Origin of the sequence: Microbacterium psychrotolerans, assembly GCF_031085295.1 — a bacterium.
GTDB lineage: Bacteria > Actinomycetota > Actinomycetes > Actinomycetales > Microbacteriaceae > Microbacterium > Microbacterium psychrotolerans.
Map to the genome: position 1 here is coordinate 57,197 of NZ_JAVFWO010000005.1, position 56,371 is coordinate 113,567.

Here is a 56,371-nt window from a genome sequence, read left to right on the forward strand (position 1 = left end):
GCCTGACCGACCGCATCTTCGCGGGCGCGCGATCGCGCAGCCTGCTCAAGACCGTCGAGGCGGGGCTCAAGCGCGTCGACAGCGCCCTCGAGCGCGAGCTGCGTGTCGCCGACACTCTCGCCGATGCCACCAGCCGCTACCTGTACGACGCCGGCGGCAAGCGGGTGCGCCCGATGCTCGCGCTGCTGACCGCCCAGCTGGGCGAGGGTGCGACCGACGAGGTCATCCAGGCCGCCACGGCGCTCGAGATGACCCACCTCGGCTCGCTCTACCACGACGACGTGATGGATGCCGCCGACAAGCGCCGCGGTGTGCCCAGCGCCCACGCGGTGTGGGGCAACAACGTCGCGATCCTCACCGGTGACCTGCTGTTCTCGCGTGCGAGCCAGATCATGGCCCGCCACGGCGAACGCGCGATCCGGATGCAGGCAGACACGTTCGAGCGGCTGGTGCTGGGCCAGATGCACGAGACCGTGGGCCCGTCCGAAACCGACGACCGCGTCGAGTTCTACCTGAAGGTGCTCTCCGACAAGACCGGGTCGCTGATCGCCGCCGCCGCGCAGTCGGGCGTGATCTTCTCCAACGGTCCTGCGGAGTTCGAAGAGCCGATGGTGACGTTCGGCGAGAAGGCCGGCGTGGCGTTCCAGCTGCTCGACGACGTGATCGATCTGTCCGCCGACCCCGTCGAGACCGGCAAGGTTCCCGGCACCGACCTGCGCGCCGGCGTGCCGACGATGCCGTACCTCGTGCTGGGCGAGCGGAAGGATGCCGCATCCGTCGAGCTGCGCGCGCGCATCGACGACGGCGTTGCGCGCATCGCCGACGGCGCAGACCCCTCGATCCTCGACGAGCCGCTCGCGCAGCTCCGCGATCACGAGGCGACCGAGGCCACCCTCGACCTCGCGCACGCGTGGTCGACCCAGGCGATCGAGGCGCTCGCACCTCTCCCGGACGGCGCCGTGCGCGAAGCCCTCACCCGTTTCGCGCAGGCTGTCGCCGACCGCTCCAGTTAGACGTTCCCGGTCCCTGAGCCTGTCGAAGGGCTCGGGCTTCGAGCCCTTCGACAAGCTCAGGGACCAGCCCCCGTGCGGGGCGCGCTTCCCGAAAGGACCCCCATGACCAAGCTCCGGCTGGCGATCGTCGGTGCAGGACCGGCAGGCATCTACGCCGCCGACATCCTGCTGAAGGCCGAGCGCAAGTTCGACGTGTCGATCGACCTGTTCGAGCAGCTGCCCGCTCCGTACGGGCTGGTCCGCTACGGCGTCGCGCCCGACCACCCGCGCATCAAGGGGATCATCACGGCGCTGCGCGAGGTGCTCGACCGGGGGGACATCCGCATCTTCGGCAATGTGCGCTTCGGCGAGGACATCACCCTCGACGACCTCAAGCACCACTACCACGCCGTCATCTTCGCCACCGGCGCCATCCGCGACACCGACCTCGACATCCCGGGCATCGAAGCCGCAGGATCGTACGGCGCTGCAGACTTCGTGAGCTGGTTCGACGGGCACCCCGACGTGCCGCGCGAATGGCCGCTGGACGCGGCATCCGTCGCCGTCCTCGGCAACGGCAACGTCGCGCTGGACGTGTCGCGCATGCTGGCCAAGCACGCCGAGGATCTGCTGCCCACCGAGATCCCCGACAACGTCTACGAGGGCCTCGCCGCGTCGAAGGTGACCGACGTGCACGTGTTCGGCCGCCGCGGACCCGCGAACGTCAAGTTCACGCCGCTCGAGCTGCGCGAGCTCGGCGAGCTGCGCGACGTCGACATGGTCGTCTACGACGAGGACTTCGACTACGACGACGCGGCGCGCGCCGCCATCGCGAGCAACAAGCAGGTCATGGTCATCGACCGCGTGCTGCAGTCGTGGCGCAAGCGGGACTCGGTCAACAACGCCGGGGGCACGGCTTCCCGCCGTCTGCACCTGCACTTCTACGCGAAGCCGGTGGAGGTCAAGACGGACGCCGAGGGCCGGGTGTCCGCACTCGTCTACGAGCGGACGCGCCCCGACGGCGAGGGTGGCGTGGTCGGCACCGGAGAGATGCGCGAGCTGCCGATCCAGGCGCTGTACCGCGCCGTCGGCTACTTCGGATCGCCGCTGCCCGGCGTCCCCTTCGACAAGCGGCATGGCGTGATCCCGAACCGCGAGGGGCAGGTGCTGAGCAAGGACTCGAACCAGCGGGTCAACGGCGTGTACGCCACCGGCTGGATCAAGCGCGGACCGGTGGGCCTCATCGGTCACACCAAGTCCGACGCGATGGAGACCATCCGTCACCTCATCAACGATCAGGGAACGTGGTGGCAGCCGGCAGACCCGTCGGAGGCGTCGATTCCCGCCCTCCTGGCCGAGCGCGGCGTGAAGTGGACCGATCTCGACGGCTGGCACCGCCTCGATGAGCACGAGATGGCGCTCGGCGTCCCGCACGAGCGGGCGCGCGTCAAGGTCGTGCCGCGCGACGAGATGGTGACGATCTCGCGCGGCGAGTAGCCGGCTCCGTCATCGCGCCTGTCCGCACGCCGGGCCCACACTCCGACCGCTGAACAGGGCGGCGCGCGCCGCCCCCGTAGGCTGAGCGCATGGCCGGGCCATCCCAGACGTGGGTCCCCGATGTCCTCGGGGAGCCGTTCGAGCAGCTGACGCTGTCCCTCGGCGTGGCCGGGGAGCACGGGGACCTCGTCGCCACTCTCGTCCGCAGCATCCCGAACCCGGTGATGACCGCCTTCGCGCCGCTGCGCGACGTCGACGTGCTGTACGTGCACGGCTGGTCCGACTACTTCTTCCAGCGTGAGCTGGCGCGTTTCTGGACCCACCGCGGCGCGCGGTTCTATGCCCTCGACCTGCGCCGCTACGGCCGCAGCCTGCGCGACGGACAGTCTCCGGGCTACATCGATTCGCTCGACGACTACGACGTCGACATCGAGGCCGCGCTGCGGGCCATGGGCCACCACCCCGCCCCGGGCGGCAACGGACGCGGGCCGCACGCCGCGGCCAAACCGGACAGGGCCTCCACGCGCAACGGACGGCGGCTCGTGCTCATGGGCCATTCGACCGGCGGTCTCACGCTCACCCTCTGGGCCGCGCGTCATCCGGGCCGCGCCGACGCGCTCGTGCTGAACAGCCCGTGGCTGGAACTGCAGCTCGGCCCGCTGGGGCGTCAGGCACTCGCACCCCTGGTCGACATGCGTGCCCGCCTCGATCCGCGCGGCACGCAGCCGGCCGTCGACTTCGGGTTCTACACGCGCGCCCAGGATGAGATCGGCAGCCTCCCGAACGGCGAGCATCGGGCGCTGTGGCGCCCCGACCGGGGATTTCCGACGGCGCCGGGCTGGCTGTCCGCGGTCATGGCGGGCCATCGCCGGGTCGCGTCGGGAATCGACGTCGGATGTCCCGCGATGGTGCTGCTGTCGACGGCCTCCACGCCGCCGCTCGCGTGGCGGGAGTCGATGACGTCGACGGACTCGGTGCTCGTCGTCGACGACATCGCCCGCGCCGCGACGAAGGTCGGTGAGCTCGTGACGATCGCACGCATCGAGGGTGCGATCCACGACGTATTCCTCTCGCGTGACGTCCCGCGCGGGCAGGCGTACGATGCTCTGGACCGTTGGGTGAAGGGGTACGTCGTACCGGACTGATAGACCTGGAAATGTCCCCCGAAGAGGGGACAGCGGACACCTAGGTGCCGGGGTTAAGCTGTAGGGGAGATGTCCCCAGCATCTCAGGGAAGGCCCTCCCCAAGAATCCTTCCCAAACCGTCGTCCAGCGCCGCTAACCGGGGGGTTGGTGAGCGAGAGCAGACGACGACAGGCCCCGGGTGTCCCCAGCACCCGGGGCCTTTATCGTTGCCCGGGCGCCCCACCGGCAGCGTGGCGAGTCGCCGGACGCGGCGGAGTGCTCAGTCGGCGCGGCGGGCGAGCACGCGGATGAGCAGCACGTAGGTCGTGAGCGACAGGACGTATCCGAGCAGGTAGACGACGAGCTCCTGCGCGAGGAAGCGGCTGTAGTCGAGCACTCCGTCGGTGAGCGCGGGTGAACTCTGAGCGAGGAAGTACGCCGCGGTCTGGCCGGCGGCGAAGATTCCCAGGAGCGCGAGGACCGCCAGGAGCGCGAGCCAGATGCGGGTGCGCCACACTCGTGCGGTCGCTGCCATCGCCGTGGTCGCGGTCCACGCCGGCACCTCGGGGTCCAGCCAGCCGTTCACCTTGGGGATCAGGATGATCGCGGCGATGAACGCGGCGTTGAGAAGGGTGCCGCCGACGCCGCTGAATGCGGCGATGCCGGTGTCACCGCGCACGAGCGTCGGGATCAGCAGGATGACGAGCACCGGCAGCGTCGCGACCACGGCCGACATCGCGGCCCGGAGAAAGCGCACGGGGCGTCAGCGTTCGTCCGCGAGCCGCGCCGCGATGGCGGTGCTGCGTCGTCTGGTCGTGTCGGCGAAGACGCGATTCCGAGGGCGGCGGGGGGTCACGGTCGCGGATCGCCGGTCCGGCTGAGGAGTGGCCATGGGGCATGGTATCGCCCGGCGAACCGGCCCGGACCGAGCCGCCTCGAGGAGTCGCTCTGAACGCCGCACGGCCACCGGCGACCTCGGTCAGGGCGCGGCACCCAGAATTCATCTGATGGTGCATGGACCGTCGCTGCGAGGTGTGTGACACTTGCGCGCATGGGCATGGAGCAGATCTGGGCGCGCCTGTCCGCGGAGACGCGCGACTGGCTGATTGCGAACAACGGCGATGCGGTCCCGGTCGACATCGCTGCCGAGATCGACGAGCTCGTCGAGGCGGCTGACGCGGAAGACGTGTGGGCGATCGAGCCGGGAGCCGCGCCCGCTGTATCGGAGCCGGAGGACGAGATTCAGGATGCCGACGAGGATCCCGGAGCCCGCTACCTCGCCGAGGACGCCATCGACTGGATCGAAGAGACCGCGAACGACGAATAGCGGATCTGCTCGGGGGTCTCTCTGGCGTCCCTCGTGGAACGCACCCGCGGTGCGGATCGCGGTGATCTACCTGGCCTCGCGGCTCGTCACGACCTCGTTCTTCCTCCTCGCCGCACGACTGTCGCCCCCGGGGTCCCGGTTCGGTCCCGGTGCGGACCTGGCCACCTATGTCGTCGCGTGGGACGCGCAGTACTACCACCGCATCGCATCGGAGGGGTATCCGGTCGAGCTCCCGCTCACGGCGGCAGGCGACGTCGCGCAGAATGCCTGGGCATTCATGCCGTTCTTTCCGTGGGCGGCCGGCGCGGCCGGATGGCTCCTCGGCTCCTGGACGGCGGGCGCGGTGGCGCTGGCACTCATCGCCGGCTACCTGTGCTGCCTGGTTCTCCGCAGCATCCTGAAGCCCGGGATCGGTGAGACCGCGGCGCTATGGGCGGTCGGGTTCTTCGCCTCGGCTCCGCTGGCCGCGATGTTCCAGGTCGGCTACGCCGAGGCGCCGTTCCTGCTGCTGGTCCTGCTCGGTATCCGCGGCCTGCAGCGACGGCAGTACGGCATGCTGTACGCGATCATCCCCGCGATGGCGTTCACACGACCGGGCGTGCTCGCGTTCGCATTGTTCCTCGGCCTCTTCGGCGTCCGTCGATGGCTGACGCGATCGCGCGAGCCGTTCGCGCCGCGCGAGGTGGTGCACGTCGTCGCGCTCGCTGGCATCGCGACCGTGCTCGGATTCTCCTGGCAGGTGATCGCCGGACTGGTGACCGGTCGCGACGACGCCTATCTCGCGACCGAACTCTCGTGGCGGCGGCTGTGGGTCGGTGACGCGGGCGGATTCGTGCCCTTCGAAGGCTGGCTGCAGGCGGCGGACTACTGGTTCCGGTCGTGGGGTCTCGCTCCGGTCTGGGGTCTCCTCGGCCTGGGACTGCTCGTCGTCGCCACCGGCGCCGTGCTGGCGTTCAGCCCACATGTCGCCCGTCTGGGACCCGAGATCCGGCTGTGGGCGGCCAGCTATGTCATCTACCTGCTGGCGGTCTTCCTCCCGCAGTCGAGTGTGTTCCGGATCCTCTTCCCGCTCTCACCGCTCTGGGGTGCTGTGGCCGCCCCGCGGAGCCTGCCCTGGCGGCTCGCCGTTCTGGCCGCCTGCCTCGTCGGTCAATGGTGGTGGATCTGGAACATGTACGGGCTCGGAACCGAGTTCTGGCACATTCCCTGACCGCTCGGGGCACGGTTCCGATCTCGAGTCCGGCCGGCGGCGCTGACACCGCCGTGCGCGTCGATCCGGCAGCCATCGCCAGCTGTTCACCGGGCGTTCCATTCGCGGTCCGGCGGTCTCGTAATTCGTGGTCACCTCGCGGAGTTTGCATACCGGTGTTCTCGAAATCTCCCGAATCCCCGGAAGGAACATCCTCATGCGCCGCGTCGCACCCCCCGCCCTCGGTCTCCTCGGCATCGCCGCTCTCACTCTCACCGGATGCGCGGGCACCGCGTCCGCATCGGACGCGGACGGCGCCGCCGATGCTCCCATCACCATCGCGACGATCCCGCTCGGTGACGACCCGTCGGCCGAGAACCCGATCGAGGCTTTCGCAGAGCTGCTCGAGGCCGAGACGGGTCGCACCGTCGAGGTCACCGACGTTCCCGACTACCTCAGCGTCGTCGAGGCGATCCGCGCCGACCACGTGGACATCGGCATCATGAGCGGTTTCCCCTCTGCCCTCGCCGTCAACACCGGAGAGGTCGACGCCCTGCTCGGCTGGAAGGGCGACGACACCCCGGTCTCCACCTGCGTCGTGCTGCAGGACTCACCCATTCAGGAGGTCGAAGACCTTGAGGGTGCGACCGTCGCGTTCGCCGACCAGGCCTCGAGCTCGGGCTACTTCATGCCGGTCTACATGCTGCACGAGGCAGGCCTCGAACAGGACGCGGACTACGAGGCGATCTTCGCGGGCGGCCACGAGGGCAGCTTCGCCGCGCTGGAACAGGGGCAGGTGGATGCCGCCTGCACCGCGATCATGCTGACACAGCTGGGTGAGCCGTACTTCCCGTTCGCGGACGGCGAGTGGCGCGGGGTCGGAGAGAGCCCGTCGATGCCTGTCGCGGGAACGGTGCTCGCCCGCCAGTCGCTCGACGACGAGACCCGCGCGCTGCTCGAGGAGGCGCTGCCGGCCGTGTTCTCGGAGGAGAACGCCGAAGCGCTCGGCGCGCTCGGCGAGGGGTTCATCGGCAGAGAGACGATCATCGCCCCCGGGCCCGACCTCTTCGAGGGCTTCGTCGACATCGCGGCGGTCGCGGGCGTGAAGCTCGAGGATCTGCGCTGATGACGCTCGCCATGGCGTCGGATGTCGAGGCGGCGGCATCCATCAATCCTGTCGTCGCCGTCCGCGGCCTGGCTGTGGCGTACGACCGCACCCCGGTCCTGCGCGGTGTCGACCTCGATCTGTATGCCGGTGAGACCGTGGCACTGCTCGGGGCTTCCGGGTCGGGCAAGTCCACACTGATGCGCAGCCTCACCGGGTTCGCCCCGATCACCGCCGGGAGCGTCCGCGTCGCCGGAGGCGAGGTGGCGGCCATGCGTCCCCGCGAGCTGAGGGCACTGCGGGCGGAGGTCGGCCAGGTGTTCCAGCAGTTCAACCTCATCCCGCGGCTCAGTGTGCTCACCAACGTGCTCACCGGCTGTCTGCACCGAGCGGGCGCCTTCAACCTCGTCGGCGGCTTCACACGTGAGCAGCGCACGCGCGCGCTCGACCTGCTCGATCGGGTCGGCATCGCCCACAAGGCGACCGAGCCCGCGCGCTCGCTGAGCGGCGGCCAGCAGCAGCGCGTCGCCATCGCCCGGGCGCTCATGCAGCGCCCACGCGTGATCCTCGCCGACGAGCCGGTGGCCTCACTCGATCCGAAGCTCGCCGACTCGGTGCTCGGTCTCCTGCGCGACATCGCGCGTCAGGACCGCATTCCGGTGCTGGTGAGCCTGCACGTGCTGCCGCTCGCTCTGGCGCACAGCGACCGGATCGTCGGCCTCCGCCACGGCGAGGTCGTCGTGGCGGCGCCGACTTCGCAGCTCGACGCCGCGGCGCTCGCCGTGGTCTACGACGACGAGGAGGGGACCGATGAGCATCACGACTGAGCGCCCGCGCGGCGAGAAGTCGCCGGCCCAGCCGGAACTCGACCCAGCCGAGCGCGACCGTCTCGAACACGCCTTCCGGATCCCGCGGGCGCGATTCGGACTCGGACTGGTCGCCGCGTTCGCAGTGCTGGTGTGGTCGTTCCAGGGGGCGGAATTCAACTTCGCCAAGCTCGCGGACGGTGCGGTCAACATGACCGAGTTCCTCGGGAGACTCTTTCCGCCGGACTTCTCCGACTTCGGCACGATCATCGCCCTGCTCATCGAGACGCTGCAGATGGCGATCGTCGGCACCGTCCTCGGAGCGGTGTTCTCCCTGATCGTCGCGTTCGGAGCGGCATCCAACATCGCCCCGAAGTGGGTGTACTACCCGTGCCGGTGGCTGATGAACATCATCCGCTCGGTGCCGGATCTCGTGTTCGCGCTCATGTTCGTCTCGGCCGTCGGCCTCGGCCCGTTCGCAGGCATCCTGGCGATGACCCTCGGCTCGATCGGATCCATCGGCAAGGTGTTCGCCGAGGCGATGGAGTCCGTCGACCGCGGTCCCTTGGTCGCCATGGAGGCCGTCGGCGCCTCGAAGCGGCAGGTCGTGCAGTACGGGGTGCTGCCCCAGGCGGCGCCGCTGCTGGTCTCGTACACGCTGCTGCTGTTCGAGGGCAACGTGCGCGGGGCCACAATCCTGGGCCTCGTCGGCGCCGGCGGCATCGGCCTCGAACTCACCACCGCGATGCGCATGTACGACTACGGACACCTCTGCGCCATCGTCCTCTGCATCATCGTCCTGGTCACGGCCATCGATCAGGGCAGCGCATTCATTAGAAGGAGAATCACATGACCACCGCCCTCATCGACCTCGAGCTGAGCGCCCCCGTCAACCTTCGCGACCTCGGCGGGATCCCCGTGGCGGGCGGAGTGCTGAGAGACGGATTCGCTCTCCGGGCCGACGACCTCGCCGTCGTCACCGAGCGGGACGCGCACGAACTCGTCGATCGCGGCCTCGTCGCGGTCATCGACCTGCGCACGAACGACGAAGCGGTCCTCACCGGGCGGGGGCCGCTCGCCGAGCAGCCCGTCGCGTACCACCACCTTCCGCTCATGGCGAGCATCGGCTCGGGGATGCCGCAGCGCGGGCGGGTGCCGTTCGATCACGTGAGCATGGGTGAGATGTACGCGCACATGGTGGAGACCTCCGCGCCGCAGCTCGCGGCGGCGCTTTCGCTGATCGCGCTGGCCCCCGGCGCGACGGCGTTCCACTGCGCCGCGGGACGTGACCGCACCGGCGTCCTCGCCGCGATGCTCCTGCTCGCACTGGGGGCCTCCGACGACGCCATCGTCACCGACTATGCGCGCACCGACGCCAACATGATCGCCATCCAGGCGCGCATGAAACCGGTGATGGGAGTCCTGCTCGCCCGCCTCGGCTTCGACCTCGACGACATGGCCGGGCTGACGACGGACACACAGCCCATGGATGTCTCGATGCGCACCATGCTCGCCCGGCTCAGAGAACGCCACGGCGACGCCCTCGGCCCGGTGCGGGCGGCCGGCCTCACGGACGACATCGTGGCCCGGCTGCGCGCCCGAGCGGTGGCCGAGTGAGCCTATCGGCGACGGCGCAGCCGACCGGGGACGTGGTTCGCCGCGGCCCCGGTCGGCCGCGTGACGAGGAACTCGATCGTCAGATCCTGGACGGTGCGCTCGCGCTCATCGACGACGGAGAATCCGTCACCGTGCGACGTCTGGTGCAACGCAGCGGAGTCACCCGGGCGGCGATCTACCGGCGATGGCCCTCACTCACAGCCCTGGTCGCGGCGGCGCTGGATGTCGGCCGCACCGTTCCTCCCGACATCCCCCTCGATGGCGACCTGCGCGAGTGCATAAGGGCTGCGATGTTCGGCGGGCAGAGCGTGAGCCTGGTCGGCTACTCGGAGGAACGGTTCCGCCAGCGCATACGCCTCGCGATGGCGGATCGCGAGCTGCAGAAGGCGTATTGGACGTCGCACGTCGCGCGACGCCGGTCCTCGATGGAACGCGCGCTCGCGGCGGGCATCGAGAGGGGCGTCCTTCGAGATGGCCTGGATCCGGCGACGTGCTTCGACCTTCTCGCAGGGGTCGTGTACTACCAGCTCGTCGTGCGTGGGACCGAGCTGAGCGATCCCGTCGTCTGGCAGCGGTGTCAAGACGCCTTCGACATCGCGTGGCGAGGCATGCTCGCCACGGCAGATTCCGCCGACGGGGGAGACGGTCCTGTCCAGCACCGCGATGAGCAGACCTGAGCCGTCGCGGACCCGATGGAACCCATACGCCCATTCCGGCGATTTCGCCAGGGGGTCCTATGCAAGGGTCAGCCTGCTTAACGTGTCTCCCCGAAGCGGCCAATCGGCCGACTTCCGAATCGCACACACAACGAAGGAGTTGTCATGTCCTCATCATGGGATGCGTGGAACTACCGACAATCGGTGGGTCGCGGAGCGGGGTCCAGGAACCTCGTGGGCTACCACGTGCATGCGACCGACGGTGACATCGGCAAGATCGACGAAGCCAGCGACGACGCAGGTTCCAGCCGGATCGTTGTCGACACCGGTCCATGGATCTTCGGCCGGAAGGTGATTCTTCCCGCCGGAACCATTCAGCGCGTCGATGACGACGAGGAGAAGGTCTACGTAGACCTGACGAAAGACCAGATCAAGAACTCTCCCGAGTGGGACCCGGACACCACGGGAGACGACGACGAGTACCGGGGCCGCCTGGACACGTACTACGGCGACCTCTACCGGTGACACAGCGCGCGATGCCCGGCTCACCGCCGGGCATCGCCGTGTGCTGTCGCGTCGTCGCGCCGCGCGGACCGACCGGGTCCAGCGCGATCGCTACCGGCAGCCGGCCTCGGGGTGGCGGCGGGGCATCGAGCACCGAATCGGCTCTGTCGGGGCTTCGAGTCAAGGGGGCGGCGTCTCGAAGGTGGCGCGGTTCTTACCGGCGCCTTTGGATTCGTACATCGCGCGATCGGCGCGGACGAGCAGCTGCTCGGGGGTGGGGCGGGAGTGGAGGCGCGGATGGAACATCGAGATCCCCACGCTGACGGATGCCGAGATCAGCCCCTCCCCGATCGCGATGGGCTCCTGGGTGAGACGCAGGATCCGCTCGGCGATGGTCGTTGCGGCGTGCTCGTCGGCGTTTGCGCAGATGGCGACGAACTCGTCGCCGCCGATTCGACCCACCACATCTTCGGAGCGCACACCGGCGCCCAGCCTGACAGCCAGCTCCACGAGCACCATGTCTCCCGCGGCGTGGCCGAATCTGTCGTTGATCGACTTGAATTCGTCGACATCGAGGAACATTACGGCCAGTGGCGTGTTGTGCGCGGATGCCGCTTCGAGTGCGTCCTCGAGGCTCTGCTCGAGAAGCTGCCTGTTGGCGACCCCGGTGAGCTGGTCGTGCAGCGCCAGGAAGGCCAGTCGGCGCTGCAATCTGACGCGGACCAACGTCTGCGAGGCTTGGCGTCCCAGCGCCTTCTGCAGATCGAAGAACTGGTCGTCGAACTGTCGGGCACGCCCGAAGAAGCAGACCAGGATTCCCAACCGTCGATCGGCGTCCAGCAACGGCATCACGCTGAGTGCAGCCAGCCGCGTCTCGTGCAGCGCGGCTGCGAGTTGGGGGAACCGCGCGGTCGCGGTCTCGTCGTCGACGACGACCACGTCAGGGCTGTTGCGCAGGCTGACGATCGGCGGGACCAGCCCGGCGAGAGGATTGGTGCCGCCGACGAGAGTGAGTTCGCCGACGTCGTCGAGGAGCAGCACGCCGGCCTCTCGTGCCGCGAACGCGGTTCTGGCAACCTCGGCGAAGGACTGCGCGACGTCTTCGTCGGTCGCGCTGACTCCGAAGGCACGCGACACCTCCTGCAGTACTCGCACCTGGGCCTCGGACGACTCCGCCACCCGCCGTGCGTGCAGGAGGTCCCGCTCGTACTGGATGCGCCCGGACGCGTTGAACACCGCGATGCGATTCACACCGGCCGCCGCGTCGCGTATGGCGTTGATCAGCACCGGCAGCCGGCTGCCGTCCGCGCACAGCATCGTGAGGGCGACCTCGTTGAGCTGCCCTTGCAACGGCAGCGCCTGCGCATGCCGGGTCTCGTAGAACAACTGGCTTCCCGGATCCAGCAGCGACGTGAACGACCTGCCCTCGATCTGCGGTCGGCTGAAGCCCGTCCATTCGAGCAGGGTGTCGTTGGCCTCGAGGATCAGACCGTCGAGCGAGGTGCCGATCAGACCACAGGGGGCACCCTGAAACCATGCGTGCTTGCTAGGTTCGGTCACCGAGATACCCGCGAATCTGTGCGACGACCTCATCGGGTGCGGACAGGATCGGCACATGCCCGGTCGCCTCAAGCACCGAGAGGGTGCTGCCGTCAATCGCAGCGTGCACATAATGGCCGACCTCGGACGGAGCGATGGCGTCCGCGGTGCACTGCATCACCAGTGTCGGAACGGTCACCAGAGGAAGGTCGGCGCGGTTGTCGGAAAGGAACGTGACATGGGCGAAGTGCCGCGCGATGTCCGGGTCAATGCTGCAGAAGCTCGTCGTGAGCTGTTCACCCAGTTCCGGCCGTTGCGGGTTGCCGATGATGACGGGCGCCATCGTCTGCGACCAGCCCAGGTAGTTGCTGTCGAGGGAATCCAGCAGGGACGCGATGTCGTCGGACTCGAAGCCTCCCTGATAGGAGCCGTCGTTGACATACCGCGGTGAGGGACCGACGAGCACCAGTGCGCCGAACCGTGAAGGGTCCCGGTTCGCCGCCAGGATGCCGATCATCGCGCTGACGGAGTGACCGACGAACACGACATCCGTCACATCCAACGCGTCCAGGATCTCGAGCACGTCATCCGCATAGCCATGCAGCGAGTCGTACTTGCCCGCATCGTATGCCGACACGTCTGATCCGCCCGCGCCGACGTGGTCGAACAGGATCACCCTGTGGTCGGTCTCGAAGTGCGGAGCCACGAGATCCCAGGTCGCCTTACTGCACCCGAACCCGTGCGCGAACATCATGACGCGGCCTGCGGCGGCGCCGGAGACGGTGACGTTGTTGCGCTGCAGAGCATCGCGCGTACCGAGGACCGACATATCTACACTCCAGGTGCGTCTCCTCGTCGCGCCGGAAAGACGCGCCCAGGAGAATCGTAAGCGAGAGAGAAGACCTGGGCGGCGCTGGGTGCTACTTCGTGCACTCCGGCATGAGTACGCCGAAGGGACTCCGAAGGGGGAGCGATGAGGGACGTAGGGGACCGGCGTTCGGCCGCGACGGACGTGCTGATCGGAGCGCTGCTCGGCCTCACGTGGGCGGCCGGATTCCGGGGCTTCATGGTTGAGATCGCGGGCGACGATTCGGTGTTCGGGTGGTATGCGACCTTCGTCGGCGTCCTGGGCGGCGGCGCGATCGTCGGGGGTTTGCTGGGCTGGGCGGAGTACATCCGCCGAACCGGCGGAAGGCCGCACTGGCGGTGGCTCGCGCTGTCGCCGCTCATTCTCGGCCTGCTCCCGCTCACCGTGCCAGGGACGATCGCCTTGCTGGCCCAGGGAATCGGCACTGCCGGGATGGGCGTCGCCCTGATCGCGATAGGGCTGGGTTATGCGGTCGGCAGTCGTCGGCGCCCGTTACTGCGTGTGATCATCGGTGTGCTATCAGCCGCAGCCGCAGTCGCTCTTGTCGCGATGACGCCGGTGATCAGCGACGGCCGGGTCTCGTTCGCAGAGCCGCGCGGCGCATGGGCGGGACTGCTGGGGCTCAGTTCCATCCTGGTGCTCGGGCTTGCGACCTCGATCCCGTTCCAGCCGGTCGTTCCGAAGCGTGCGGATGCGACGGGGGCGCAACCGTAGTCGTCGATGGATCACCCGTGGAGCTGACAAGCCCGAGTGCTTCCTCCGCTCACCGGGAAGCAACGGGTGACGAACGGGTGCCCCGTTCGTCACCGAACCACATCCCAGGGGCGACACTCGACACGCCGAAGCGAGTTGGTCCAGCGCGCCGTTTCAGCCCGTGGCGGCCGGCGCCGCGGCCAGCACATCGAGGACGAAGACCAGCGTCTCACCGGTCAGGTCCTCCTTGTTGATCTCGCCCTCGCCATAGGCCTCCTGCGGTGGGATGACCGCGAGCACCTGCGATCCGATCGTCTGCCCCTCGAGCGCTTTGCGATACCCCTCGACGGCTTCGGTGGTCACCACGGATGAGGGAGCACCCTGGCTCCAACTGGAGGCGAACATCGAGCCGTTCGACCAGCGGACGCCCACGTACTGCAGCATGACCGCGTCTCCCGGCCGGACCTCCGCTCCATCCCCCTTCTTCAGAACGGCGATCTCCGTCGCTGTCGGCGGTGCTTCCCCGGGCACGCTCCGTCGGGCATCGCCCGCGTCGATGCCCAATTGACGAGCGAGGCCCAGCCGGCAGGCATCCGCCAGTCGCGGTACGCGACGCTTCCCGCCGAGCAGCGCGAGTTGAGCGGCGATCCGACGATGGCCTGGGCGCTGGTGTTCTCGCTGCAGTTCCTGATCGTGGTCGAGATCGCCGCGGTATGGGCGTACCGACACGTCGGCCCGCGACGGACGTGGATCGTCTTCCTCCCGCTGACGCTGTTCGCCGGCCTCTGGGTCACCGGCGAGATCGTCCGCCTGCTCCCGAATCTCCTCTGACTGCACACCCGAACGGCTCGCACACAAGAACGGAAACACTCATGGCCAAGTCCGCGACCCGGTTGTTCGGCACGCTCGCGCGAACCGGCAGGACAGCCGCACCGCTTCCCGGCGCTCCGGCTGACGCCGAAGACGCCCCCCTCGCGGAGGACGTCACAGCCTTCGTGCCAATCTCCGAGGTCTCAGAGCCGCGCTCCGCGACGCCGGGGCCGGCAGCTGCCCACAACAACCAGGCGGCACCGCCCGGCTCGGATGTCACCGTTTTCATTGCCGCCGGCGAGTCGGAATCGCCGACGACGCGGCTCGAGGGCGCGAGCAGTCCAGCCTCCGGCTCATGGGCGCGCGACCATGGCGGTCCCCACGCCGGGGCGGCAGTTTCGGCTGGTCGGCCGGTAGCGAGCCAGCCGCTCGCGACGCTCCAAGGCCGCAACATCTCGGCGTGGTTCGGCGACCACCAGGTGCTCGATCGCGTGTCCCTGACGATGGAGGCTGGGATCATCACGTCGCTGATCGGTCCCTCCGGCTGCGGCAAGTCCACGTTCCTCCGCATCCTCAACCGCATGCACGAGCTGGTGCCGTCCGCGTCGCTCGCGGGCGAGGTGCTGCTGGACGGCGAGGACATCTACGACCCGACCCGCAAGCTCGTGGAGGCGCGCAAGCACATCGGGATGGTCTTCCAGAAGCCCAACCCGTTTCCGGCGCAGTCGATCTACGACAACGTCGTCGCGGGACTGAAGCTCACCGGGACGCGTGTCTCCCGCGAGGAGAAGGACGCACTCGTCGAATCGTGCCTCACCAAAGCCGGACTTTGGAAGGAGGTCAAGGATCGTCTTCGTGCTCCCGGAGCCGGGCTTTCCGGCGGCCAGCAGCAGCGCCTGTGCATCGCACGATCGCTGGCGGTGCGACCGCGGGTCCTGCTGATGGACGAGCCGTGCTCGGCTCTCGACCCCACGTCGACGCGTGTCATCGAGGAGACAATGCTCGAACTCGCGCACGAGGTGACGATCGTGATCGTCACGCACAACATGCAGCAGGCTCAGCGTGTCTCGCAACAGTGCGCGTTCTTCCTCGCCGCCCACGGCACGCCGGGCGCCATCGTCGAGCACGGCGACACCGACGCCATGTTCGCCGATCCCATCGACCCTCGCACGTTCGACTACGTCAACGGCCGGTTCGGTTGACCACGTGACGACGTGTCCTTCACCCCGACACCGAAAGGTGCCGCGTAATTCACCGAATGCACACGTGCGATTCATCGACATCGCCACCGTCAGGTCGGAGCATTGGTGCATTCGGCGTCGGCGCCGCGCATCGACAACACCGCTGGGAGTGCGTGGCATGGGCGTGACGAACGACCTCTGCGACGTGTAGCCCGACTTCACGACACAGAGGAGCTTCGCCATGGTTCGACCTACTCGTGTGCTCTCGCTGTACGAGGGCTTCTTCGCCGGTGGTGCCCGGATCCTGCACTCCGATGTCGTCGCCGGACTCCACGCCGGAGGCGATCAGCATCACAGCGTGCTCGCGATCGCTTCGCGGACGCATCGCGAGTCGACCGTGCAGCGGATGGAAGACGACCCGCGCTACCACCGCCTCGTCCGCGCGGGCGTCCGTGTGACAACGCTCGGGAAACTGGTCGACGGTGACCCGGCCGCGCCCGACAGTTTCACGGATCAGCAGTTGCAGATCGCCGCCGAGGCCGTGAATTCGGCGGATCTGATCCTCTCGCTGAAGGAGCAGCCCCTGGGTATCCTGTTGGCGCTGCGGTCGCGCGGCATGATGCCCGCCGTCCCCGTCGCTGCGTGCTTGCATCGGTCGGATCCGCTGCACTCCGGTGCGGCGCTGGGATGGCTTACGGATGCCGCCGCAACCGGCCTGCTCACCGCGACGATCTCGTGCGCGGAGGCGACCGACCGCGCTTATGCGCGCGCCGGCGTTGCCGCCGAGAACCGCTACGTCATCGCCAACGGCGTGGATACGGACCGGTTCCGTCCCGCAAGTCGAACCGACCGTCAGACGACGCGGCGGGGACTCGGCATTACGCCGAACGCCGCCGTGATCGCCTACGCCGCACGATTCGATGCGATGAAGGACCCCGGCCTCTTCCTGCGTGCCCTCGCGTTGCACGCGCGTCAGCATCGCGGCGCTCACTATGTCCTCTGCGGCGCCGGCATGTCGTGGGAGAACCCGGCGTTCCGTGCGCTCGCCGCGGAGTGCGGTGTGGAAGCGATCGCGCAGATCCACGCGCTCGGCATTCGCCAGGACATGCCCTCGATCTACCAGGTCGCCGACATCGTCGCCCTTACGAGCGCATTCGGCGAAGCGTCGCCGCTGTGCCTCATCGAAGGTGCCGCCTGCGGCGCAACGCCGGTGACGACCGATGTCGGCGACGCCGCCGCACAGGTGGACGGCATCGGCGTGGTCACACCGCGGTGCCCCGAGACGATCGCGCAGACATGGCAGTTCGTCCTGCAGAACCGGGCCGCCTTCCGGCGCCGCGCTCTGGCCGCACGACCGCGGCTCGGACGACAGCGCATGCTGAACGACTATCGCGCCGCAACCCACGACATGCTGCGGCGCGAGGAGGTCGCCGCGTGAGTCGCCCGGAGTGCTCTCTCAACCCGCGCACCATTGCGTGCTACATGGCGATCACGTCACGTGAGCCGGAGCGCGTCTCGAGGGGAAGGATGTAGGAAGTGAGATCCGTCGACGGCGGCGAAGCGTCTCAGCGCTCACGCCTCGGCAACGGAGCGGGGTCACGTTGCCGCAGCATTCATGCGTCCTCGTGAGAGGGCGCCACGGCCTCTGTTAACCCGCCCACGCTAAGGTGCGGCCATGGCCAAGACGACGAAGGCACAGCGCCAGGCGCTGGACGCGATGGAAGACGCCGCCACCGCGGCGAAGCAGGCGAAGAAGGCGGCCAAGGCTTTGCCGGGCAAGACGGCCAAGAAGCTGCGCGAGCTCTCCGAGGACGCCAAGGACGCCGCTGATGTGTCGAAGAAGGCGCTTCGGAAGTCGCCCGGCAAGGTTGCGAAGCGTGCCACGCGCGCGGCGGACAAGCTCGTCAAGGCGACGGCTCAGGCCGTTGCCAAGGCCGAGAAAAAGGCCCGTCTGCGGGCGGAAGCCGACCGCGCCGCGGCCGAGGCCGAGCGGGTGACCGCCGAGGCCGAGGAGCGCGCGGCGCAAGCGAAGGCAGCCAAGAAGGATGCGGCGAAGGCGGCGAAGTCGGCCGAGCGCGCGGACCGTGAAGCAGCGGCGGCGCAACTGGCCCTCGAGAATGAGCTGGCTGGTCCCGCCCAGACGGACGCAGCGGAGTCGAGCCCGGCATCCGGCGCGACAGCGCCCCCGGCGACCGAATCGGCACCGCCCGCCGCCTCGTCCTCCAAGGCGCCCGCGCGCAAGACGCCCGCCCGACCCGCGTCCCGCGCGAAGGCCCCCACAGCATCATCAACCGCCGCGAGCGCCGTCGCCGCACCGCGTGCGAAGTCGTCGCGCGCCGCTTCGGCCGCGGGTGGAGACAGCGCATCCGACCTCTCATCTCTCACGGTCGCCGCGCTGCGGGATCGCGCCCGGGCGGCCGGCAAGACGGGGTACTCGCGCTTGAGCAAGGCGCAGCTCGTCGCGCTCCTGTCCTGAGGTGCTTCCGGTGGGGGAGCTGCCAGAGCAGCTCGAACTCGACAGGTCAGGGGTGGCGACCCCGAGCCGAACCCTTCTCGACATCCTGCGCGAGACGACGGCCCGGCATCCCGAAGCATCCGCCCTCGACGACGGGTCGGGGGCGCTCAGCTACCGAGATCTGATGGCCCGTGTCGGGCGCACCGCCGCTCAGCTTCACGACGCCGGCGTACGCCGGGGTGACCGGGTGGGCGTCCGCGTCCCGTCCGGCTCGAAGGAGCTCTACATCGCCATCCTCGCCGTGCTCGCCGCGGGTGCTGCGTACGTTCCGGTGGACGTAGACGATCCGGACGAGCGCGCGCGCCTCGTCTTCGGCGAGGCCGGGGTGCGCGGAGTCATCACCGACGACGGCTACACCTCCGCCGAGGCGCAGGCCGAGGGCGAAGCCGAGGTGGCGGCCTCCGCTCCGCTTTTCACGGGTGATGCACCGCATCCCAGCACCCATGGGGTCGTCACGGTTCCACCGCCGGATGTGACGGATGACGCGTGGATCATCTTCACGTCCGGCTCCACTGGTGTGCCCAAGGGGGTGGCGGTCACCCACCGCTCTGCGGCAGCCTTCGTCGATGCCGAGGCACGCCTGTTCCTGCAGCGCGCGCCGCTCGGGCCGCGCGACCGGGTTCTTGCCGGACTATCGGTCGCGTTCGACGCGTCGTGCGAAGAGATGTGGCTGGCGTGGCGTCACGGCGCGTGCCTCGTGCCGGCACCTCGCGCACTCGTCCGCTCTGGGGAGGATCTCGCCCCGTGGCTCATCCGGCAGGGCATTACGGTGGTCTCGACGGTTCCGACCCTGGCCGCGATGTGGCCGGAGGACTCCATCGAGAACGTGAGGCTGCTGATCTTCGGCGGTGAGGCCTGCCCCCCGGAGCTCGCCGCCCGTCTGGCCGCCGACGGCCGCGAGGTGTGGAACACGTACGGTCCCACCGAGGCGACCGTCGTCGCCTGCGCGGCGCCGCTCGACGCCGGCCCCGTACGCATCGGGCTTCCACTCGACGGCTGGGCGCTCGCCGTCGTCGACGCCGATGGCGCGCGTGTCGCCGAGGGCGACATCGGCGAGCTGATCATCGGCGGTGTCGGGTTGGCCCGCTACCTCGATCCCTCGAAGGATGCCGAGAAGTACGCGCCCATGCCGACCCTCGGCTGGGAACGCGCCTACCGTTCCGGCGACCTCGTGCGCTATGAGACCGCGGGGCTCGTCTTCATGGGCCGAGCCGACGATCAGGTGAAGGTCGGCGGGCGCCGGATCGAACTGGGCGAGGTCGAGTCCGCGCTGCAGGACCTGCCGGGGATCACCGCGGCCGCCGCTGCGGTGCGATCGACCGATGCCGGCGTTCCCGTGCTCGTCGGCTATCTCGTCGCGACCGAGGGAGAGGACTTCGACCGGGCGCACGCGCGTGCCCTGCTGGCCGAGCGCCTGCCGGCGGCCATCGTGCCGCTGCTGGCGGTCGTCGACGAACTTCCGGTTCGGACATCCGGCAAAGTCGATCGGGCGGCGCTTCCATGGCCCCTGCCCGGTGTCGAGGCACCGCTGGCAGGACTCTCTCCGGCCGAGGCATGGCTTGCTGAGCAATGGCAGACCGTGCTCGGCATGCCGGTGCCCAGTCGGTCGGCCGACTTCTTCGACCTCGGCGGCGGCTCACTGGCAGCCGCCCAGCTGGTCTCGCGGATCCGCGCGCGCGTGCCCGAATTCTCCGTCGCCGACATCTACGACGTGCCGCGCCTGAGCTCGATGGCCAAGGCGCTCGGACCGCTGGACGACGACGGACCGGCGACGTTCCACCGACCGGTGCCGACCCCGCGCACTACGCAGTGGGTGCAGACGCTCCTCGGCGTGCCGCTGTTCATCATCACCGGCATCCGCTGGCTGCTGTACTTGCTCACAGCCAGCGCGCTGCTCCAGCTCGCACCCGGCTTCGAAGCGCTGCCCAGCACTCCCTTGTGGGTGCTGCTGATCGGACTGGCCGTGTTCGCGACACCCTTCGGGCGCATGGCCATCGCCGTCGTCGCCGCTCGGCTGCTCTTGGCCGGCCTCCGGCCCGGCGACTACCCCCGTGGCGGCAGCGTGCACATGCGCCTCTGGCTCGCCGAGCAGATCGCCGACCAGATCGATGCCGTCGGCCTCGCCGGCGCACCGTGGGTCACCTATTACGCGCGAGCGCTGGGCGCGAAGATCGGGCGCGGCGTCGACATGCACACGCTGCCTCCCATCACGGGGATGCTCGAACTGGGCGACGGCGCCGCCGTCGAACCCGAGGTGGATCTCTCCGGCACCTGGATCGACGGCGACGTCCTTCGCGTCGGCGAAGTGCGCATCGGCGCCGACGCGACGATCGGAGCCCGCAGCACACTCGCTCCGGGCACCAGGGTCGGGCAGCGCGCCGACATCGCGCCAGGTTCGGCCGTGTTCGGCCGTGTGCGGGCAGACCAGTCATGGGCCGGATCTCCAGCCGAGCGCGTCGGCGGCGTCGAGTCCGGCTGGCCCGCGGAGCGGGCTCCCGCGCCGACACGCTGGCTCTGGGCGTATGCGATCTCGTCGGTCGGGCTGGCCCTGCTGCCGATCGCTTCGTTCGCCGTCGGCGGGCTGGTCATCGCGCAGGGAATCCGGGATGCTCAGACTCTCGGTGCCGCATTCCTCGGGGCACTGGCGTGGCTTGTGCCCGCCGTCCTCGGGGTGGGCATCGTTTTCGCGGCATCCGTCGTGCTCGCGGTGCGTGTGCTGTCGATCGGGCTGCACGAGGGCACTCACCCCGTGCGCAGCCGGATCGGATGGCAGGCGTGGAGCATCGAGCGACTGCTCGACTCGTCCCGCACGGTGCTCTTCCCGCTGTACTCGAGCCTCTTCACCCCGGTGTGGCTGCGCCTTCTCGGTGCGCGCGTCGGTCGCGAGGTCGAGGCATCCACCGTCCTGCTCATCCCGTCGATGACGCGCATCGATGACGGCGCGTTCCTCGCCGATGACACCATGGTCGGCTCGTACGAGCTGCGCGGCGGCTGGATGCGGCTTGGACCGGTCCGGATCGGCAAGCGCGCCTTCCTCGGAAACTCTGGGATGGCGGCGCCTGGCCACCGCGTGCCCCGCGACGGGCTCGTCGCCGTCCTGTCGTCCGCGCCGCTGAAGGCGAAGCCCGGTTCGTCCTGGCTCGGGTCGCCGGCCGTGCGTCTGCGTCGGCTGTCGGCCGAGGGCGACGAGAGTCGCACGTACCGACCGACCGTCGGTCTCCGGATCGCGCGCACGCTCTGGGAACTCGGCCGCTTCGTGCCTGTGGTCGTCACGTGCGCGATCGGCCTCGGTGTCCTGTTCGGCCTCGCCGCTCTCTGGGAGACTGTGGGGCCGGTGTGGACACTCCTCGTCTCCGGCATCGTCATGCTCGCCGCCGGTGCGGTGGCGGCAGGGCTGTCGACTGCGGCGAAGTGGCTCATCGTCGGCACGATCCGCGCGGGCGAGCAGCCCCTCTGGTCGAGCTTCGTCTGGCGCACCGAGGTATCGGACACATTCACCGAGATGGTCGCCGCGCCCTGGTTCGCGCGTGCGGCCTCGGGAACGCCGGCTCTGGCCGTATGGCTGCGGTCGCTCGGATCGCGGATCGGCCGTGGCGTGTGGTGCGAGAGTTATTGGCTTCCCGAGCCCGACCTCGTCACTCTCGGCGACGGCGCGGCCGTCAATCGCGGATGCGTTGTGCAGACGCACCTTTTCCATGATCGAATCATGAGCATGGACACGGTGGAACTCGAGGCTGGTGCCACTCTCGGGCCGCACAGCGTCATCCTCCCGGGGGCGACACTCGGTGCCCACGCGACGGTCGGCCCCGCGTCGCTGGTGATGCGCGGAGAAACCGTGCCCGTGGGCTCCCGGTGGAGCGGCAATCCGATCGGCCCGTGGCGCGCGGTCAAGGTCCGCGCGTACCAGTCGACATCGTGAGCGCTCACGACCCGTACGCACCGCAGAGCGGCGATCCCACCTTCGACGTCGAGTCCTACGAACTCGACCTCTCCTACCGTGTGCGCACCAACCGCCTCGAGGGGCGCGCTGTCGTCAACGCGGTCGCGGCCGCTCCGACGTCGTCGGTCGCCCTGGACCTCATCGGGCTCCGCGCGTCGCGGGTGCGCGTGGATGGCGACCGGCGCACGGCCTACACCCAGGGGCCGCGGAGGGTGCGGGTCGCACTTCCCCGGCGGGTGGAGCCGGGCGAGCGATTCTCCATCGAGGTGACGTACGCCGGCGCCCCCGCTCCGCGGCGGACACGCTGGGGCACCATCGGCTTCGAAGAACTCGAGGACGGCGCCCTCGTGGCCGCTCAACCCATCGGCGCACCGACGTGGTTCCCCTGCAACGACCGTCCTGACGATCGCGCTCGCTACTCGATCACGGTCGCGACGGATGCCGGCTACACGGCCGTCGCCACCGGCGCCCTCATCGGCTCGGCGCGACGAGGGCAGTTCGAAGCCCGCACCTTCCGATCCGACGTGCCGACCGCCACGTACCTCACGGCGCTGCACATCGGACGTTACGTTTCCACCACGCTGTCGGGCTCCGCCGGTTCGGACGGGTTCCCGGTCACGGTCGTCCACCCGCCCGCGCTGCGCAACGAGGTGGCGACGGCGTTCGCGCCGGTCACCCACATGCTGCAGCTGTTCGAGTCCGCCTTCGGTCCGTACCCCCAGGACGCCTGCACTCTTGTGGTGACTCCCGACGAACTCGAGATACCGCTCGAGGCCCAGGGGATGGCGGTCTTCGGCGCCAACCATCTCGATCCGGCATCGGAGCGCCTCGTGGCGCACGAACTGGCGCACCAGTGGTTCGGCAACAGTGTCGGCGTCGCGCGGTGGCAGGACATCTGGCTCAACGAGGGTTTCGCCTGCTACGCCGAGTGGATGTGGTCCGAGGCATCGGGCCGCCAGACCGTCCATGAGAAGGCGGCAAGGCACCACGCCCGGCTTGCCGGGCTCGATCAGGACCTGGTGCTTGCCGATCCCGGCCCCGCGTTGATGTTCGACGACCGCGTCTACAAGCGTGGCGCGCTGACGCTCTATGCGCTGCGACATCGCATGGGGGAGAGCGCCTTCGCCACACTCCTGCGCGAATGGGCGAGCGCGGGCGCCGGCGATTCGGTGACGACCGCGGACTTCCGTGCCCTGGCCGTCCGGCTCGCGGGGGCAGACATCGAGGTGCTGCTCACGGCGTGGCTGGATCGACCCGAGCTGCCTCCGTTGCCTCGCTGAATGCGGCACTGATGACGAGGCCCGGTGGGCCATGGACGTCCCATCCCGCGATCGTCGGCCCGCCCGGGACTACTGCCTGCCAGCCGTGGTCGCGCACCGAGGCGACGGCTACGGTACCCGGGTCAACGCGAAGGCCCCGCCCGTCGGCTTTGAGGGCCGCCTCCACCCGCACCCAGTCCCGCAATCGCACGCCTGGTCGAGCGCCGAGGATTCCGATCAGACCTGCGGCGTCCCGCACCGGGTCGCTCACGACTTCGACGTCGATCGCGAACGTGCCAGGACCCCGAGAGGCGACCGCCGCGACGGCAACGCCGCCCGCGTAGGCGACGGCAGGCCTGGCCGAGGCATCCGTCGTCCGAACCGGACCATGTGGTCCGCCGCAGCGCGCGCATGGATTCGACAGCTCGGCGCCGGGTGCCAGCATTTCGCGCAGAAGGTCCCACGCCACGTCGCGTCGTGCAGCCCCACTCGGGACGACCTTCCACGCGAGCTGCAGCCGCGTGGGAGGTGTGGTCGCGAGTTCCCGCTCGATCTGCCCCGAGTCCGGCACGGCCCGAAGATCGTTGCCGCTCACGACGTGCCCTCCGTCCGCTGCCTCGTTTCTCGTGATCCCATTCTGACGGCCGATCTTCGTTCAGCCGACGGCCGATTTGCCACTCGACCCGTCTCGAACAGGACACCTACGCTCGGTACGATGCTCCGACCCGCAACCGAGGAGGACCCGTGGCCGAAAAGGGAATCGACGAGAACAGTGCATTCCGCGAAATCGTGGAGCGGATGACGCGGAAGTATCCAGACTTCCCGGCGGAGCGGACAAGCGAGATCGTCGATGCCGTGCGTGCGGAGTTGACCGATGCCAAGGTGCGCGACTTCGTCCCCGTGCTCGCCGAGCGCGAGGTCAAGAAGCGCATCAAGCAGGAGCGGCGGTCGGAGGTCTGAACTCACCCCAGTTCAGGGGCTGGTGCTATCGGTAGTTGACGAACTGGAGGTCGACGTCGAGGTCGGACGCCTTCAGCAGGCGCTGCACCTCCTGCAGGTCGTCGCGGGACTTCGACTGCACGCGCAGCTCATCGCCCTGGATCTGCGACTTGACGCCCTTGGGGCCTTCGTCGCGGATGATCTTCGAGATCTTCTTCGCGTTCTCCGACGAGATGCCGTCCTTGATCGTCGAGACGATCCGGTACTCCTTGCCGCTGGCGAAGGGCTCCCCGGACTCCAGGCTCTTCAGTGAGATGCCGCGCTTGATGAGCTTCGACTGGAAGACGTCGAGGACGGCCTTCGCGCGCTCCTCGGTGCTGGCCTTGATGAGCACCGACTCGCCGCTCCACTCGACGGAGGCGCCGGTGCCCTTGAAGTCGTAGCGCTGCTCGATCTCTTTGCGCGCCTGGTTGAGGGCGTTCTCCGCCTCCTGGTGGTCGACCTTGCTGACGATGTCGAACGAGGAATCTGCCATGGCGGGAGTCTATCGGCGGGTGCGGGCCAACGCCGAGGGGACGGATGCCGCCGCCGTCGTCGCGGGCGGCGCGTGTTCGCGAGGCCATCTGTGCAAGCGGTTCCATGAGGCTGGAATGTCACGGCGAGATATCGATTAGGGCTGGTCGTGTTGCCTGTTCCCGTGGCGTCATGCAGAATGTAAGCGCTTGCAGTTTTGCGAGCACACACACGGTCTTCTGCCACGGCGAAGGTCGGCACTACACCAGCACTCAAGAGAGGCACCCACCAATGAAGGTGAACAAGAGGAGCATCGCGGCTTTCGGCGCGATCGCCGCTGTTTCCGCGCTGACCCTCGTCGGCTGCGCAAGCGGAGGCGACTCGAACTCGGGCGACGACAGCGAGTCGGCAGGCGAGATCACGGTCTGGGTCGACGCCGACCGTGCCGCAGTGCTCGAGGATGCGGCGAAGGACTTCACCGCTGACACCGGCGTGAAGGTCAAGCTGGTCCAGAAGGAGTTCGGCGAGATCCGCGACCAGTTCGTGCAGCAGGTTCCGACGGGCAAGGGCCCGGACATCGCGGTGGGCGCCCACGACTGGCTGGGCACGCTCGTCACCAACGGCGTGGTTGCCCCGGTCGAGCTCGGCGACGCGGCATCCGACTACGAGAAGGTCGCGATCGACGCCTGGAGCTACGACGGCAAGGTTTACGGCGTTCCGTACGCGATCGAGAACATCGCGCTGCTGCGCAACACCGACCTCGCTCCCGAGGCGCCCACGTCGTACGACGACATGATCGCCAAGGGCACGGCGGCCGGCACCGAGTACAAGTTCCTCGTCGGTCTCGACCCTGAGGCTGCCGACCCGTATCACCTGTACCCGTTCCAGACCTCGTTCGGCGCCCCCGTCTTCGGCACGAACGCCGACGGCAGCTACAACGCCGACGACCTGCAGATCGGCAACGAAGGTGGCCAGGCGTTCGCCACGTGGCTCGGCTCGCAGGGCGCGACGGGCACCGGTGTCTTCAACTCGAACATCTCGGGCGACCTCGCTCGCGAGAACTTCGTCGCCGGCAAGGCGCCGTTCTACCTCACCGGCCCGTGGAACGTGCCGGCCGCGGAAGAGGCAGGCCTCAACCTCGCCGTCGACCCGATCCCCTCGGCCGGCGGCCAGGCCGCTCAGCCGTTCGCCGGCGTGCAGGGCTTCTTCCTGAGCTCCGAGAGCGAGAACTCGCTCGCAGCCACCGAGTTCCTCGTGAACTACATCGGCAGCGAAGAGGTCCAGACCGCGCTCTACGAGGTCGGCGGTCGCACTCCCGCGCTGACCGCGGCGTACGACGCGGCTGTGGCCGGCGACCCGATCACCGCTGGCTTCGGCGCCGTGGGCGCTGACGCGGTCCCGATGCCGAGCATCCCGGAGATGGGCTCTGTGTGGGAGTACTGGGGCGTCACCGAGACGGCCATCATCAACGGCACCGGCGGCTCGCCGGTCGACCTGTGGAACAAGATGTCGTCCGACATCCAGGCCGCCATCCAGTAAGCAGCAGGCACGTTCGGGGCGGCGTCCGCGTGGACGCCGCCCCGGCACCGCATTCCCGCAGTTCCGGAAAGAAGAGCCGATGACGACGCCGACCATTGACCGCGACGCAGCGGTCGAGACACCCCCGAGCAAGAAGTCGAAGCGCGCCGCCCGTATCGCGGAGGCGGCAGGCGCCGGCTGGAAGCTGATGATCTTCAAGGTCGTCGCCCTCGGTCTCATCGATGCCATCGCCGTGTACGCCGCGCTGGTCCTGTTCCAGAGTGACCAGTGGGTCGCCGCGATCGCGGTGGTGGTCGTCACCGGCGTCGCCAACTGGGTGTACTTCGGCCGCGGCAACCTGCCCGCCAAATACCTCATCCCCGGGCTCATCTTCCTGCTGATCTTCCAGATCTTCGTCGCCGGTTACACGGCGTACATCGCCTTCACGAACTACGGCACCGGCCACAACGGTTCGAAGGAGAGCGCGGTCAACGCGCTCATGCTGTCGGCGCAGGAGCGCGTCCCCGACTCGCCCGAGTACGAGCTCACGATCGTCGAGCAGCTCGGCGAGTTCTCGTTCCTCGTCACCGACCCTGACGGCGACGTCGAGATCGGCGGCGTGGAGCGCCCGCTCGAGCCCGTCGACGACGCGGAGATGGACGGCGGCAAGGCTGTCGCAGTGCCGGGTTACAACACCCTCAACTTCTCGCAGATCGTCGCGAACCAGGAGGCGATCGCCGACATGGCGGTGCCCCTCAGCGACGACCCGAACGACGGCTCGCTGCGCACGCCCGACGGCTCGGTCGCCTACGTCTACCTCTCCAGCCTCGAGTACGACGAGGCCGCCGGAACCATGACCGACACCCGGACCGGCACGGTCTACAGCGACATCGGCACGGGCGCCTTCACCGCGCCGGACGGCACCGAGCTCATGCCGGGCTGGCAGATCACCGTCGGATTCGACAACTTCGTGAGGGCCTTCACCGAGGAGTCGATCCGGGCGCCGTTCCTCTCGGTGCTGGTGTGGACCTTCGTCTTCGCCTTCTTCTCGGTCTTCACCTGCTTCGCGCTGGGGCTCTTCCTCGCGATCGTCTTCAACGACCCGCGCATGAAGTCCAAGAAGTACTACCGGCTGCTCATGATCCTCCCGTACGCGTTCCCGGGCTTCCTCTCGGCGCTGGTGTGGGCGGGCATGATGAACCAGGAGTTCGGCTTCATCAACGTCGTGCTCTTCGGTGGGGCCGACATCCCGTGGCTCACCAACGAGTGGCTGGCGAAGTTCAGCATCCTGCTGGTGAATCTGTGGCTCGGCTTCCCGTACATGTTCCTGATCTGCACGGGCGCACTGCAGTCGATCCCGGACGACGTGCAAGAGGCGGCGAAGGTCGACGGCGCGAGCGCCTGGCAGATCTTCCGCAGCATCAAGCTGCCGCTGCTCTTCGTCGCGGTCGCCCCGCTGCTGATCGCGTCGTTCGCCTACAACTTCAACAACTTCACGCTGATCTACATGCTGACCGGCGGTGGCCCCCGCGACGTGACCGCCGATGTCAACGTCGGCGCCACCGACATCCTCATCACGATGGTCTACAAGGTGGCGTTCGTCGGGTCGAAGGCCGACTACGGCCTGGCGAGTGCGTTCTCGATCATCATCTTCCTGCTCGTGGCGACGATCTCGGTGATCGCCTTCCGACGGACCAAGGCCCTCGAGGAGCTGAACTGACATGAGCGAGAACAACGCCTCAGGCAAGAAGTCGACGCTCGAGGGCTTCGGTGAGAGCGTCGGGCGCGCGGAAGCGCTCATGGCTGCGCCGACCGCGCTGGAAGGGTTCGACGCCCACGCCGCTGCCGGCGCGGACTCCCACGCCGCCGCCGGCGTCCGCGGCGAGGCACCCCTGCCGCGCCGGAAGTTCAAGAAGTACTTCCGCGAGACGGGCTGGCGCCACATCGTCGGCGTCGTCGTGGCCGTCTTCGCGATTTTCCCGCTGCTGTACGTGCTGTCGGCGTCGCTCAACCCGGGCGGCACGCTGCTCACGGCCAACGGCCTGTTCTCGAACGTCAGTATCGAGAGCTACGTGGACCTCTTCCAGTCCGAGACCCATCCGTACGGGGCCTGGTTCGTCAACACACTGATGATCGGGCTCATCACTGCCGCCGGCACCGTGATCCTCGGTGCGCTCGCCGCCTACGCGTTCTCGCGCATGCGGTTCACCGGGCGCCGCTTCGGTCTCACGACGCTGCTCGTCGTCCAGATGTTCCCGCAGATGCTCGCGATGGTCGCGATCTTCCTCCTGATGGTGCAGATCAGCGACATCTTCCCTGCGATCGGCCTCAACACCCAGATCGGCCTGATCATGGTGTACCTGGGCGGCGCGCTCGGTGTGAACACCTACCTCATGTACGGGTTCTTCAACACCATCCCGGCATCGATCGACGAGGCCGCGAAGATCGACGGCGCCGGTCACGCGCGCATCTTCTTCACGATCATCCTGCGCCTGGTGGCGCCGATCCTGGCGGTCGTCGGCCTCCTGTCGTTCATCGGCACGTCGAGCGAGTTCGTGATCGCGAGCATCATCCTCATCGACCCCGAGAAGCAGACGCTCGCGGTCGGGCTGTACAAGTTCATCTCCGACGAGTTCTCCAAGAACTGGAGCCTGTTCGCCGCGGGTGCGGTTCTGGCCGCCATCCTCCCGGTCGCGCTGTTCCTCGCGCTGCAGCGCTACATCGTCGGGGGGCTCACCGCGGGCAGCGTGAAGTAGCGGATGCCGCGGCTCGGTCGCCCCGGCACCCGCCGGGGCCTGCTCGTCGCGGGCGACGCGATCACCGGCGGGCGCGAACCCGTCATCTCGAGCGGATGCCGCGGCGCGGCCTACATCGTCGACGCCGGCGTCGCCCGGTTCGAACTCGGCCCGCTCGAGGCGGCTGCGATCCATGCGGGTTCGCGGCGCTGAGGGCTCAGCCCCCGTCCCGCTGCGTGCCAAGATCGGGACGGGCACAACTGAACAACAACACATGGGCTCTGTCATGGCCGCGGCTGTGCAACCACGTCGAACCGAACTCGCATTCGGCGGCGCCGCGCCGCCTGTCTTTGGAAAGGCAACAGCATGACGACCCTGACCCCGCATCACGACGGCTCGCCCCTGTACGTGTCAGATCTCGCCCCGCAGCTCGGCGACGTCGTCACCGTGCGGTTGCGCGTGCCGGCCGGCTACGGCCCCCTCGCCGCCGTCCGCACGCGTTCGAATCCCGACCACGAGCCGGAGTGGACCGATGCCGCACTCCTCGGCACGGTCGACGGCTGGGACTGGTGGGAGGCACCGGTCACGGTGCGCAACCCGCGTCACGGCTACCGCTGGCTGCTGGTGCACGACGACCGTCGCGTGGAGTGGCTCAACCAGACCGGGCTGCACCAGCTCGAGACGCTGGATGCCGAGGACTTCGCCCTGGTCGCGTACCCCTCACCGCCGGCGTGGCTCGCCGACGCGGTGATGTACCAGGTCTTCCCCGACCGCTTCGCGCGCTCCGCGCAGGCCGATGAGCACCCGACGCCGGAGTGGGCGATCGCGGCGAGCTGGGACACCCCGGTCGACCCGGTGATGCCGGGCCGTTCGCAGCAGTTCTACGGCGGCGACCTCGACGGCGTGATCGAGAAGCTCGACCACCTGGTCTCGCTCGGCGTCAACCTCCTCTACCTGACGCCGATCTTCCCCGCCGCGTCCAACCACCGGTACGACGCGTCGAGCTTCCACAGCGTCGACCCGCTGCTGGGCGGCGATCAGGCGTACATCCGCCTGATCGAGGCAGCCCACGCCCGCGGCATCCGTGTCATCGGAGATCTCACCAGCAATCATTCGGGCGATCGGCACGAGTGGTTCCAGGCGGCCCTCGGTCACCCCGGCGCGCCCGAGGAGGAGTTCTACTACTTCACCGACGACGCCAACACCGAGTACGTGTCGTGGCTGGGCACGCCCACTCTGCCCAAGTTCAACTGGGCCTCGCAGGAGCTGCGCCGGCGCTTCATCGAGGGACCCGACTCGGTCGTCGCGAAGTGGTTGAAGCCGCCGTACTCGGCCGACGGCTGGCGCATCGACGTCGCCAACATGACCGGCCGGCTCGGCGACGTCGACCTCAACGCCGAGGTGCGGCAGCTGCTGCGCCGCACCATGATCGAGATCAACGCCGACACCATCCTGCTCGGCGAGTCGACGAACGACGCGGCGAGCGACCTGCAGGGCGACGGCTGGCACGGCGCCATGACGTACCCGTCGTTCACGCGTCCGCTGTGGGGATGGCTCTCCGAGCCGACGGGCACGCCGTTCCTCACGGCGGAGGGCGTCGAGCGCACCGAGCCGTGGTTCTTCGGCCAGCCGATCGGCGGCATCCCGCGGTACACCGCGCGGCAGTTCGTCGACGCCGTCGTCAGATTCACCGCGAGCATCCCGTGGCGGGTGCGGCTGGGCAACATGCAGCCGCTCGACACCCACGACACCGGCCGCTTCGCGACGAACGCCGGCCCAGGCACGATCCCGGTCGCGGTCGGCCTCATGGTGACGCTTCCCGGCCTCCCGGTCGTGTTCGCCGGCGACGAGTTCGGCCTGGTCGGCGCCGAGGGCGAAGACAGCCGCACGCCGATCCCGTGGGGCACCGAGACTCAGCCGGACGTCGCCGAGCGCCTCGCCGTCTACCGCGAGCTCATCGCGCTGCGGCGCGCGCACCCCACGCTGTCGACCGGCGGTCTGCGCTGGGTCCATGTCGACGACGACTCCGTCGTGTTCACGCGCGAGTCCGCGGACGAGACGCTGCTCGTGCTGGCCTCGAAGGCAGGGGCGGATGCCGAGCTCCCGGCCGGCGCGCTGCCCGGCGCAGCGGCGGCAGAGGCGGTCTTCGGGGACGCGACGCTCGCCGTCGCCGAGGACGGCGCGGTGCTGCTGTCGGCGGACGGCCCCGTGTTCGCGGTCTGGCGGCTCGCCGGTGTGGTCGTCCCCGCCCCGCTGCCGGCTGCCGGCGAGCGTGCGGACGAGGTCTCACGCGGCGTGGCGTCGTCGGCGCAGCTGACGCCGGCCGAGCAGGTGGCCTCGGCGTGACGACGCCGGAGCGGTTCGAGCAGCTCACGGCGGGACTGGCGACCGCCGTGCGCGAGCGTGACGGGCTCGTCGGGCTCGTGCTGCTGGGCTCCGCCTCGGACGAGGCCCGGAAGCGGCGCGACGAGTGGTCGGATCACGACTTCTTCGCGGTGACGGCGAGCGGCCGCGGCGCCGAGCTGCGCCCCGACCTGTCGTGGCTGCCGGACCAGGATCGCCTCGTTCTGACCGCGCGGGAGGGGGAGATCGGCTTCGTCGCCGTCTACGACGACGCTCACGTGTTCGAGTTCGCGTTCTCGGATGCGGCCGAGCTCGCGGGTGCGCGTGCCGGCGACGCCACAGTGGTCGTCGACGACGCGGCGGGCACGACGGCGACGCTGCTCGCCGAATCGCGGGCGCGTGCCGCCGAGGGTGACCGATTCGATCCGGCAAACGACGTGCGCCTCGTGCTCGTGAAGCTGCTGATCGGGGTCGGTCGCGTGCGGCGCGGCGAGCTGCTCAACGGCAACGCGTTCATCCGGCAGTGGGCGGTGCAGCTGCTGGTACAGGCGATCCGCGGACGCTTCGCCGCAGCATCCACGCCCCTCCGCGACGCGAACGATCCGATGCGACGCTTCGAGGGGGACTTCCCGGTCTGGGGCGCCCACATCGCCGCGTCGCTCGACCTGCCGATCGAGGAGTCGGCGTACGAGCTGTACCGGCTCACCCGCGAGATCCTCGAGCCGGGCTGGGACGAGTTCCCGTCGCGCGCGGCCGACGTCGTGGCAGTGCGGCTGGGCTGGAGCTGAGTCACGGGTCCACAGGTCGCAGCGGCGGCCTGTGGACTTTCCGTGACACGCGGTCGCAGCATCCTGCACACTGAGTGCCATGTCAGCGTTGACCACTATCGGGCTGCCCGTAGCCCTCGGCATCATCATGTTCGGGCTCGGCATGAGCCTCACTCCCGGCGACTTCTCCCGCGTCCTCAAACAGCCGAAGGCGGTGATCGTCGCGCTGCTGTGCCAGCTTGTCCTGCTGCCGCTCATCTGCTTCGGTCTCGTGCTGGCGTTCCAGCTGCCGCCCGTGCTGGCGGTCGGCATGATGATGCTCGCCGCATCTCCGGGCGGAACCACCGCCAATCTGTACAGTCACCTGTTCCGAGGCGATGTGGCCCTGAACATCTCGCTCACGGCCGTGAACTCGGTGATCGCCGTGTTCACGCTCCCGCTCATCACGAACCTGGCGATCCTCTACTTCAACCCGTTCGACGACCAGCTCGGTCTGCAGTGGGCGAAGACGATCGAGGTGTTCGCGATCGTGCTGCTCCCGGTCGCGCTCGGCATGATCGTACGGCGCTACTGGCCGCGCTTCGCGACGGCGATGAACAAGCCGGTGCGCATCGCGTCGGTCGTCATCCTCGTCATCGTCATCGTCGGGGCCGTCGTGCAGAACTGGGCCCTCCTCCTCGAGAACTTCGGCCGCCTTTCGCTCATCACGATCGTGTTCTGCCTCATCAGCCTCACGATCGGCTACTTCGCCCCGCGTCTGGCGAAGGTCGGCAAACGGCAGTCGATCGCATCGTCGTTCGAGATCGGCATCCACAACGCCACGCTCGCGATCGTCATCGCGCAGACGGTGCTGGGCTCAGTGGAGCTCTCGCTGCCCGCCGCGGTGTACGGCGTGCTCATGTTCTTCATCGCGTTCGCGTTCGGGTTCCTCATCCGTGACCGATCGCGAGCAGACGGCGACTCGGCGTCCGATCCGGTCGACGACACCGCAACTCCCGCCGCCTCCGCCTGAACCATGCGGACGGATGCCTCTGCCCACCCGTGTGCGCGCACGCGGGGTGGCGGAGGCATCCGTCGTTCGTAGACTGGGCGGGCGAGGAGGTGCCATGCGCCCACTGACCGAGGAGGACGTGCGTTCGTCGTTCGTGAACGCATCGTCGGACGAGCTGCGGCTCGTGACCCTGCCTGCCGACTTCATGCTCACCGACTGGGATCACCTCGATTTCCTGGCGTGGCGCGACCCGCGGACCCGCGGCCGCGGCTACCTCGTCGCCGAGATCGACGGCGAGCCGGCGGGCATCGTCCTGCGCGGGGCCGAGGGGTCGTCGCACGCCCGCGCGGCGCTCTGCAACCTCTGCCACACCATGCAGCCGGCAGATCAGGTGGTGATGTACACGGCGCGCAAGGCCGGCGAGGCCGGCGTGCACGGCGACAGCGTCGGCACGTACATCTGCGCCGACCTGTCGTGCCATGAGAACGTCCGGCTGGCGGCGCCGCTCGCCCCGAACGAGGTGCGCGCGAGCGTCGATCGCAAGATCGACGGCACCCGGCGACGCACCGAGGCCTTCGTGGGCCGCGTGCTCGAGACGGCAGGCGTCGCGCGATGACCGTGGTCGTGGTGGGCGACGCGCTGATCGATGAGCTGCGCGACGATCACGGCGTGCGCGAGTTCGTCGGCGGGGCCGCATTGAACGTCGCCGTCGGGCTCGCGCAGCTCGGGGTGCCCGCGACCCTCGTCGCGATGCTGGGCGACGACGAGCCCGCCTCGCGCGTGCGGCGATACCTCGCCGACTTCGGCGTCGAACTCATCGCGACGCCTTCCCTCATCGGGACGGCGCGCGCTGTCAGCACCCGCTCGGGCGGCGGCGAGCCCGTGTACGAGTTCAACGAGGCGGCACAGCAACGTCGCATCAGGTTCGGCGACGCCGAACGGCGGGCATTCGCGGAAGCCGACTTCGTGGTCGTGAGCTGCGTCGCGTTCGACGACGCCGAGCAGGCTGCGGAGCTGGCCGACGCGATCGGGGAGTCGGGCGCCTCGGTCGCCGTCGACCCCAACCCGCGGACCGGCATGCTCCGTGACAAGGCGGAGTTCGTGCGGGGCTTCGAGCAGCTGGCGGCGGGTGCCGCTCTCGTCAAAGTCGGCGAGGATGACGCGGCCCTGCTGTACGGCGATCGCCTCGATGCGCTGCGCGCCCGGCTCATCGACCTCGGCGCTCGCGCCGTGCTCGCCACGGAGGGTGCGGCCGGCGCCACCATCGAGGCGGGCGACGTCGTTGTGACGCGGCCGATCTCCAACCTTCCGGGCCGCATCGTCGACACCATGGGCGCCGGCGACGCCGCGTTCGCCGCGACCGTCGCCGCACTCGTCGAGAGCACACCGGCAGACGCCGAGGCGTGGGCGGCGGTGCTGCAGTCGGCGATGGATGCCGCTGCCGCCACGTGCCGGTTCGAAGGGGCGCTGCTGCGCACCCCGAGCGCGCTCAGTGGGCTCGACATGGACCATATCGGCACGTGAATCGCCGCAATCCCGAGGCGTCCTCGAATCGTCTGCCGTGCGGATTTCTGACCTCGCGCATCTACGCGTAAGATTGTGGATCGCGCCTCCGGTCGTCTGGAAAAGTCGGACGGGTGCGCACCTGGCGAGTTACCCAAGCGGCCAAAGGGATCTGACTGTAAATCAGCCGTCTTAGACTTCGGGGGTTCGAATCCCTCACTCGCCACCACTTGCAAGCGCCCCCTCGTGGGGCGCTTCGTGGTTTCCGGCTCGGTAACCTGATGGCCATGACCTGGACCGCCACCGGAACGCTCACCGCGGAGGCCGCGACGCGGCGTCCTGAACTCCTCAGTGCGGTCGTCGCCGACGGGCTTGCGCGGCTGGATCCCGAGAACGCCGAGACAGTCGGCGTGGCAGCCATCGACGCGGCGCTCGCCGACACCGCGGCATTCTGCGAGCGGTACGGCGTGGCGGCGGAGGCCTCCGCCAACTGCGTCGTCGTGAAGGGCAAGCGCGGCGGAGAGGTGCGGTTCGCCGCCTGCGTGGTGCTCGCCACCACACGAGCCGACGTGAACGGCGTCGTTCGGCGGCGCCTGGACGTGCGGAGCGCGTCGTTTGCCCCCGTGGACAAGGCGGTCGCGCTGACCGGTATGGAGTACGGCGGCATCACTCCCATCGGGCTTCCGGCCGACTGGCCGATCTTCGTCGACGCGGCGGTCGCCGCCGCGCCCGAGGTGGTCATCGGCGGGGGAGTGCGCGGCAGCAAGCTGTTCCTGCCGGGCCGTGCCCTCCTGGCGCTGCCCGGCGCCGAACTGGTCGAGGGCCTCGGGCGCGCCACGGGGTGAGGCACGCCACGGCGTGAGGCATCCGGATCCGCACCCGTCCAAGGCTTCGCCTGCGCAGGGCGCGATCGGCATCCACGCGGTGCCGTGCGGCGTGTCAGGATGGGCGTGCAGGCACTCCGCCCGCGTCACGAGAGGAACGCCATGACCGCGCCCGACCCGTATGCGACGCCCACCCCGGCGATGGATCAGGCCCCGCACGCCGACAGCTCCCGCTCGTCGCTGCTGCGCGCCGCCGTCTGGGTGGCGATCGGGGCTCTCATCGCGGCCGCCGTCGTGTGCGTGCTCTGGGTGCTGCTGGGCTCTCAGAACGACATCATCGGCCGGGCGTTCCTGACGATCCTTCTCCTGGCGGGCTTCGCCGGCGTCGCGATCCTCGACGCGCACCTGGCGCCGACGCGCCCCGCGTGGTTCGCGCTGGCGAGCATGGGGTCGTGGATCGTGGCGCTCCTGCTCGGCGCCATCATGATCTGGATGCCGGAGCGCTACCCCTGGCTCGGATTCTCGCGGTTCATCCAGTTCCTGCTCATCGTGCTCATCCTGCAGCTGGTACTGCTGCACGTGCGGTACTACCTCAAAGCCTTCCAGCGCTACGACACGCCCTTCACCCGCACCGTCGCGGTCATCACCATCTCGCTCGTCGTCGCGCTGGCCGCACTGCTGATCATCCCGCTCGCCTTCGGGGAGTGGCTCTTCCTCGCCGCCATCTACTGGCGCATCGTCGTGGCCGTCGCGATCCTCGCCGCGCTCGGCACGGCCCTCGTGCCGCTCGTCAACGTGCTGTTCGCGCCCAAGAAGCCGCGCACCCACGTCGCGCACACCGCGCTCGCACCGCCGGCCCCGCACGCCGCGCTCGCCGCCACCGCGGCACCGGCCGCGCAGGAGCTGCTCCCGTGGCCGACGTACGTCGACGCCGTGACGCCGCTGCCGATGCTCCCCGACGGATCGCCCGACTGGAACGCGTACTACACCGGATACCCGTCACCCGGCGCCCACGTCTTCACGGCGATCGAGCCGGCCGCCCCCGTGGAGTCGCAGGCGGCCCCGGCGGCGCCCGCGCCGTCGCATCCCGCCGCGCCGTCGCAGCCTGCTGCGCCTGCGCAGCCCACCACGACGCCCGGCTACGAGGGGTACCCGCCGCCGCCTCCGCTGCCCCCGCGCGCCTGAGCGAAGCCCGCCGGCGAGCCGCGCAGGGCGAAGCTCAGCCCGCGAGGAGCTCGAGCGCGGCCATCGCCGCGTTGTGCCCGCCGAGCCCGCTGACGGCGCCGCCGCGGCGCGCGCCCGAACCGCACACCAGCACGTTCGCGTGCTCGGTGGCGACGCCCCAGCGCTCGGCGGGCGTGGCCAGCGCGTCTTCGTCGTCGGCCCACGGCCACGACAGCGGCCCGTGGAAGATGTCGCCGCCGATCATGCCCAGAGATTCCTCCAGGTCGGCCGTCGTCCGTGCCTCGACGCATGCCGAGCCGTCCGGCGCCTCGTACACGCAGTCGGCGACGGGCTCGGCGAGAACAGTCTCGAGCGAGCGCTGAGCCGCATCGAGGAGCGCCGTGCGCGCGGCATCCGGATCCCGGCCTTCGAGCAGCCGATGCGGCACCTGCAGGCCGAAGAGCGTCAGGGTGTGTGCACCCGCGGCGCGCAGCTGCGGTCCGAGGATCGACGGGTCTGTCAGCGAATGGCAGTAGATCTCCGCCGGCAACGGGTCGGGGATACCGCCTGACAGAGCGGTGGCGTACGCGCGGTCGAGCTGCGACATCGTCTCGTTGACGTGGAAGGTGCCGGCGAACGCGGCCTCGGGAGCCACCCGCTCGTCGCGGAGGCGGGGAAGGCGCCGCAGCAGCATGTTGACCTTGAGCTGCGCCCCCTCCGGCGGTGCGGTGTCTACCCGCGCCGGGCCGGCGCCGCCCGCGGCGAGCAGCCCGGCGAGCACGGCAGGGCCGACGCCGCCCATCACCAATCGGGCGTGCACGGTGGCGCCGTCGGCGAGGGTGACCTCTCCGTCGGGCGTCAGTGAGACGACCTCCGCACCCGTGCGCAGGTCGGCACCCGCCTCGGTCGCCGCGCGCGACAGCTCGGATGTCACACGACCCATGCCGCCGACCGGGACATCCCAGTCGCCGGTGCCGCCGCCGATGACGTGGTACAGGAAGCAGCGGTTCTGCCGCAGGCTCTCGTCGTCGGCCGACGCGAACGTGCCGATGAGCCCATCGGTGAGCGCGATGCCGCGGGCGATGTCGGTGTCCAGGGAGGAGCGCAGCAGTCCGCCCAGCGGGCGCTCGAACAGCTCCTCCCAGAGCCGGTCGTCGCCGAGCGCGGCGCGCATGTCACCGGCTCGGCGCAACGGCTCGGTCATCGACGGGAAGATCAACCGCGCAACAGGTCCCATCCGCTCCGAGAACGACGCGAAGCGCGCCGCCTCACCGGTGCCGCCGGTCACGCGGGCGAAGGCGTCGTCGGTGGCCGCGGCATCCGCTGTGTCGACGAGAATGCCGCGCGAAGGGTCTTGGGGATCCGGCGTGTACGACGAGTAGCGGCGGCGGAGGAGACGGATGCCGAGCCCCAGGTCGTCGATGATGCGCTGCGGCAGCAGGCTCACGAGGTACGAGTACCGCGACAGGCGTGCCGCGACGCCCGGCCACGGCTCTTCCGACACCGCCGCGCCGCCGACATGATCGAGCCGCTCGAGCACGACGACGGTGCGTCCGGCGCGGGCGAGGTACGCGGCCGCGACGAGGGCGTTGTGGCCGCCGCCGACGATGGCGACGTCGTAGACGGGGGAGTGGGCGGGCATGCGCACACGCTATCGAGGCGCCTCGTCGTCACGCGAGCGTCGCCCCTCGTTCGCCGGGGCGCGCGGCGCCGGCGGATACCGTTGAGGCATGAGCCTCGAGCACGATCTCGGATCCCTTGCCATCGACATCGCCCGCGAAGCCGGGGAGCTGGCGCGGACGCGTCGTGACGCCGGCGTGGCGATCGCGGCGACCAAGTCGGCGCTGGCCGACATCGTCACCGAGGCGGATCGCGAGGTCGAGGCGCTCATCCGCACGCGACTGAAGGCGGCGCGGCCCGACGACGGCTTCCTCGGCGAGGAGACCGGAGCCGAGCGCGGGGCCAGCGACGTGACATGGGTCGTCGATCCCATCGACGGCACCGTCAACTACGCGTACGGCATCCCGACCTATGCGGTCAGCATCGCCGCCGTCCGAGGCGAGCCGACCCCCAACGAGTGGGACGCGCTGGCGGGTGTCGTGTACGCACCGGTCAGCGGAGAGGTCTTCCACGCGGTGCGCGGCGAAGGCGCGTGGCTCGGCGTGAACCGGATCGCCGTCAACCCCGAGGTCGGGCCGGCAGGCGCACTGCTCGCGACGGGCTTCGGATACGACCCCGCGACCCGCCCCGGCGATCTCGAGCTGATCGGACGGGTGATGCCGGAGATGGCCCGGGACCTCCGCCGTGCCGGTGCCGCGTCGCTCGATCTGTCGTACGTCGCCGCGGGCCGCCTGGACGGGTACTTCGAGCGCGGCCTCTCGCCGTGGGACCTCGCCGCCGGCGCCCTGCTGGTGACCGAAGCGGGCGGGCGGTTCGGCCGTGCCGAACCCGACGGTGGTCCGCGGGGACCGCTCGTGGTCGCCGCGACGCCGGCGATCTTCGACCGCCTCGCCGAGGCGGCGGGGCTGGTGTGAGACAGACGTCTCATCGAATTTTCACGAAGTGCGCGTCATGAAATCCGAGTCTTACATGGCATTCCCAGCACGCCCGGGGTAGTGTTTACCCGATCGTTACCTTCGCTGCCCGAATCGGCGGAGGTGGTCATAGCCCGACCGACAGCCCTGCTGCGTGCACCCCCCCTCGCGGCACGACACGAGAGCCCGACTCCGCTTTGCCTTTCGACTCCCCCATGGCTGAGCCTGCGCCCACGCGCCGATCCAGCCGTACCTCCCCGACGCCTGTCCAGGCGACGCCGGAGACCCCGGGGACGGGTCGCGCCACGGTGCGGCGGCAGGCGGCGGGAAGCGCTCCCGAGCGTCCCGCGGTCGTGTGGGGCCGTCCTGTCGGGGCCAAGCGAGCGGATGCCGCAGCTCCGGCCGCGGTGAAGCCTCAGGCTCCCGCTTCCGTGACACCGGCGTCCGACATCCCGGCACCGCGCCCGACTCTGTCGGGGATCGATGCTCCTGCCGCTGCGGCGCCCGTCCTGCCGCCGGTCGCAGCGACCCCTGCGCCCGTGGCGCCGGCACCCTCGTCGGTCGATCTCCCCGTGGCCTCAGGCCCGGTCGTCGAACCGGTCGCTCCTCGCATTCGGGCTCGTGCCGCGGCATCCGCCGTTCCGCCGGTGGCAACGGTGGAGCACGTCAGCCGCCGCACCCGGCGCGCCCAGACCGGCGAGCAGCCCGTTCCAGCCGTGCCGCCGATCGCCCCTGAGACTCCCGCCGCGCCGGAGCGCCCGGCCGCCGCCTTCGAGGCCGAGCTGCCGACGCGGGAGGAGCCGGCGCCGCTGCTGGACACCGTCCTCGTCGCCGCCGAGCCGTTCGAGCTTCTCGAGCCCGCCGTCGGAGCCGTCGCTTCGACCGAGCCCGTCGATGACGCGCCCGCCGCCGACACCGCTTCCACGTGGGCGGCCGACAGCCTCGCGAAGATCCTCGCCGCCGAAGCGGCCGCCACGATCGCGTCGGCGGCTCCGCTCGTCGAGACCGGCGCCCTCCAGCCCGCCTCTGCGCCGGGCGCGGCCGAGTCGCTCGTCGCAGAGCCCCAGCCCTCCGCTGCCGAAGCGCAGGCGCAGCCCGCGCCGCGGGCACGCCGGGCAGCTGCCGCTTCGCAGACCCCCACCGTTCAGCCGGCCGCCGGCGCCCCTGACACCGCCCCACGGCAGACCGCCGCGCCCGAGTCGAAGCCGGCCGAGACGCCGACGTCGACAGCGCAGGTGAACGCCGACCCCCGCCCCGAGCGTGTCGGACCCCTCACCGGTCCTATTCCGCAGCCCACGGCATCCGATGTCGACGAGTTCGAGGCCGCCTCGCGCCTGTTCGCCTTCACCGGCGAGACTCCCGTCCAGAACGCCGCACCTGCCGGCGAGGCAGAGCCCGAGACCGACGCCGAGCCCGCCCGGCACACCGCACCCCGCCGCTCGCCGGCCCGCCGCGGTGCCGCCTTCAAGCGCGTCGCGACCGCGTCGTTCTCGGTGGGCGTCTTCGGCATCGTCGGTCTCATGGCCGTCGGCATGACGACGCCGGCCGAGGCCGTCGCCGCGGTCAACGGGACCGACGCGTCGCTGTCGGTCGTCGCCGTGGGCGACAACACGGCGCCGGTGATCGACGAGGCCGAGATCCAGGCGTACGTCGCGCCCGGCGACGCCCAGAACGACACGCTCCAGCGCACCGAGAACTACACGACCACGACGACCGCGCAGCTGGCGTCCGAGGCCGGCATCAAGAACTTCTCGAATCTTTTCCACAACAACCCGAACTCGAACGTCCAGTGGCCCTTCGCGGTCGGCGTGACGATGTCGTACGGGTTCGGCATGCGCTCGGGTCGCATGCACGAGGGCATCGACTTCACGCCGGGCAACGGCGCGCCCGTGCAGGCCATCGCAGACGGCACGGTGCGCGTCGCATCGGAGGCCGGCGGCGCCTACGGCGTGCACGTGATCATCGACCACGTCATCGACGGTCAGCTCTTCTCGAGCCACTACGCGCACATGCAGTACGGGTCGCTGGAGGTCACCCCCGGTCAGCACGTCACGGTCGGCACCGTGATCGGCCACACCGGCAACACCGGACGCTCCTACGGCGCCCACACGCACTTCGAGATCCTCAAGAACGGCACCACCGCGATCGACCCCTGGCCGTGGCTCCAGGAGTACACCGACGGCACCCACACAGTGGGCTGACCGGTTCGGAAGGATGCCGCGCCTCTGGTATCCTCTTCTAGTTGCCTGCTCGCAGGCAGCACGCCCCGATAGCTCAGTGGCAGAGCACTTCCATGGTAAGGAAGGGGTCGTCAGTTCAATCCTGACTCGGGGCTCGCAGCATCCATCTCTATTCACCACGGATGCCGTGCGGCAGGGTAGCTCAGTTGGTGAGAGCGCACGACTCATAATCGTGAGGTCGCGGGTTCAAGCCCCGCTCCTGCTACGGACAGCCCCGGAATCTCGCCGATTCTCCGGGGCTTTCTTCGTGCACCGGCGGCGTCAGGGCTCGGTCATCGCTTGATCGAATGTCTGCCTGGTTTCCATGACTTCTGGCCCCAGCCGGCGGAAGGCGGCGCCTTGCGTGCGGTCGGTTCGCCGGCCACCGGCTCCTACGGAGTGCCTTTCAGCGATGGGCTGGGGCGGGGCCGGACGACTCGCGCACGACCACGTGCGGTATCTCGATGTGCACGGGCCGGGGAGCAACCCCTTCGATCTGCCCGATGAGAGAGGCGACCGCCTCTCGCCCTCGCGCCGCGTGGTCGACTCGCAGCGTCGTCAGCGGCGGATCGATGTACGCCGACTCGGGAAGGTCGTCGATGCCGACGACGCTGACGTCGCCCGGCACGCGCAGGCCTCGTCTCTTCAGGGCGAGGATGGTGCCGATCGCCATCTGGTCGTTGGCGACCACATAGGCGGTCGCGTCGGGGAGAGCCTCGAGGCCTGCTAAGGCCTCGAAGCCGGACCGTGCCGACCAGTCACCGGGCAGCTCGCCGGCATGGGCGAGACCGAGTTCGTCGACCGCCGCTGCGAAGGCGCGCGCCCGGTTGCGGCCGGAAGACCAGTTCGCCGGGCCGCTCACATGGGCGACCCGGCGGTGGCCGAGGTCGCGCAGGTGGGCGATGAGGGCAGGGATGCCGACGCGGGATACGTCGGTCTTGGCCAGACGGGTGTCGTCGGCCTCGGTGTGGACGAAGGCAGGCGTGGTGAAGCGGGCGGCGTCGAAGGCGCGGACCATCTCATCCGTCGACGCGAGGGCGAGAACTCCGGCCAAAGAGTTCGGCCCGATCAACGCGAGCGTCTTCTCGATCGAGTCGCGGTCGTGGGCGTCCAGAGAGATCAGGTCGAGCAGGTAGCCCGACTCCCGCGCTTCCATCGTCGCGCCGTGCGCGGTGAGGCTGGGGCCGGTCTCCGTCTCGTCGTGCACGAGGGCGCCGATCCGGTGCGGGCGCCCCGACTTGAGACTCCGGGCGGAGAGATTCGGCTGGTAGTCGAGCTCGACGAGCGCTGCCTCCACGCGGGCTCTGGTCTCGGGACGGATGCCCGGGAAGCCGGTCAGGAATCGGCTGACCGTCTGGTGCGAGACGCCGGCGACCAGAGCGACGTCGTAGATCGTCGCTGCCCGCCCCGACGCGGCGGGCGTCGGAGGTTGCGGTTCGGTCACTTCAGTCACGGTTCCTCGATTGTCGCTTGACATCGCGATGTTATCGGAAACATACTGACCCGGCACCCATGTTTCCGAAAACATGCAGCTACCTCACGACAACGGAGTCCCACATGCAGCTCGCCCGATCCGGCATCCTCTTCGGCGCCGCGTACTACGCGGAGTACCACCAGTCGGATCGCGTCGAATTGGATCTGGACCTGATGAAGGCCGCAGGCTTCACCGTCATCCGTGTCGGTGAGTCGGTGTGGTCGACGTGGGAGCCGCGTGACGGCGAGTTCGATCTGGAATGGCTGCAGCCGGTGCTCGACGGTGCACACGCACGCGGCATCGCGGTCGTCCTCGGCACCCCGACCTACGCAGTCCCGCCGTGGCTGCAGAGCGCCTACCCCGAGATCGCCGCCGAGGTCGGCACCGGCAGGCCGATGCCCTGGGGCGCGCGACAGGAGGTCGACTACTCGCACCCCGCCTTCCGCTTCCACGCGGAGCGCGTCATCCGGGCCGTCGTAGGCAGGTACGCCGCACATCCCGCGGTGATCGGCTTCCAGGTCGACAACGAGCCCGGCATGGTGCTCTTCCACAACCGCGGCACGTTCCGGCGGTTCGTGCGGCGACTCGCCGCGAAATACGGCGACGTCGACACGATCAATCGCGAGTGGGGCCTCACGTACTGGTCGCACCGGCTGTCCGACTGGTCCGATCTGTGGACGCCGGATGGCAACTCACTGCCGCAGTACGACCTGGCCTGGCGCCGATACCAGGCGGAGCTCACGAGCGAGTTCATCGCCTGGCAGGCCGACATCGTGCGCGAGTACGCGACGCCCGAGCAATTCGTGACGACCTGCATCGCCTACCCGCGTCCGGGATTGGATGACGAGAAGCTCGTCCGATCGCTCGACATCACGGCGGGGAACCCGTACTACGCGATGCAGGACCACCTGGACGCGACGAAGGATCTGGCCCCGATCACGCCGTGGACGACCAGCGGGGTCGCCTCGCTGTTCCGCCAGGCGGACCGGCTGTTCTCCTCCAACCAGCGCAGGTTCCTCGTCACCGAGACCGACGCGCAGTCCATCGGCGGCTCGGACTTCAACATGCCGCCCTATCCCGGCCAGCTGGCCCAGGCGGCGTTCGCCTTCGTCTCACGCGGTGCGGCGATGATCGAGTACTGGCACTGGCATTCGCTTCCGTACGGCACCGAGACGTACTGGGGAGGCATACTCCCTCACAGCCTCCAGCCGGGACGGGTCTACCGTGAGCTCGCGGAGGTCGGTGCGGACCTCGCGGCGATCGGCGATCTGCTCGACGGATACGAACCGGACGCCGACATCGCGCTCCTCTGGTCGAACGACTCGCGCTTCGCGCTGGAGTTCTTCCCGACGTTCCCCACCGCAACGGGGGAGCCGGATCGGGCGTCCTACACCCGGATCTTCGACGCCTACCATCGCGGCGTCATCGACAGCGGTGCGCAGGCGCGCGTCCTGCACCCCGATCAGGCGCTCTCGTGGGGTGCGAAGGAACTGGCTGCACGGTTCCCCGTCCTCATCGCTGCCGGCCTGTACGTCGCCACCGATGACCACCTCGAGCTCCTGCGCGAGTATGCAGCCGCCGGCGGCCACCTGATCGTCGGCATCCGCACCGCCTACGGCGACGAGGAGGCTCGCGCCCGGGTGGCTGTCGCGCCGGCAATGCTGTCGGATGCCGCCGGCGTCAGCTACGAGGAATTCTCCAACCTTCAGGAGCCGCTGCACGTCTCGTCGGACGCCGGCCTGACGCTGTCCGAGGGTGCGACGGCGACGCTGTGGGCAGACGGCCTCCTCCCGAGCGGCGCCGACACCCTCGTGCGATACGAGCATCCGCGCTTCGGCGACTTCGCCGCGGTCACCTCGCAGGAGCATGGCGACGGGCGGATCACCGTCGTCGGCACCGTCCCCTCTGCCGCTCTGGCTGCCGACATCCTGCGCTGGGCCGCGCCGACCCTCCATGCCGACGCGATCGTGAGGGCGCGCGCGCTCCCCGTCACCGTGAGCTCGGGCTCGCTCCCCGACGGCCGGCGCGTGTGGTTCGTCTTCAACTGGAGCGGCGAAGCGCAGGCGTTCACTCCCCGCGTCGACCTGGAGGACGCCGTCACGACGGAGCCGCTGACGGCAGGCACCGAGATCTCCCTTCCGGCGTGGTCCACACGCTGCCTCGTCGGAAGGTGAGCACCCAGGGGATCTCTCGATCCCACCGAGAAGAAAGAGCAATCATGAAGAAGGCACGCAGAACAGCAGCGACGCTGACCGTCGGCGCGGCCACGGTCGCGGTGCTCCTCACCGGGTGCGCCCCGGGCGGGGATGACGGCGCCGCGCAGGGACCGATCACACAGGACCAGATCGACGAGGCGATGAGCACACCGACGGAGCTCACGTTCTGGACCTGGGTCCCCGACATCCAGAACGAAGTCGATCTCTTCGAGGCGAAGTACCCGGACATCAAGGTGAAGGTCGAGAACGTCGGCCAAGGGCTGCCCCACTACCAGAAGCTCCGCAGCGCGATCGAGGCGGGCGAGGGCGCTCCGGACGTCGCGCAGATCGAGTACCAGTACATCCCTTCGTTCGTCCTCCCCGAGTCACTTCTGGACCTCGCACCCTACGGCGGTGACGACCTCTCGGACGAGTTCGTCGGCTGGGCGTGGAATCAGGTCTCTCCCGGCGACGAGGTGTGGGCGATCCCGCAGGACGTCGGCCCGATGGGCAACCTCTACCGCGAGGACATCCTCAACGCGGCAGGGATCACCGAGCCGCCCGCCACGTGGGACGAGTACGCCGTCGCCGCCCAGGCAGTCAAGGACACGACCGGCTCGTACATCTCCAACCTCGGCGCCACGCAGGCCGGCCAGATGATCGGATTCTTCTGGCAGGCGGGCATCAAGCCGTTCGGCTATGACGGACAGGAGACCGTCTCGATCGACGTCAACAGCAACGAGGCGAAGAAGGTCGCCGACTACTGGACCGAGCTCATCCAGGCCGATCTGATCTCCACCGACGTGGACTTCAACGACACCTGGTACCAGGGCCTCGCCAGCGGCAAGTACGCCGGCTGGCTCACCGCGGCCTGGGGACCGATCTTCCTCCAGGGCACGGCGGCCGACACCTCGGGCCTATGGCGTGCGGCACCGCTGCCGCAGTGGTCGGACGGCGATCAGGTCTCGGGCAACTGGGGCGGTTCGTCCGACGCGGTCCTCGCCTCCAGCGAGAACCCGATCGCCGCGTACGAGCTGGCCAAGTTCATCAACACCGATGCGGAGTCGTCGATGAAGCTGGCGACGGAGCAGTTCCTGTTCCCGCCGCAGGTGTCGGTGCTCGAGGATCCGGCGTTCGTCGACCAGGAGTCGGAGTTCTACGGGGGGCAGAAGGTGAACGAGCTGTTCGCCGAGATCTCGCAGACCGTCGACACCGAGTTCCAGTGGCTGCCGTTCATGGACTACGTCTACTCCACGTACGAAGAGACCATGGGCACGGTGATCGCGGCCAAGGGCGACATCGGCGCCGCCCTCGACACCTGGCAGGACCAGCTCGTCTCGTACGCAGAGGACCAGGGCTTCACCGTCGAGTGAGGTCGGCGGCGCCCGCCGTGCGCGGCGGGCGCCGCCTCCGAACGGCACCGAGTCGGTGAACGGCGTTCGACGCCGGCCCGCCGCATCCATCGAAAGGAGACCCCGTGGCCAACGCAACAGCGCTGCCTGCCGCGCGTCCCGCACAGTCCGCGCCGAAGCGGCGCGTCAGCCCCGCCAAGCGGAAGCAGTATCGAGCCGCGTACCTCTTCCTCTTGCCGTTCTTCATCGTGTTCATCACGATGCTCGTGATCCCCTTGGTCTACGCGGGCTACCTCAGCCTGTTCGAGAGCAAGCTCATCGGCGGCGACGTGTTCGCCGGCCTGGCCAACTACGTCCGCGCGCTGACCGACTCGCAGTTCCTCGCGAGCCTCGGCCGGGTGGCACTGTTCTTCGTCGTCCAGGTGCCGATCATGCTCGGCCTGTCTCTGTTCTTCGCGCTCGCGCTCGACACCGCGCGCGCTCGCGGGTCGAAGGGCATCCGGCTTCTCATCTTCATGCCCTACGCCGTTCCCGCCGTTGTGGCCACCCTGATGTGGGGCTACCTGTACGGTCCCGACTTCGGTCCGATCGCGCAGATGGCGCGCGCCATCGGATTCGGCACGCCCGATTTCCTGTCGCCGGAGAACATCCTCGGTTCGATGATGAACATCGTCACGTGGGAGTTCGTCGGCTACAACATGATCATCATGTACGCGGCGCTGCGGTCCATCCCCGGCGAGCTGTACGAGGCGGCCGAGATCGATGGTGCCGGCCAGTTCCGTCTCGCGTGGAGCGTCAAGATCCCCGCGATCCGCCCGGCGATCCTGCTGACCGTGATCTTCTCGGTCATCGGCACGTTCCAGCTCTTCGCCGAGCCGAGCCTGCTCAACTCGATCGCACCCGACGCGATCACCAACTCCTTCACGCCGAACTACTACGCGTACAACCTGGCGTTCATCAATCAGGAGCTCAACTACGCCGCCGCCATCGCGTTCCTTCTCGGGCTCGTGATCGCCGTGCTCTCGTACTTCGTGCAGCTGGGCACGGAGCGAAGCGCCCGGCGCGAGCGGAGGGGGCTCGCATGACCGCCACCGAGACCCGCACGATCGTGACGGGCCGTGCAACCCGCAGCGGGCGACGCGGGGCGACCCGCCATTTCGCACCGGAACGACGACGCAGCCTTCCCCTCACCATCGTGCTGTGGCTGTGCGTGCTGTACTTCGTCCTGCCGCTGTGGTGGCTGTTCGTCTCCGCGACCAAGGACAACTCGGCACTGTTCTCGACCTTCGGGCTGTGGTTCGGGCCAGAGCTCTCCCTCTGGGAGAACCTGCAGACGCTGTTCACGATTCGCGGCGGACTGTTCGTCCGATGGCTGCTGAACACCGTCGTCTACGCCACGGTCGCGGCCTTCGGTGCCACCGTGCTTTCCGCTATGGCGGGGTACGCCTTCGCGAAATACGACTTCCCCGGCAAGAAGGTGCTGTTCAGCTCCACGCTCGGCGCGATCATGATCCCGCTGACAGCCCTGGCGCTGCCCACCTACCTCCTGTTCTCGCAGGCGGGGCTCACGGACACGCCGTGGGCGGTGATCATCCCGTCGCTGGTGAGTCCGTTCGGGGTGTACCTCATGCGGGTCTACGCCGCCGACGCCATCCCAGACACCCTCATCGAGGCCGCGCGGGTCGACGGCGCGGGGGAGTTCCGCACCTTCTGGCAGGTGAGCCTGAGGATGCTCGGGCCGGGGCTGGTCACGGTCTTCCTGTTCTCCCTCGTCGCGACGTGGAACAACTACTTCCTCCCGCTCATCATGCTCAACACCTCCGACCTGTACCCGATCACCGTCGGTCTCGCACAGCTCCAGGCGGCGGCATCGGCCGGCGGAGGCACACAGGCCCTGTTCTCCACTGTGATCACGGGGTCCTTCGTCTCGATCCTGCCCTTGATCGTCGCCTTCCTCTTTCTGCAGCGGTACTGGCAGTCCGGTCTCGCTACGGGAAGCGTCAAGGGGTGAACGCGGCGCGCGCGATGCCGTCCCTGCGCGTCGACAGGAACGCGCGACGGTCACCGTGATCGGTCACGGCGCGGTCGCGTGTTCGACCGCAGCAGCTCGCATCGATGCGCTCGACACCGGCGTCCGGGGCGGGCATGTCGGGGAGCGCGCCTGCGGTGTCGTAACGTCGACGTGTGAGGCGCAGCGGCATCTACGTGGAGACGACGATCGCCGCCGACCTCGAGGCGGTGTGGGCGGCCACGCAGGACCCGGAGCAGCACGTCCGGTGGGATGTGCGGTTCACGCGGATCATTCCGACGGGACTGACGGATGCCGGTGCCACGGCCTTCTCGTACGAGCGGCGTGTGCCGTTCCACTGCATCAGCGGCACCGGTGTGAGCATCGGCGAGAAGCAGCGCGCGGACGGTGCGCGCACCTCTGCACTGCGGTTCCACACCCACGATCCGCTGTCGCCGATCCGCGAGGGGCGCGGGTACTGGCGCTACGTCCCGCATGACGGCGGGCTCGCCTTCCTCACCGGCTACGACTACACCCCGGGGTGGGGAGTGCTGGACGTCGTCGTCCGCCCCGTCCTGGGCTGGGCCACGGCCTGGAGCTTCGACCGGCTGCGCATCTGGCTCGAGACCGGGGTCCCTCCGGAGCGATGGCCGCTGTGGAGCGTGCTGTGGTGGTGGCGACCGGATCGACCTCGCGCCGGCCGCTGCCGCCGCGCGCCCGCGTCCGGTCGGCGCCGCGCGGACCATCTGCAGAACGCGCCGGTGACCCTGGCCGCTCTGCCCGACCCCGGAGCACCCGCATGACCTCCATCTTCGAGCGGGCGCTCGGCGACGACTTCCACCGCCTGCATCCCATGATGAAGCGACGGTTCAGCGTCGGTCTCGACTCCGCGGAGGCGTGCGTCGGCAGGGGAGTGATGACGACCATCCGGCGCGGGCCGTGGTGGACCATCCCGTTCCTGCAGATCGGGCGTCTGCGGAACATCCTGATCCCCGACATCGGTGCCGACGTTCCGTTCGTCATCGAGAACTATCCCTACCGCGACCCGCTCGGCCGCGAGACCGTCACCTTCGTGCGCGAGTACCGGATCGGCTCCCAGCGGCGCAGATTCGACGCCACGATGATCCTCGACCAGCACCGGATCGTGGACTACCTGGGCACGCACCAGCACCTCGCGGTCGATCTGCAGCTGAGCGTGGACGAGGACGGCGGGCTGCTGCTCGCATCGGGTGACCAGCGGTTCTACGAGGGCCCGATCGGCTTCCGGTTCCCGATGCTTTTCAGCGGACGTGCGCGACTGCGCGAGTACTTCGATGACGCCGACCAGCGGTTCCACGTCGACCTCGAAGTCCACAACTCCTGGTTCGGGTTCCTGTTCGGCTACCGCGGCAGCTTCGAGTGCGAGTGGATGCCGGCCACCGACGCGCCGGAACGGCTCAAACCGCTCCGGCACGAAGCCCGGGTCTGAGACGCGCGGGCACCTCGTCGCGCACCGGTGCACTTCCCGCCGCGTGTCACGCGGTCGCGCGTGATCCGCCGCGCCGTGCGGCGAGGTATTCCGGCGGCATCCCGGGACCGATGCGGATGCCGATCTCACCGGCCGGTACCGTGCCGCATGTCTCGCAGGCCGCGACCGCGTGCACTTCTCCGTCGCAGACGGCATGCCGGTACAGGATCGGCGGGTCGATCGGCGAGGCCCATTCGTCGCCCCATTCGGTGAGGGCGATGAGGGCGACCGCCAGCGCGTGGCCCTTCGGCGTGAGCACATACTCGGCTGCGCCGCGGCGGTCCATGATGCCGCTCGCTACGAAGGACTCCAGACGCGACGTGAGCACGTTCGTCGCTATCCCGAGATTGTGCTGGAAGTCGCTGAACCTCGTCACCCCGGCGAACAGCGCGTCGCGGATGATCAGCAGGCTCCACCGCTCTCCGACGAGTTCCAGCGACCGTGCGATGGAGCACACCTGTGAGTCGTACGTCTTGCCCAGCATGCGACGAATCTAACACTTGCGTGATGCAAGCGCCGACAGTAGGGTCACTTGCATCACGCAAGTCGACTGATCGGTCGCGAGCAAAGGAGCACGGATATGACTGCGAACTACACGACGACGATCACGGTCGACGCCTCGCCGCAGGAGGCGTACGACGCCATCAACGACGTCTCGAGCTGGTGGGGACGGATCACCGGCTCGACCACCGCCGTCGACGACGAATTCGTCTACGTGGTTCCCGGACTGCACTACAGCGGATTCCGGGTGACCGACCTCGAGCCGGGCCGACGTGTCTCGTGGCTGGTGACGGGCAGCCATCTCGACTTCGTCGCCGACAAGCAGGAGTGGAACGGAACGACCGTCCGCTTCGACATCGCCGACGTCGACGGGCGCACTCGCGTGACGTTCACCCACGACGGTCTCACCGCCGACGACGAATGCTACGACGTGTGCACCAATGCATGGGGCATGTTCGTCGACGGGAGCCTCAAAGCGCTCATCGACACCGGGGTGGGGGCGCCGTACAGCTTCGGCGGCGACGAGGCGCTGACGACCGACGACCACGACGAGCTTCATCGGCAGGTGGCGACCGCGGCCGCTGCGAGCAAGACGGTCTAGCCGGCGCGCACCGGTCTCGCCGGTCGCATCGTCGACGCGAGTCGCCGGCGCCCGGGCGTGTATCACCCCGGTGTCGGCGGCTCCCGTTACGGTGAGACCCGGAGGGGAAATGAAGACGAAGAGATTCGCCCGCACCTCGTCGCGACTGCCGCGTCGAGGTCACGTGCTGGTGACCATCACGGTGGTCGACGAGAACGGATTCACCTCCCAGTACGAGACCGTGGAAGCGCCTGTGGGCGCCCTCCGTGAGGGCGTGGCGGCGATCCACCTCGCTGCGGTCGAAGCGGGCGCCGACGCCGACTCCGCGTCCGCCTGACTTCGCGGCATCCGCGCTTGTGCGCTGCTTTCGCGCGTCCTACAATCGAACATAGATTCGATGAAGGAGAGCGAAATGCGTATGGCTGCCCGAGAGGATGTTCAGGTCTGGTGCGAACGCGAGCGGCCGGTGCGGCTGGTGGTCGAGGGGGAGCGGTGGCGCATCATCGACACGCCGACGAGATGCGACGGCGGGCGGCTCTTCCAGAGCTGGCGCTTCACCGCCCGCAGCGATGTGGATCACCGCACGCGTGTCATGGATGTCGAAGAGGTGGACGGGCACTGGATGCTCGTCGCGTCCTGGGAGTGACCCTAGGCCTCGAACCGGCCTGCGGTGACGTGAATGAGAAGTTCTGCAGAAGTTCTCACCGCCGAGGCTGTCCTGGCCCTTGAAACCTGAATCGTACGTCAGGTATCGTCCCGCAGAGCGGCTTCCCCCGAGCCGCCTCCGCGCTCTACAAGGAGGTACCAGCGCATGGCATCCAGCCAGGAATCCCCGGCGCCGATGAAGCAATCGAGTCTGCGGCGAGTCGTCACAGCGTCGATGGCCGGCACCGTCGTCGAGTGGTACGAGTTCTTCCTCTACGCCACCGCAGCGACGCTCGTCTTCAACAAGATCATGTTCCCGCCGTCGGACGACCCGTATGCGCCGATCATCGCCGCGTTCGTGACATACGCCGTCGGCTTCATCGCCCGCCCGCTCGGCGGCATCGTGTTCGGCCACTTCGGCGACAAGTACGGACGCAAGAAGCTCCTGCAGCTCGCGATCATCCTCGTGGGCGTGGCGACGTTCCTGATGGGATGCCTGCCGACCTTCGACATGATCGGCTACTGGGCTCCGGCCCTCCTGGTCGCCCTCCGCTTCGCGCAGGGCTTCGCGGTCGGCGGTGAGTGGGGTGGTGCGATCCTCCTCGTCGCCGAGCACTCGCCCGACAAGACGCGTGGCTTCTGGGCGTCGTGGCCACAGGCTGCGGTGCCGATCGGCAATCTCGTGGCGACCGTCGTCCTCCTCGTCCTCAGCCGTACGCTGACCGAGGCGCAGTTCCTCTCCTGGGGATGGCGCATCGGCTTCTGGCTCTCCGTCGTCATCGTCGCGATCGGCTACTACGTCCGCACCCGCGTGACGGATGCACCGATCTTCCTCGAGGTGCAGAAAGAGGTCGAGCAGTCGAAGGCGGTGCGCTACGGCGTGCTCGAGGTGATCAAGCGCTACCCGCGCGGGGTGCTGACCGCCATGGGCCTGCGATTCGCCGAGAACATCATGTACTACCTCGTCGTGACGTTCTCGATCACCTACCTGGCGGTGGCGCTCGGGGTCGACACCTCCGAGATCCTCGGGCTGCTCGTCATCGCCCACATCGTCCACATGATCGTCATCCCCCTCATCGGAGGCCTGACCGATCGGCTCGGCCGCAAGCCGGTCTACATCATCGGCACGATCGGCGCCGCGGCCTGGGGCTTCGTGGCCTTCCCGATGTTCGACACCCGCAACCCGGTGATCATCGTCGCGGCGATCAGCCTCGGCCTGTTCATCCACGCCTTCATGTACGCACCGCAGCCCGCGATCATGTCAGAGATGTTCCCGACGCGCATGCGGTACTCGGGCGTCTCGCTGGGCTACCAGGTGACGTCGATCGTCGCCGGCTCGCTCGCGCCGATCATCGCCACCGCTCTCCTGTCGAGCACCGGCTCGTACGTGCCCGTCGCCGTCTACCTGGCGATCGCGGCGGCGATCACGCTCGTCGCAGCGGTGTCGCTGCGCGAGACGAAGGGCTCGTCGCTGCACGAACTCGACCGCCTCGACGAGGAGAAGCTGGCCGCCGAGAAGGTCACCGCCGACGCCTGACCGGTGACGACGGAGGAACGCCCCGCCACTCGTGGCGGGGCGTTCCTCCGTCGTCGGCCGATCGAGCGGCAGAGGTCAGGTGCCCTGACGTCTCGTCGGCGGCAGCGCCGGTGTCCCGCGGAACACCAGCACCGTCGTGATCGCCAGGATCACGATGCCGATGGACTCCACGATGACGGCCTCGGGCACGAGCATGAGGTCCCAGGACGAGGTGATGCCGAAGAGCCCCACCGTCAGCGCGAGGATCAGGGCGAGCAGCGTGGCGATGAGGAACAACAGGCTCAGCACCGTCGCCAGCTGCAGCAGCCGGCCGTGGAGTGCCAGCATCCCGATTGCGAGCACCAGTGCTGCGATGGCATTGAGGACGAACATCACGCCCAGGATGCCGCCCGTGCCGTTGAAGACCAGGAACAGGTGGATGCCGCCGGCTGCAAGGAGGGCGATCGCGCTGAGGATGCGCATGGTCCAGAGCACGCGCCCGGCGGTTTGGGTGGATGCGGTCGTCATGGTGCTACCTGCTCTCCGATGGAGGTGCGGTCGTCGAGGCCTTCTCGAGGGAAACGAGCGCGCGACCGCTGAGGTTCAACCGGACGAGCCACGTGACGTCGCGACCGAACGACTCGAGCATCAGCAGCAGCGCCGCGGCTGCGACGGCCAGGTTCGCCTCCGGCGGCAGCACTTGCGCCGCGACCAAGGTCAGGGCGATGCCGCAGACGGCGGTGACGACCTTCCGCCAGTACCGCGGCGGGAGCGTCTGGCGCATCCATGGCAGCATCGCGCCGGCGACGACGAAGGCGTACCGCATCAGGCCGATCGAGAGCACCCACCAGCCGACGTACCTCACGTCGTACACGCACAGCAGGAGCAGCAGGAACGCGTCGACCTCCATGTCGAACCGGGCGCCGAGTTCGCTCTCGCTCGCCGTCCGGCGAGCGACGTAGCCGTCGACACCGTCGAGCGCGAGAGCGCAGGCGACGAGCGTGACGAGCAGCACGGTGGATGTCGCGCCCTCGAGCGCCGCGACCGTCAGTGCAGTCACCAGGCCGACGAGCATCGAGCGGGTCGCGGTGACTGCGTTCGCGGGCCCGAATCTGAGAGCGCCCCGACGCCGGAGCCCGACGGTCAGCAGCACGGTGGACACCACCAGATAGGCGAGGCCCAGCGCCACCGCCGTCGGAGATAGCGGGACCGCGGCTCCGATCGCGACCAGTCCGCCCGCACCGGCCGCCACCCACCACCAGGGGACCCACTGAACTTTTTCCATGTGCGCTCCGTGTACTCCCTATGGCGGTCACGGGGGACACGACGCAGATACCCGCCGCGGTTCATCCCGATCCTGAGGATGCCGCGCACGCATGGTGGATGATCGGCCCGGGGGAGGGCGAGTTCCGGTCGGAATCGCTGCCCGGCCCATCCGACAGTGAGGCATCGGTCCGGACCCTCTGGACCGGCGTGAGCCGCGGAACGGAGGGGCTCGTCGCGCGCGGTGAGGTGCCCGCAGCCGAGCGGGAGCGCATGCGAGCGCCGTTCCAGGGTGGCGACTTCCCGTTCCCGGTGAAGTACGGGTACCTCAACGTCGGTACGGTCGACGACGGTCCGGCGCAGCTCTTGGGCCGCACGGTGTTCGCCCTGGTCCCGCACCAGTCGCGCTACGTCGTCCCCGTCGAGGCGCTCGTTCCGGTGCCCGAAGACGTCCCGCCCCGGCGGGCCGTACTGGCGGGGGCGGTCGAGACGGCGGTCAACGTGCTGTGGGATGCCGCTCCGCTGATCGGCGACCGCGTGGTCGTCGTCGGAGCGGGCATGATCGGATGCGCCATCGCGCGGGTGGCGTGCGGCATCCCGGGCATCGAAGTGACGCTCGTCGACATCGACCCGGCGAAGGCCCGGATCGCCCGGGCGCTCGGGGCGGAGTTTGCGCTCGCCACGTCCGATCCGCGGCCCGAGGCGGATGTCGTCATCGAGGCGAGCGGCAGCGGAGCGGCGCTCGAGCTCGCCCTGCGGCTGGCGCCCACCGACGGAGAGGTGATCGTCGCGAGCTGGTACGGCAGCGAGCCGGTGCCGATCACGCTCGGAGCCGACTTCCACTCGCGGCGGCTCACGATCCGCTCCAGCCAGGTCGGTGCGGTGTCATCCCGCCGTCGGTCGACGCGAACGACCCGCGATCGCATGGAGGTCGCGCTGCGGCTGCTGGAGGATCCCGCGTTCGACCTGCTGCTGGGCGGCACATCGTCCTGGCGGCAGCTGCCCGAGATCACCGCGGCGCTCGCCGCGGGTACGGCCGGCGAACTGTGCCACACGATCGATTGGAGCACCGCATGACGTTCAGCGTCACCGTCCGCGACCACCTCATGATCGCCCACAGCCTGCGCGGCGACGTCTTCGGACCGGCGCAGCAGTTGCACGGCGCGACCTACCTCGTCGACGCCACGTTCCGCGCCGACGAGCTGGACGCCGACGGCGTGGTCGTCGACATCGGCCGCGCGGGCGACCTCGTGCGCGAGATCGTCGGCGCGCTGACCTACCGCAATCTCGACGACGAGCCGGATCTCCACGGCGTCAACACCACGACGGAACGGCTGTGCCAGATCGTGGGCGATCGGCTCGCGGCGCGCGTGCGCGACGGGGCGGTCGGAGCGGCGCGGCTGACGGGCATCGCCGTCACCCTCCACGAATCGCACGTGGCGTGGGCGTCGTACGAGGTGGCGTTGTGACGAGCGGACCCTCTGTCCGACTCGTCGTCCCCGGAGGGGTCGACGATCCCCGTCGCGTGAGCGGCGGCAACGTCTATGACCGCCGCATCCGCGACGGGCTGCCGGCGCACGGCTGGACCGTGCAAGTTCTCGAGGTGGCGGACGCCGGAGAAGCCGCATCCGCTCTCCGCGGTGCACCCGACGATGCC

Annotated in this window: 56 protein-coding genes and 3 tRNA genes (2 of these 59 cut by a window edge); 48 read left to right on the forward strand and 11 right to left on the reverse strand. The window is 69.2% G+C overall.

What is annotated here, in order from left to right; all coding sequences use genetic code 11:
- From Q9R08_RS16090 to Q9R08_RS16100, 3 genes are all read left to right on the forward strand, one after another.
- Positions 1-1,013: the 3' portion of a polyprenyl synthetase family protein gene (locus Q9R08_RS16090; protein WP_308869160.1), read on the forward strand. The gene continues 43 nt to the left of window position 1, outside the view; the window shows 1,013 of its 1,056 coding nt (coding positions 44-1,056); the start codon falls outside the window, past its left edge; its stop codon occupies positions 1,011-1,013.
- Between the two features lie 102 nt (positions 1,014-1,115).
- On the forward strand, positions 1,116-2,489 hold the full coding sequence (locus Q9R08_RS16095) for an FAD-dependent oxidoreductase (RefSeq protein ID WP_308869161.1): 1,374 nt from the start codon (positions 1,116-1,118) through the stop codon (positions 2,487-2,489).
- An 89-nt stretch (positions 2,490-2,578) separates the two neighbouring features.
- Positions 2,579-3,634, forward strand: coding sequence for an alpha/beta hydrolase (locus tag Q9R08_RS16100; protein ID WP_308869162.1), 1,056 nt, complete (start codon positions 2,579-2,581; stop codon positions 3,632-3,634).
- Between the two features lie 260 nt (positions 3,635-3,894).
- Here the strand turns inward: Q9R08_RS16100 and Q9R08_RS16105 are convergent, their stop codons facing one another.
- Complete coding sequence (locus tag Q9R08_RS16105; RefSeq protein WP_308869163.1) at positions 3,895-4,371, reverse strand: hypothetical protein; 477 nt, start codon at positions 4,369-4,371, stop codon at positions 3,895-3,897.
- 294 nt (positions 4,372-4,665) lie between these two features.
- On the opposite strand from Q9R08_RS16105, the gene Q9R08_RS16110 reads away from it, so the two are divergent.
- From Q9R08_RS16110 to Q9R08_RS16145, 8 genes are all read left to right on the forward strand, one after another.
- Positions 4,666-4,941, forward strand: coding sequence for a hypothetical protein (locus tag Q9R08_RS16110; RefSeq protein ID WP_308869164.1), 276 nt, complete (start codon positions 4,666-4,668; stop codon positions 4,939-4,941).
- Positions 4,942-4,990: 49 nt separating this feature from the next.
- A complete protein-coding gene (locus Q9R08_RS16115; protein ID WP_308869165.1) occupies positions 4,991-6,151 on the forward strand; it encodes a hypothetical protein in 1,161 nt (386 codons plus the stop codon).
- A 196-nt stretch (positions 6,152-6,347) separates the two neighbouring features.
- Positions 6,348-7,256, forward strand: coding sequence for a phosphate/phosphite/phosphonate ABC transporter substrate-binding protein (gene phnD / locus Q9R08_RS16120; RefSeq protein WP_308869166.1), 909 nt, complete (start codon positions 6,348-6,350; stop codon positions 7,254-7,256).
- Positions 7,256-8,062, forward strand: a complete 807-nt coding sequence (locus tag Q9R08_RS16125; RefSeq protein ID WP_308869167.1) for a phosphonate ABC transporter ATP-binding protein — start codon at positions 7,256-7,258, stop codon at positions 8,060-8,062. Before phnD ends, Q9R08_RS16125 begins: the two co-directional genes overlap by 1 nt.
- Entirely contained in the window at positions 8,046-8,894 is an 849-nt protein-coding gene (phnE, locus tag Q9R08_RS16130; RefSeq protein WP_308869168.1) for a phosphonate ABC transporter, permease protein PhnE, read from the forward strand. Before Q9R08_RS16125 ends, phnE begins: the two co-directional genes overlap by 17 nt.
- Entirely contained in the window at positions 8,891-9,658 is a 768-nt protein-coding gene (locus Q9R08_RS16135; protein ID WP_308869169.1) for a tyrosine-protein phosphatase, read from the forward strand. Before phnE ends, Q9R08_RS16135 begins: the two co-directional genes overlap by 4 nt.
- Positions 9,655-10,335 carry a TetR/AcrR family transcriptional regulator gene (locus Q9R08_RS16140; RefSeq protein WP_308869170.1) on the forward strand — a complete coding sequence of 227 codons (681 nt, stop codon included), beginning with the start codon at positions 9,655-9,657 and terminating at the stop codon, positions 10,333-10,335. Before Q9R08_RS16135 ends, Q9R08_RS16140 begins: the two co-directional genes overlap by 4 nt.
- A 213-nt stretch (positions 10,336-10,548) precedes the next feature.
- A complete protein-coding gene (locus Q9R08_RS16145; protein ID WP_308869171.1) occupies positions 10,549-10,839 on the forward strand; it encodes a PRC-barrel domain containing protein in 291 nt (96 codons plus the stop codon).
- Between the two features lie 159 nt (positions 10,840-10,998).
- Here the strand turns inward: Q9R08_RS16145 and Q9R08_RS16150 are convergent, their stop codons facing one another.
- A complete protein-coding gene (locus tag Q9R08_RS16150; RefSeq protein WP_308869172.1) occupies positions 10,999-12,378 on the reverse strand; it encodes a sensor domain-containing protein in 1,380 nt (459 codons plus the stop codon).
- Positions 12,365-13,186 (reverse strand): alpha/beta fold hydrolase, encoded by an 822-nt coding sequence (locus Q9R08_RS16155; protein WP_308869173.1) that lies wholly within the window; start codon positions 13,184-13,186, stop codon positions 12,365-12,367. Before Q9R08_RS16155 ends, Q9R08_RS16150 begins: the two co-directional genes overlap by 14 nt.
- 144 nt (positions 13,187-13,330) lie before the next feature.
- On the opposite strand from Q9R08_RS16155, the gene Q9R08_RS16160 reads away from it, so the two are divergent.
- On the forward strand, positions 13,331-13,939 hold the full coding sequence (locus Q9R08_RS16160; RefSeq protein ID WP_308869174.1) for a hypothetical protein: 609 nt from the start codon (positions 13,331-13,333) through the stop codon (positions 13,937-13,939).
- A 153-nt stretch (positions 13,940-14,092) separates the two neighbouring features.
- Here the strand turns inward: Q9R08_RS16160 and Q9R08_RS16165 are convergent, their stop codons facing one another.
- Complete coding sequence (locus Q9R08_RS16165; RefSeq protein ID WP_308869175.1) at positions 14,093-14,449, reverse strand: FKBP-type peptidyl-prolyl cis-trans isomerase; 357 nt, start codon at positions 14,447-14,449, stop codon at positions 14,093-14,095.
- Between the two features lie 33 nt (positions 14,450-14,482).
- Between Q9R08_RS16165 and Q9R08_RS16170 the strand changes: the two genes are divergently transcribed.
- From Q9R08_RS16170 to Q9R08_RS16195, 6 genes are all read left to right on the forward strand, one after another.
- Entirely contained in the window at positions 14,483-14,749 is a 267-nt protein-coding gene (locus Q9R08_RS16170) for a hypothetical protein (protein ID WP_308869176.1), read from the forward strand.
- Between the two features lie 431 nt (positions 14,750-15,180).
- Complete coding sequence (locus tag Q9R08_RS16175; RefSeq protein WP_308869456.1) at positions 15,181-15,930, forward strand: phosphate ABC transporter ATP-binding protein; 750 nt, start codon at positions 15,181-15,183, stop codon at positions 15,928-15,930.
- Between the two features lie 220 nt (positions 15,931-16,150).
- Complete coding sequence (locus Q9R08_RS16180; RefSeq protein WP_308869177.1) at positions 16,151-17,347, forward strand: glycosyltransferase; 1,197 nt, start codon at positions 16,151-16,153, stop codon at positions 17,345-17,347.
- Between the two features lie 237 nt (positions 17,348-17,584).
- Entirely contained in the window at positions 17,585-18,385 is an 801-nt protein-coding gene (locus tag Q9R08_RS16185) for a hypothetical protein (RefSeq protein ID WP_308869178.1), read from the forward strand.
- Between the two features lie 10 nt (positions 18,386-18,395).
- On the forward strand, positions 18,396-22,343 hold the full coding sequence (locus Q9R08_RS16190) for a Pls/PosA family non-ribosomal peptide synthetase (protein ID WP_308869179.1): 3,948 nt from the start codon (positions 18,396-18,398) through the stop codon (positions 22,341-22,343).
- The gene (locus tag Q9R08_RS16195) at positions 22,340-23,644 is read left to right on the forward strand and encodes a M1 family metallopeptidase (RefSeq protein WP_308869180.1); all 1,305 of its coding nucleotides are present in this window, start codon (positions 22,340-22,342) and stop codon (positions 23,642-23,644) included. Before Q9R08_RS16190 ends, Q9R08_RS16195 begins: the two co-directional genes overlap by 4 nt.
- Here the strand turns inward: Q9R08_RS16195 and Q9R08_RS16200 are convergent.
- The gene (locus Q9R08_RS16200; protein WP_308869181.1) at positions 23,598-24,218 is read right to left on the reverse strand and encodes a chemotaxis protein CheY; all 621 of its coding nucleotides are present in this window, start codon (positions 24,216-24,218) and stop codon (positions 23,598-23,600) included. The two genes, Q9R08_RS16195 and Q9R08_RS16200, sit on opposite strands and share 47 nt — an antisense overlap.
- Positions 24,219-24,367: 149 nt before the next feature.
- Here Q9R08_RS16200 and Q9R08_RS16205 point away from each other — a divergent pair, with 149 nt between their 5' ends.
- Entirely contained in the window at positions 24,368-24,583 is a 216-nt protein-coding gene (locus Q9R08_RS16205) for a three-helix bundle dimerization domain-containing protein (RefSeq protein WP_308869182.1), read from the forward strand.
- A gap of 25 nt (positions 24,584-24,608) precedes the next feature.
- Here Q9R08_RS16205 and Q9R08_RS16210 read toward each other — a convergent pair whose 3' ends face one another.
- Positions 24,609-25,097, reverse strand: a complete 489-nt coding sequence (locus Q9R08_RS16210) for a YajQ family cyclic di-GMP-binding protein (RefSeq protein WP_308869183.1) — start codon at positions 25,095-25,097, stop codon at positions 24,609-24,611.
- A 269-nt stretch (positions 25,098-25,366) separates the two neighbouring features.
- On the opposite strand from Q9R08_RS16210, the gene Q9R08_RS16215 reads away from it, so the two are divergent.
- The 12 genes from Q9R08_RS16215 to Q9R08_RS16270 all read left to right on the forward strand — a co-directional run bounded on the left by Q9R08_RS16215 (position 25,367) and on the right by Q9R08_RS16270 (position 36,941).
- Positions 25,367-26,614, forward strand: coding sequence for a sugar ABC transporter substrate-binding protein (locus tag Q9R08_RS16215; RefSeq protein WP_308869184.1), 1,248 nt, complete (start codon positions 25,367-25,369; stop codon positions 26,612-26,614).
- Positions 26,615-26,693: 79 nt separating this feature from the next.
- On the forward strand, positions 26,694-28,313 hold the full coding sequence (locus Q9R08_RS16220) for an ABC transporter permease subunit (RefSeq protein ID WP_308869185.1): 1,620 nt from the start codon (positions 26,694-26,696) through the stop codon (positions 28,311-28,313).
- Positions 28,314-28,392: 79 nt separating this feature from the next.
- Positions 28,393-29,349 carry a sugar ABC transporter permease gene (locus Q9R08_RS16225; protein ID WP_418001369.1) on the forward strand — a complete coding sequence of 319 codons (957 nt, stop codon included), beginning with the start codon at positions 28,393-28,395 and terminating at the stop codon, positions 29,347-29,349.
- A 3-nt stretch (positions 29,350-29,352) separates the two neighbouring features.
- Entirely contained in the window at positions 29,353-29,541 is a 189-nt protein-coding gene (locus Q9R08_RS16230; protein WP_308869187.1) for a hypothetical protein, read from the forward strand.
- Between the two features lie 153 nt (positions 29,542-29,694).
- Entirely contained in the window at positions 29,695-31,674 is a 1,980-nt protein-coding gene (locus Q9R08_RS16235; RefSeq protein WP_308869188.1) for a glycoside hydrolase family 13 protein, read from the forward strand.
- Positions 31,671-32,459 (forward strand): hypothetical protein, encoded by a 789-nt coding sequence (locus Q9R08_RS16240; RefSeq protein ID WP_308869189.1) that lies wholly within the window; start codon positions 31,671-31,673, stop codon positions 32,457-32,459. The genes Q9R08_RS16235 and Q9R08_RS16240 overlap by 4 nt, the downstream gene beginning before the upstream one ends.
- A 79-nt stretch (positions 32,460-32,538) precedes the next feature.
- A complete protein-coding gene (locus tag Q9R08_RS16245; RefSeq protein ID WP_308869190.1) occupies positions 32,539-33,450 on the forward strand; it encodes a bile acid:sodium symporter family protein in 912 nt (303 codons plus the stop codon).
- Positions 33,451-33,544: 94 nt separating this feature from the next.
- Positions 33,545-34,045: an FBP domain-containing protein gene (locus tag Q9R08_RS16250; RefSeq protein ID WP_308869191.1), complete on the forward strand. Its 501-nt coding sequence runs from the start codon at positions 33,545-33,547 to the stop codon at positions 34,043-34,045.
- Positions 34,042-34,953: a PfkB family carbohydrate kinase gene (locus tag Q9R08_RS16255; protein ID WP_308869192.1), complete on the forward strand. Its 912-nt coding sequence runs from the start codon at positions 34,042-34,044 to the stop codon at positions 34,951-34,953. Before Q9R08_RS16250 ends, Q9R08_RS16255 begins: the two co-directional genes overlap by 4 nt.
- 123 nt (positions 34,954-35,076) lie before the next feature.
- Positions 35,077-35,161, forward strand: a tRNA-Tyr gene (locus Q9R08_RS16260).
- Positions 35,162-35,219: 58 nt separating this feature from the next.
- Positions 35,220-35,777 (forward strand): YbaK/EbsC family protein, encoded by a 558-nt coding sequence (locus tag Q9R08_RS16265; RefSeq protein WP_308869193.1) that lies wholly within the window; start codon positions 35,220-35,222, stop codon positions 35,775-35,777.
- A gap of 141 nt (positions 35,778-35,918) precedes the next feature.
- Positions 35,919-36,941, forward strand: a complete 1,023-nt coding sequence (locus Q9R08_RS16270) for a hypothetical protein (protein WP_308869194.1) — start codon at positions 35,919-35,921, stop codon at positions 36,939-36,941.
- Between the two features lie 34 nt (positions 36,942-36,975).
- Here the strand turns inward: Q9R08_RS16270 and Q9R08_RS16275 are convergent, their stop codons facing one another.
- Entirely contained in the window at positions 36,976-38,562 is a 1,587-nt protein-coding gene (locus Q9R08_RS16275; RefSeq protein WP_308869195.1) for a phytoene desaturase family protein, read from the reverse strand.
- Between the two features lie 88 nt (positions 38,563-38,650).
- On the opposite strand from Q9R08_RS16275, the gene Q9R08_RS16280 reads away from it, so the two are divergent.
- The 4 genes from Q9R08_RS16280 (at position 38,651) to Q9R08_RS16295 (ending at position 41,899) form a co-directional block, all read left to right on the forward strand.
- Positions 38,651-39,454 carry an inositol monophosphatase family protein gene (locus tag Q9R08_RS16280; protein ID WP_308869196.1) on the forward strand — a complete coding sequence of 268 codons (804 nt, stop codon included), beginning with the start codon at positions 38,651-38,653 and terminating at the stop codon, positions 39,452-39,454.
- Positions 39,455-39,669: 215 nt separating this feature from the next.
- Positions 39,670-41,655, forward strand: coding sequence for a M23 family metallopeptidase (locus tag Q9R08_RS16285; RefSeq protein ID WP_308869197.1), 1,986 nt, complete (start codon positions 39,670-39,672; stop codon positions 41,653-41,655).
- Between the two features lie 62 nt (positions 41,656-41,717).
- A tRNA-Thr gene (locus Q9R08_RS16290) sits at positions 41,718-41,789 on the forward strand.
- A 36-nt stretch (positions 41,790-41,825) separates the two neighbouring features.
- Positions 41,826-41,899 (forward strand) — tRNA-Met (locus Q9R08_RS16295).
- 180 nt (positions 41,900-42,079) lie between these two features.
- Here the strand turns inward: Q9R08_RS16295 and Q9R08_RS16300 are convergent.
- The gene (locus Q9R08_RS16300) at positions 42,080-43,117 is read right to left on the reverse strand and encodes a LacI family DNA-binding transcriptional regulator (RefSeq protein ID WP_308869198.1); all 1,038 of its coding nucleotides are present in this window, start codon (positions 43,115-43,117) and stop codon (positions 42,080-42,082) included.
- Positions 43,118-43,230: 113 nt separating this feature from the next.
- Between Q9R08_RS16300 and Q9R08_RS16305 the strand changes: the two genes are divergently transcribed.
- The 6 genes from Q9R08_RS16305 (at position 43,231) to Q9R08_RS16330 (ending at position 50,170) form a co-directional block, all read left to right on the forward strand.
- Entirely contained in the window at positions 43,231-45,321 is a 2,091-nt protein-coding gene (locus tag Q9R08_RS16305) for a beta-galactosidase (RefSeq protein ID WP_308869199.1), read from the forward strand.
- A gap of 44 nt (positions 45,322-45,365) precedes the next feature.
- Entirely contained in the window at positions 45,366-46,715 is a 1,350-nt protein-coding gene (locus Q9R08_RS16310; protein WP_308869200.1) for an ABC transporter substrate-binding protein, read from the forward strand.
- Between the two features lie 104 nt (positions 46,716-46,819).
- Positions 46,820-47,779 carry a carbohydrate ABC transporter permease gene (locus tag Q9R08_RS16315; RefSeq protein WP_308869201.1) on the forward strand — a complete coding sequence of 320 codons (960 nt, stop codon included), beginning with the start codon at positions 46,820-46,822 and terminating at the stop codon, positions 47,777-47,779.
- Entirely contained in the window at positions 47,776-48,705 is a 930-nt protein-coding gene (locus Q9R08_RS16320; RefSeq protein ID WP_308869202.1) for a carbohydrate ABC transporter permease, read from the forward strand. The genes Q9R08_RS16315 and Q9R08_RS16320 overlap by 4 nt, the downstream gene beginning before the upstream one ends.
- Before the next feature lie 173 nt (positions 48,706-48,878).
- Positions 48,879-49,505, forward strand: a complete 627-nt coding sequence (locus Q9R08_RS16325) for an SRPBCC family protein (protein ID WP_308869203.1) — start codon at positions 48,879-48,881, stop codon at positions 49,503-49,505.
- A complete protein-coding gene (locus tag Q9R08_RS16330) occupies positions 49,502-50,170 on the forward strand; it encodes a DUF4166 domain-containing protein (RefSeq protein WP_308869204.1) in 669 nt (222 codons plus the stop codon). The genes Q9R08_RS16325 and Q9R08_RS16330 overlap by 4 nt, the downstream gene beginning before the upstream one ends.
- Positions 50,171-50,216: 46 nt before the next feature.
- Here Q9R08_RS16330 and Q9R08_RS16335 read toward each other — a convergent pair whose 3' ends face one another.
- On the reverse strand, positions 50,217-50,693 hold the full coding sequence (locus tag Q9R08_RS16335; protein WP_308869205.1) for a winged helix-turn-helix transcriptional regulator: 477 nt from the start codon (positions 50,691-50,693) through the stop codon (positions 50,217-50,219).
- Between the two features lie 96 nt (positions 50,694-50,789).
- Between Q9R08_RS16335 and Q9R08_RS16340 the strand changes: the two genes are divergently transcribed.
- From Q9R08_RS16340 to Q9R08_RS16355, 4 genes are all read left to right on the forward strand, one after another.
- Positions 50,790-51,311, forward strand: coding sequence for an SRPBCC family protein (locus Q9R08_RS16340; RefSeq protein WP_308869206.1), 522 nt, complete (start codon positions 50,790-50,792; stop codon positions 51,309-51,311).
- 109 nt (positions 51,312-51,420) lie between these two features.
- A complete protein-coding gene (locus Q9R08_RS16345; RefSeq protein ID WP_308869207.1) occupies positions 51,421-51,627 on the forward strand; it encodes a hypothetical protein in 207 nt (68 codons plus the stop codon).
- A 75-nt stretch (positions 51,628-51,702) separates the two neighbouring features.
- Entirely contained in the window at positions 51,703-51,936 is a 234-nt protein-coding gene (locus tag Q9R08_RS16350; RefSeq protein ID WP_308869208.1) for a hypothetical protein, read from the forward strand.
- A 165-nt stretch (positions 51,937-52,101) separates the two neighbouring features.
- Complete coding sequence (locus Q9R08_RS16355; RefSeq protein ID WP_308869209.1) at positions 52,102-53,472, forward strand: MFS transporter; 1,371 nt, start codon at positions 52,102-52,104, stop codon at positions 53,470-53,472.
- A 75-nt stretch (positions 53,473-53,547) separates the two neighbouring features.
- Here Q9R08_RS16355 and Q9R08_RS16360 read toward each other — a convergent pair whose 3' ends face one another.
- Together Q9R08_RS16360 and Q9R08_RS16365 are read right to left on the reverse strand one after the other, a co-directional pair.
- Complete coding sequence (locus Q9R08_RS16360) at positions 53,548-53,979, reverse strand: hypothetical protein (protein ID WP_308869210.1); 432 nt, start codon at positions 53,977-53,979, stop codon at positions 53,548-53,550.
- A gap of 4 nt (positions 53,980-53,983) precedes the next feature.
- A complete protein-coding gene (locus Q9R08_RS16365) occupies positions 53,984-54,736 on the reverse strand; it encodes a CDP-alcohol phosphatidyltransferase family protein (RefSeq protein ID WP_308869211.1) in 753 nt (250 codons plus the stop codon).
- Between the two features lie 188 nt (positions 54,737-54,924).
- Here Q9R08_RS16365 and Q9R08_RS16370 point away from each other — a divergent pair, with 188 nt between their 5' ends.
- The 3 genes in view from Q9R08_RS16370 to Q9R08_RS16380 are tightly spaced (at most 56 nt apart) and all read left to right on the forward strand, a layout consistent with a single transcriptional unit that may run on beyond the window.
- Positions 54,925-55,791 carry a zinc-dependent alcohol dehydrogenase gene (locus Q9R08_RS16370; RefSeq protein WP_308869212.1) on the forward strand — a complete coding sequence of 289 codons (867 nt, stop codon included), beginning with the start codon at positions 54,925-54,927 and terminating at the stop codon, positions 55,789-55,791.
- The gene (locus tag Q9R08_RS16375; RefSeq protein WP_308869213.1) at positions 55,788-56,183 is read left to right on the forward strand and encodes a 6-pyruvoyl trahydropterin synthase family protein; all 396 of its coding nucleotides are present in this window, start codon (positions 55,788-55,790) and stop codon (positions 56,181-56,183) included. The genes Q9R08_RS16370 and Q9R08_RS16375 overlap by 4 nt, the downstream gene beginning before the upstream one ends.
- 56 nt (positions 56,184-56,239) lie before the next feature.
- Positions 56,240-56,371: the 5' end (the start) of a glycosyltransferase family 4 protein gene (locus Q9R08_RS16380; RefSeq protein WP_308869214.1), read on the forward strand. 822 nt of this gene lie beyond the right edge of the window; the window shows 132 of its 954 coding nt (coding positions 1-132); it begins with the start codon at positions 56,240-56,242; the stop codon falls past the right edge of the window.

Bases quoted from the DNA above. Each gene is read 5' to 3' on its own strand.
- Q9R08_RS16355 (WP_308869209.1), top strand. From the start codon at position 52,102: ATGGCATCCAGCCAGGAATCCCCGGCGCCGATGAAGCAATCGAGTCTG.
- Q9R08_RS16360 (WP_308869210.1), bottom strand. From the start codon at position 53,979: ATGACGACCGCATCCACCCAAACCGCCGGGCGCGTGCTCTGGACCATG.
- Q9R08_RS16265 (WP_308869193.1), top strand. From the start codon at position 35,220: ATGACCTGGACCGCCACCGGAACGCTCACCGCGGAGGCCGCGACGCGG.
- Q9R08_RS16185 (WP_308869178.1), top strand. From the start codon at position 17,585: ATGGCCAAGACGACGAAGGCACAGCGCCAGGCGCTGGACGCGATGGAA.
- Q9R08_RS16330 (WP_308869204.1), top strand. From the start codon at position 49,502: ATGACCTCCATCTTCGAGCGGGCGCTCGGCGACGACTTCCACCGCCTG.
- Q9R08_RS16160 (WP_308869174.1), top strand. From the start codon at position 13,331: ATGAGGGACGTAGGGGACCGGCGTTCGGCCGCGACGGACGTGCTGATC.
- Q9R08_RS16230 (WP_308869187.1), top strand. From the start codon at position 29,353: ATGCCGCGGCTCGGTCGCCCCGGCACCCGCCGGGGCCTGCTCGTCGCG.
- Q9R08_RS16095 (WP_308869161.1), top strand. From the start codon at position 1,116: ATGACCAAGCTCCGGCTGGCGATCGTCGGTGCAGGACCGGCAGGCATC.
- Q9R08_RS16225 (WP_418001369.1), top strand. From the start codon at position 28,393: ATGGCTGCGCCGACCGCGCTGGAAGGGTTCGACGCCCACGCCGCTGCC.
- Q9R08_RS16255 (WP_308869192.1), top strand. From the start codon at position 34,042: ATGACCGTGGTCGTGGTGGGCGACGCGCTGATCGATGAGCTGCGCGAC.
- Q9R08_RS16340 (WP_308869206.1), top strand. From the start codon at position 50,790: ATGACTGCGAACTACACGACGACGATCACGGTCGACGCCTCGCCGCAG.
- Q9R08_RS16245 (WP_308869190.1), top strand. From the start codon at position 32,539: ATGTCAGCGTTGACCACTATCGGGCTGCCCGTAGCCCTCGGCATCATC.
- Q9R08_RS16155 (WP_308869173.1), bottom strand. From the start codon at position 13,186: ATGTCGGTCCTCGGTACGCGCGATGCTCTGCAGCGCAACAACGTCACC.
- Q9R08_RS16285 (WP_308869197.1), top strand. From the start codon at position 39,670: ATGGCTGAGCCTGCGCCCACGCGCCGATCCAGCCGTACCTCCCCGACG.
- Q9R08_RS16220 (WP_308869185.1), top strand. From the start codon at position 26,694: ATGACGACGCCGACCATTGACCGCGACGCAGCGGTCGAGACACCCCCG.
- Q9R08_RS16365 (WP_308869211.1), bottom strand. From the start codon at position 54,736: ATGGAAAAAGTTCAGTGGGTCCCCTGGTGGTGGGTGGCGGCCGGTGCG.
- Q9R08_RS16210 (WP_308869183.1), bottom strand. From the start codon at position 25,097: ATGGCAGATTCCTCGTTCGACATCGTCAGCAAGGTCGACCACCAGGAG.
- Q9R08_RS16235 (WP_308869188.1), top strand. From the start codon at position 29,695: ATGACGACCCTGACCCCGCATCACGACGGCTCGCCCCTGTACGTGTCA.
- Q9R08_RS16345 (WP_308869207.1), top strand. From the start codon at position 51,421: ATGAAGACGAAGAGATTCGCCCGCACCTCGTCGCGACTGCCGCGTCGA.
- Q9R08_RS16180 (WP_308869177.1), top strand. From the start codon at position 16,151: ATGGTTCGACCTACTCGTGTGCTCTCGCTGTACGAGGGCTTCTTCGCC.
- Q9R08_RS16275 (WP_308869195.1), bottom strand. From the start codon at position 38,562: ATGCCCGCCCACTCCCCCGTCTACGACGTCGCCATCGTCGGCGGCGGC.
- Q9R08_RS16135 (WP_308869169.1), top strand. From the start codon at position 8,891: ATGACCACCGCCCTCATCGACCTCGAGCTGAGCGCCCCCGTCAACCTT.
- phnD (WP_308869166.1), top strand. From the start codon at position 6,348: ATGCGCCGCGTCGCACCCCCCGCCCTCGGTCTCCTCGGCATCGCCGCT.
- Q9R08_RS16270 (WP_308869194.1), top strand. From the start codon at position 35,919: ATGACCGCGCCCGACCCGTATGCGACGCCCACCCCGGCGATGGATCAG.
- Q9R08_RS16335 (WP_308869205.1), bottom strand. From the start codon at position 50,693: ATGCTGGGCAAGACGTACGACTCACAGGTGTGCTCCATCGCACGGTCG.
- phnE (WP_308869168.1), top strand. From the start codon at position 8,046: ATGAGCATCACGACTGAGCGCCCGCGCGGCGAGAAGTCGCCGGCCCAG.
- Q9R08_RS16375 (WP_308869213.1), top strand. From the start codon at position 55,788: ATGACGTTCAGCGTCACCGTCCGCGACCACCTCATGATCGCCCACAGC.
- Q9R08_RS16310 (WP_308869200.1), top strand. From the start codon at position 45,366: ATGAAGAAGGCACGCAGAACAGCAGCGACGCTGACCGTCGGCGCGGCC.
- Q9R08_RS16125 (WP_308869167.1), top strand. From the start codon at position 7,256: ATGACGCTCGCCATGGCGTCGGATGTCGAGGCGGCGGCATCCATCAAT.
- Q9R08_RS16350 (WP_308869208.1), top strand. From the start codon at position 51,703: ATGCGTATGGCTGCCCGAGAGGATGTTCAGGTCTGGTGCGAACGCGAG.
- Q9R08_RS16320 (WP_308869202.1), top strand. From the start codon at position 47,776: ATGACCGCCACCGAGACCCGCACGATCGTGACGGGCCGTGCAACCCGC.
- Q9R08_RS16215 (WP_308869184.1), top strand. From the start codon at position 25,367: ATGAAGGTGAACAAGAGGAGCATCGCGGCTTTCGGCGCGATCGCCGCT.
- Q9R08_RS16250 (WP_308869191.1), top strand. From the start codon at position 33,545: ATGCGCCCACTGACCGAGGAGGACGTGCGTTCGTCGTTCGTGAACGCA.
- Q9R08_RS16280 (WP_308869196.1), top strand. From the start codon at position 38,651: ATGAGCCTCGAGCACGATCTCGGATCCCTTGCCATCGACATCGCCCGC.
- Q9R08_RS16100 (WP_308869162.1), top strand. From the start codon at position 2,579: ATGGCCGGGCCATCCCAGACGTGGGTCCCCGATGTCCTCGGGGAGCCG.
- Q9R08_RS16305 (WP_308869199.1), top strand. From the start codon at position 43,231: ATGCAGCTCGCCCGATCCGGCATCCTCTTCGGCGCCGCGTACTACGCG.
- Q9R08_RS16110 (WP_308869164.1), top strand. From the start codon at position 4,666: ATGGGCATGGAGCAGATCTGGGCGCGCCTGTCCGCGGAGACGCGCGAC.